At 30.8% G+C, this 57671-nt stretch carries 53 protein-coding genes and 3 rRNA genes (1 of these 56 running past the window's edge); 25 read left to right on the top strand and 31 right to left on the bottom strand.

Features of this window, described 5'->3' with window-relative positions; translation table 11 throughout:
• The 3 genes in view from IM532_RS12140 to IM532_RS12130 are tightly spaced (at most 41 nt apart) and all read right to left on the bottom strand, a layout consistent with a single transcriptional unit that may run on beyond the window.
• On the bottom strand, positions 1-111 hold the 5' end (the start) of the coding sequence (locus IM532_RS12140) for a four helix bundle protein (RefSeq protein ID WP_194183723.1). Its footprint begins 222 nt before the window's first position; the window shows 111 of its 333 coding nt (coding positions 1-111); its start codon is at positions 109-111; the stop codon falls past the left edge of the window.
• A gap of 41 nt (positions 112-152) precedes the next feature.
• A complete protein-coding gene (locus IM532_RS12135; protein WP_194183722.1) occupies positions 153-2552 on the bottom strand; it encodes a 3-hydroxyacyl-CoA dehydrogenase/enoyl-CoA hydratase family protein in 2400 nt (799 codons plus the stop codon).
• A gap of 2 nt (positions 2553-2554) precedes the next feature.
• Complete coding sequence (locus tag IM532_RS12130) at positions 2555-2998, bottom strand: MarR family winged helix-turn-helix transcriptional regulator (RefSeq protein WP_194183721.1); 444 nt, start codon at positions 2996-2998, stop codon at positions 2555-2557.
• Between the two features lie 337 nt (positions 2999-3335).
• On the opposite strand from IM532_RS12130, the gene IM532_RS12125 reads away from it, so the two are divergent.
• Positions 3336-5282: a KUP/HAK/KT family potassium transporter gene (locus IM532_RS12125; RefSeq protein ID WP_194183720.1), complete on the top strand. Its 1947-nt coding sequence runs from the start codon at positions 3336-3338 to the stop codon at positions 5280-5282.
• 153 nt (positions 5283-5435) lie between these two features.
• Here the strand turns inward: IM532_RS12125 and IM532_RS12120 are convergent, their stop codons facing one another.
• Together IM532_RS12120 and IM532_RS12115 are read right to left on the bottom strand one after the other, a co-directional pair.
• Complete coding sequence (locus IM532_RS12120; RefSeq protein WP_194183719.1) at positions 5436-5897, bottom strand: Dps family protein; 462 nt, start codon at positions 5895-5897, stop codon at positions 5436-5438.
• A 446-nt stretch (positions 5898-6343) separates the two neighbouring features.
• Entirely contained in the window at positions 6344-6505 is a 162-nt protein-coding gene (locus IM532_RS12115) for a hypothetical protein (RefSeq protein WP_194183718.1), read from the bottom strand.
• Positions 6506-6902: 397 nt separating this feature from the next.
• On the opposite strand from IM532_RS12115, the gene IM532_RS13870 reads away from it, so the two are divergent.
• Positions 6903-7256, top strand: a complete 354-nt coding sequence (locus IM532_RS13870) for a helix-turn-helix transcriptional regulator (protein ID WP_194183726.1) — start codon at positions 6903-6905, stop codon at positions 7254-7256.
• 1 nt (position 7257) lies between these two features.
• Here IM532_RS13870 and uvrA read toward each other — a convergent pair whose 3' ends face one another.
• Positions 7258-10080, bottom strand: coding sequence for an excinuclease ABC subunit UvrA (gene uvrA, locus IM532_RS12105; RefSeq protein ID WP_194183717.1), 2823 nt, complete (start codon positions 10078-10080; stop codon positions 7258-7260).
• Between the two features lie 74 nt (positions 10081-10154).
• Positions 10155-11189 carry a GyrI-like domain-containing protein gene (locus IM532_RS12100; protein ID WP_194183716.1) on the bottom strand — a complete coding sequence of 345 codons (1035 nt, stop codon included), beginning with the start codon at positions 11187-11189 and terminating at the stop codon, positions 10155-10157.
• Between the two features lie 106 nt (positions 11190-11295).
• Here IM532_RS12100 and IM532_RS12095 point away from each other — a divergent pair, with 106 nt between their 5' ends.
• Positions 11296-11877: a DUF937 domain-containing protein gene (locus IM532_RS12095; protein ID WP_194183715.1), complete on the top strand. Its 582-nt coding sequence runs from the start codon at positions 11296-11298 to the stop codon at positions 11875-11877.
• A 90-nt stretch (positions 11878-11967) separates the two neighbouring features.
• Here the strand turns inward: IM532_RS12095 and IM532_RS12090 are convergent, their stop codons facing one another.
• A complete protein-coding gene (locus tag IM532_RS12090; RefSeq protein ID WP_194183714.1) occupies positions 11968-13089 on the bottom strand; it encodes a tetratricopeptide repeat protein in 1122 nt (373 codons plus the stop codon).
• A complete protein-coding gene (locus IM532_RS12085; protein ID WP_194183713.1) occupies positions 13086-14660 on the bottom strand; it encodes a response regulator transcription factor in 1575 nt (524 codons plus the stop codon). Before IM532_RS12085 ends, IM532_RS12090 begins: the two co-directional genes overlap by 4 nt.
• Positions 14661-14828: 168 nt before the next feature.
• On the opposite strand from IM532_RS12085, the gene IM532_RS12080 reads away from it, so the two are divergent.
• Positions 14829-16124 (top strand): T9SS type A sorting domain-containing protein, encoded by a 1296-nt coding sequence (locus IM532_RS12080; protein WP_194183712.1) that lies wholly within the window; start codon positions 14829-14831, stop codon positions 16122-16124.
• Positions 16125-16298: 174 nt separating this feature from the next.
• Here the strand turns inward: IM532_RS12080 and IM532_RS12075 are convergent, their stop codons facing one another.
• The 9 genes from IM532_RS12075 to IM532_RS12035 all read right to left on the bottom strand — a co-directional run bounded on the left by IM532_RS12075 (position 16299) and on the right by IM532_RS12035 (position 23668).
• Positions 16299-16763, bottom strand: coding sequence for a DUF4252 domain-containing protein (locus IM532_RS12075; RefSeq protein ID WP_194183711.1), 465 nt, complete (start codon positions 16761-16763; stop codon positions 16299-16301).
• Between the two features lie 12 nt (positions 16764-16775).
• On the bottom strand, positions 16776-17384 hold the full coding sequence (locus IM532_RS12070; RefSeq protein ID WP_194183710.1) for a hypothetical protein: 609 nt from the start codon (positions 17382-17384) through the stop codon (positions 16776-16778).
• Positions 17353-17865, bottom strand: a complete 513-nt coding sequence (locus IM532_RS12065) for an RNA polymerase sigma factor (RefSeq protein WP_194183709.1) — start codon at positions 17863-17865, stop codon at positions 17353-17355. Before IM532_RS12065 ends, IM532_RS12070 begins: the two co-directional genes overlap by 32 nt.
• A 97-nt stretch (positions 17866-17962) precedes the next feature.
• A complete protein-coding gene (locus tag IM532_RS12060) occupies positions 17963-18448 on the bottom strand; it encodes a DUF4252 domain-containing protein (RefSeq protein WP_194183708.1) in 486 nt (161 codons plus the stop codon).
• Positions 18449-18454: 6 nt separating this feature from the next.
• Positions 18455-18931: a DUF4252 domain-containing protein gene (locus IM532_RS12055; RefSeq protein WP_194183707.1), complete on the bottom strand. Its 477-nt coding sequence runs from the start codon at positions 18929-18931 to the stop codon at positions 18455-18457.
• Positions 18932-19109: 178 nt separating this feature from the next.
• On the bottom strand, positions 19110-19865 hold the full coding sequence (locus IM532_RS12050; RefSeq protein ID WP_194183706.1) for an SDR family NAD(P)-dependent oxidoreductase: 756 nt from the start codon (positions 19863-19865) through the stop codon (positions 19110-19112).
• Between the two features lies 1 nt (position 19866).
• On the bottom strand, positions 19867-22677 hold the full coding sequence (locus IM532_RS12045; RefSeq protein ID WP_194183705.1) for a hypothetical protein: 2811 nt from the start codon (positions 22675-22677) through the stop codon (positions 19867-19869).
• Between the two features lie 76 nt (positions 22678-22753).
• Positions 22754-23383 carry a carbonic anhydrase gene (locus IM532_RS12040; protein WP_194183704.1) on the bottom strand — a complete coding sequence of 210 codons (630 nt, stop codon included), beginning with the start codon at positions 23381-23383 and terminating at the stop codon, positions 22754-22756.
• Between the two features lie 3 nt (positions 23384-23386).
• Positions 23387-23668: a GNAT family N-acetyltransferase gene (locus IM532_RS12035; protein WP_194183703.1), complete on the bottom strand. Its 282-nt coding sequence runs from the start codon at positions 23666-23668 to the stop codon at positions 23387-23389.
• A 283-nt stretch (positions 23669-23951) separates the two neighbouring features.
• On the opposite strand from IM532_RS12035, the gene dnaN reads away from it, so the two are divergent.
• Genes dnaN through IM532_RS12020 form a run of 3 tightly spaced genes read left to right on the top strand, consistent with a single transcriptional unit; the run spans position 23952 to position 27962 of the window.
• Positions 23952-25070, top strand: coding sequence for a DNA polymerase III subunit beta (gene dnaN / locus IM532_RS12030; RefSeq protein WP_194183702.1), 1119 nt, complete (start codon positions 23952-23954; stop codon positions 25068-25070).
• Between the two features lie 31 nt (positions 25071-25101).
• Positions 25102-27516, top strand: a complete 2415-nt coding sequence (gene pheT, locus IM532_RS12025; RefSeq protein WP_194183701.1) for a phenylalanine--tRNA ligase subunit beta — start codon at positions 25102-25104, stop codon at positions 27514-27516.
• Between the two features lie 17 nt (positions 27517-27533).
• Positions 27534-27962 carry an META domain-containing protein gene (locus IM532_RS12020; protein WP_194183700.1) on the top strand — a complete coding sequence of 143 codons (429 nt, stop codon included), beginning with the start codon at positions 27534-27536 and terminating at the stop codon, positions 27960-27962.
• A 56-nt stretch (positions 27963-28018) separates the two neighbouring features.
• Here IM532_RS12020 and IM532_RS12015 read toward each other — a convergent pair whose 3' ends face one another.
• The 4 genes from IM532_RS12015 to IM532_RS12000 form a co-directional block, all read right to left on the bottom strand.
• Positions 28019-29299: a cation:proton antiporter gene (locus IM532_RS12015; protein ID WP_194183699.1), complete on the bottom strand. Its 1281-nt coding sequence runs from the start codon at positions 29297-29299 to the stop codon at positions 28019-28021.
• 107 nt (positions 29300-29406) lie between these two features.
• Positions 29407-30249: an OmpA/MotB family protein gene (locus IM532_RS12010; protein ID WP_194183698.1), complete on the bottom strand. Its 843-nt coding sequence runs from the start codon at positions 30247-30249 to the stop codon at positions 29407-29409.
• A 220-nt stretch (positions 30250-30469) separates the two neighbouring features.
• The gene (lysM, locus tag IM532_RS12005) at positions 30470-30925 is read right to left on the bottom strand and encodes a peptidoglycan-binding protein LysM (protein WP_194183697.1); all 456 of its coding nucleotides are present in this window, start codon (positions 30923-30925) and stop codon (positions 30470-30472) included.
• A gap of 66 nt (positions 30926-30991) precedes the next feature.
• Positions 30992-31825, bottom strand: a complete 834-nt coding sequence (locus tag IM532_RS12000; RefSeq protein WP_194183696.1) for a hypothetical protein — start codon at positions 31823-31825, stop codon at positions 30992-30994.
• Between the two features lie 120 nt (positions 31826-31945).
• Here IM532_RS12000 and IM532_RS11995 point away from each other — a divergent pair, with 120 nt between their 5' ends.
• A complete protein-coding gene (locus IM532_RS11995; protein ID WP_194183695.1) occupies positions 31946-32983 on the top strand; it encodes an asparaginase in 1038 nt (345 codons plus the stop codon).
• Between the two features lie 33 nt (positions 32984-33016).
• Here the strand turns inward: IM532_RS11995 and IM532_RS11990 are convergent, their stop codons facing one another.
• Complete coding sequence (locus IM532_RS11990) at positions 33017-34426, bottom strand: DHA2 family efflux MFS transporter permease subunit (RefSeq protein ID WP_194183694.1); 1410 nt, start codon at positions 34424-34426, stop codon at positions 33017-33019.
• Between the two features lie 77 nt (positions 34427-34503).
• Here IM532_RS11990 and IM532_RS11985 point away from each other — a divergent pair, with 77 nt between their 5' ends.
• From IM532_RS11985 to IM532_RS11965, 5 genes are all read left to right on the top strand, one after another.
• Positions 34504-35160: a TatD family hydrolase gene (locus IM532_RS11985; RefSeq protein WP_194183693.1), complete on the top strand. Its 657-nt coding sequence runs from the start codon at positions 34504-34506 to the stop codon at positions 35158-35160.
• Between the two features lie 15 nt (positions 35161-35175).
• Positions 35176-35904, top strand: coding sequence for a tRNA threonylcarbamoyladenosine dehydratase (locus tag IM532_RS11980; protein WP_194183692.1), 729 nt, complete (start codon positions 35176-35178; stop codon positions 35902-35904).
• Positions 35905-35957: 53 nt separating this feature from the next.
• On the top strand, positions 35958-36671 hold the full coding sequence (locus tag IM532_RS11975) for a tetratricopeptide repeat protein (protein ID WP_194183691.1): 714 nt from the start codon (positions 35958-35960) through the stop codon (positions 36669-36671).
• Positions 36672-36822: 151 nt separating this feature from the next.
• On the top strand, positions 36823-37437 hold the full coding sequence (locus IM532_RS11970) for a hypothetical protein (protein WP_194183690.1): 615 nt from the start codon (positions 36823-36825) through the stop codon (positions 37435-37437).
• A gap of 106 nt (positions 37438-37543) precedes the next feature.
• Entirely contained in the window at positions 37544-38458 is a 915-nt protein-coding gene (locus IM532_RS11965) for a helix-turn-helix transcriptional regulator (RefSeq protein ID WP_194183689.1), read from the top strand.
• Here the strand turns inward: IM532_RS11965 and IM532_RS11960 are convergent, their stop codons facing one another.
• On the bottom strand, positions 38459-40597 hold the full coding sequence (locus IM532_RS11960) for a type IA DNA topoisomerase (protein ID WP_194183688.1): 2139 nt from the start codon (positions 40595-40597) through the stop codon (positions 38459-38461).
• Between the two features lie 321 nt (positions 40598-40918).
• On the opposite strand from IM532_RS11960, the gene IM532_RS11955 reads away from it, so the two are divergent.
• The 4 genes from IM532_RS11955 (at position 40919) to IM532_RS11940 (ending at position 43939) form a co-directional block, all read left to right on the top strand.
• Positions 40919-41731: a MotA/TolQ/ExbB proton channel family protein gene (locus IM532_RS11955; RefSeq protein ID WP_194183687.1), complete on the top strand. Its 813-nt coding sequence runs from the start codon at positions 40919-40921 to the stop codon at positions 41729-41731.
• Positions 41732-41811: 80 nt separating this feature from the next.
• Positions 41812-42402 (top strand): biopolymer transporter ExbD, encoded by a 591-nt coding sequence (locus IM532_RS11950; protein ID WP_194183686.1) that lies wholly within the window; start codon positions 41812-41814, stop codon positions 42400-42402.
• An 18-nt stretch (positions 42403-42420) separates the two neighbouring features.
• Positions 42421-42957 carry an ExbD/TolR family protein gene (locus tag IM532_RS11945; protein ID WP_194183685.1) on the top strand — a complete coding sequence of 179 codons (537 nt, stop codon included), beginning with the start codon at positions 42421-42423 and terminating at the stop codon, positions 42955-42957.
• 34 nt (positions 42958-42991) lie between these two features.
• Positions 42992-43939: a hypothetical protein gene (locus tag IM532_RS11940; protein ID WP_194183684.1), complete on the top strand. Its 948-nt coding sequence runs from the start codon at positions 42992-42994 to the stop codon at positions 43937-43939.
• Between the two features lie 65 nt (positions 43940-44004).
• On the opposite strand, the gene IM532_RS11935 is transcribed toward IM532_RS11940, so the two are convergent.
• Together IM532_RS11935 and argB are read right to left on the bottom strand one after the other, a co-directional pair.
• Complete coding sequence (locus IM532_RS11935; RefSeq protein WP_194183683.1) at positions 44005-45072, bottom strand: M20 family metallo-hydrolase; 1068 nt, start codon at positions 45070-45072, stop codon at positions 44005-44007.
• Positions 45066-45833, bottom strand: a complete 768-nt coding sequence (argB, locus tag IM532_RS11930) for an acetylglutamate kinase (RefSeq protein WP_194183682.1) — start codon at positions 45831-45833, stop codon at positions 45066-45068. Before argB ends, IM532_RS11935 begins: the two co-directional genes overlap by 7 nt.
• Positions 45834-46085: 252 nt before the next feature.
• Here argB and IM532_RS11925 point away from each other — a divergent pair, with 252 nt between their 5' ends.
• The 8 genes from IM532_RS11925 (at position 46086) to carB (ending at position 55338) form a co-directional block, all read left to right on the top strand.
• Positions 46086-46667: a GNAT family N-acetyltransferase gene (locus tag IM532_RS11925; RefSeq protein WP_194183681.1), complete on the top strand. Its 582-nt coding sequence runs from the start codon at positions 46086-46088 to the stop codon at positions 46665-46667.
• A 70-nt stretch (positions 46668-46737) separates the two neighbouring features.
• The gene (locus tag IM532_RS11920) at positions 46738-47190 is read left to right on the top strand and encodes an arginine repressor (protein ID WP_194183680.1); all 453 of its coding nucleotides are present in this window, start codon (positions 46738-46740) and stop codon (positions 47188-47190) included.
• An 8-nt stretch (positions 47191-47198) separates the two neighbouring features.
• Positions 47199-48380, top strand: a complete 1182-nt coding sequence (gene argG, locus IM532_RS11915) for an argininosuccinate synthase (protein ID WP_194183679.1) — start codon at positions 47199-47201, stop codon at positions 48378-48380.
• 83 nt (positions 48381-48463) lie between these two features.
• Positions 48464-49450 carry an N-acetyl-gamma-glutamyl-phosphate reductase gene (gene argC, locus IM532_RS11910; RefSeq protein WP_194183678.1) on the top strand — a complete coding sequence of 329 codons (987 nt, stop codon included), beginning with the start codon at positions 48464-48466 and terminating at the stop codon, positions 49448-49450.
• 39 nt (positions 49451-49489) lie between these two features.
• Positions 49490-49846, top strand: coding sequence for a four helix bundle protein (locus tag IM532_RS11905; protein ID WP_194183677.1), 357 nt, complete (start codon positions 49490-49492; stop codon positions 49844-49846).
• Between the two features lie 32 nt (positions 49847-49878).
• On the top strand, positions 49879-51015 hold the full coding sequence (locus IM532_RS11900; RefSeq protein WP_194183676.1) for an aspartate aminotransferase family protein: 1137 nt from the start codon (positions 49879-49881) through the stop codon (positions 51013-51015).
• Positions 51008-52096 (top strand): glutamine-hydrolyzing carbamoyl-phosphate synthase small subunit, encoded by a 1089-nt coding sequence (gene carA, locus IM532_RS11895; RefSeq protein ID WP_194183675.1) that lies wholly within the window; start codon positions 51008-51010, stop codon positions 52094-52096. The genes IM532_RS11900 and carA overlap by 8 nt, the downstream gene beginning before the upstream one ends.
• 11 nt (positions 52097-52107) lie before the next feature.
• The gene (gene carB, locus IM532_RS11890) at positions 52108-55338 is read left to right on the top strand and encodes a carbamoyl-phosphate synthase (glutamine-hydrolyzing) large subunit (protein WP_194183674.1); all 3231 of its coding nucleotides are present in this window, start codon (positions 52108-52110) and stop codon (positions 55336-55338) included.
• A gap of 107 nt (positions 55339-55445) precedes the next feature.
• On the opposite strand, the gene IM532_RS11885 is transcribed toward carB, so the two are convergent.
• The 5 genes from IM532_RS11885 to rrf (IM532_RS11865) all read right to left on the bottom strand — a co-directional run.
• Complete coding sequence (locus IM532_RS11885; RefSeq protein ID WP_194183673.1) at positions 55446-56054, bottom strand: hypothetical protein; 609 nt, start codon at positions 56052-56054, stop codon at positions 55446-55448.
• 17 nt (positions 56055-56071) lie between these two features.
• On the bottom strand, positions 56072-57115 hold the full coding sequence (locus IM532_RS11880; RefSeq protein ID WP_194183672.1) for a DUF3667 domain-containing protein: 1044 nt from the start codon (positions 57113-57115) through the stop codon (positions 56072-56074).
• 77 nt (positions 57116-57192) lie between these two features.
• Positions 57193-57300, bottom strand: a 5S ribosomal RNA gene (gene rrf, locus IM532_RS11875).
• Between the two features lie 91 nt (positions 57301-57391).
• Positions 57392-57499, bottom strand: a 5S ribosomal RNA gene (gene rrf / locus IM532_RS11870).
• A gap of 89 nt (positions 57500-57588) precedes the next feature.
• Positions 57589-57671, bottom strand: a 5S ribosomal RNA gene (rrf, locus tag IM532_RS11865); the annotation flags it as partial.

Here is a 57671-nt window from a genome sequence, read left to right as displayed (position 1 = left end):
AGAAGTAAGAGAATAAATTTCTTCTTTAGGAAAAGATTTCAATTCAGCATAAATTTTAATTGTAAAATCAATCGATTTCTGCCAAACAAGTAAATCTTTAAAGTTATTCATCTTACTACTTTTTACATTTTACTTAATACAATCCATCAATACTAGTTACGTAATGGTTTACCTGTTTTTAACATGTGTTGGATACGCTCTAACGTTTTTCGTTCACCACATAATGATAAGAACACTTCTCTTTCTAAGTCTAGTAAGTATTGTTCTGATACTTCTGTTGCTTCAGATAAGTTTCCACCTGTCATTACATATCCTAATTTATTCGCGATTAAACGATCGTGATCAGAAGCGTAACGTCCTGCTACTAATTGATCTGTTCCGACGTAGAACATCCCTTGTGCTTCGCGTCCTAATACTTTCACTTTTTGCTTGATTGGACGTGTATATCCAGCTTCAGCCATGATGATTGCATGTTTCTTCGCTTCTGCGATTTGACGATCTTTATCGACTACGATAATGTCTTGATCACGAATAATTCCCATGTTTTTCGCTTCATAAGCAGAAGTTGCCACTTTTGCCATTGCGATGTTCATGAACGCATCTCTCAAGTGATTTGTTTTCACGTCATCGGCTAAAACATTTTTAGCTGCACGTAAAGCAAACTCTTTCGACCCACCTCCACCAGGGATCAAACCAACACCAACTTCCACTAATCCGATGTATGTTTCAGCAGCTGCAACTACTTTATCTGCATGCATCGTCATTTCACATCCACCACCTAAAGTCATTCCGTGAGGCGCAACGACTACTGGAATATCCGAGTAACGTACACGCATCATCGTATCTTGGAACATTTTGATCGCCATATTTAAATCCCACCAATCTTGCTCGGCAGCCATCATCATGATCATGGCTAAATTTGCTCCAACTGAGAAATTATCTGCTTGATTTCCGATCACTAAACCTCTGTGGTCTTTTTCTGCTAACTCGATGGCTTTGTTGATTCCTTGTAAAACTCCACCACCTAAAGAATTCATTTTTGAACGGAACTCTAAGTTGATGATTCCATCTCCTAAATCTTGAACAGAAGCCTCTTTGTTCGACCAAATTTCATTTGTCTTACGGATGTTATCTAAAATGATAAATACATCTTGACCTGGAATTGCTTCGAATTGTTTTGAGTTTTGGTTGAAGTATAATTTTTTACCACCTTCAACTTTATAGAAAGCATCAGCACCAGTCGCCGCTAATTCTTTAACCCATTCTGCTACTTGGTAACCTTCAGACTCGACTAATTCGATTCCTTTTGCTAAACCAACATAATCCCACGTTTCGAAAGGACCATATTTCCAAGCATACCCTGTACGAATTGCGTCATCGATTGGATAAAATACATCTGTAATTTCTGGAACACGTTGAGAAACATAAGCAAATAATGATGCGAAATGTTTACGAATTAAATCTCCGTGTTTTCCATCAGCTTTTAATAAAGCTGCTAATTTATTTTTGGTAGAACCTGCTTGTTTTGCTGCTTCAACTGCACCAACTTTTGCACGTTCCATTGGACGGTATTCTAATGTGTCTAAGTCTAAAGCGAAACGATTCGTGTTTCCTTCTTTGTCAACTTCTTTATAATAGAAACCTTTTTTTGTTTTATCTCCTAAGAATTTATTCTCGATTAAAAAGTCTAAGAATTTAGAATCTTTTAAATCTTGAATCATTTGGTCTCCCGTTGTATTTTGTTGTAACCCTTTTGTTACGTTATACGCCGTATCTAAACCAACTAAATCTCCTAATTTAAACGTTCCTGTTTTAGGACGACCTAAAATAGAACCTGTTAACGTATCTGCTTCTTCGATCGTAAGCCCTAACTCTTGTGTTAGTTCCATTACTTTTGCCATCGAATAAACCCCTACTCTATTTCCGATAAATCCAGGTGTATCTTTACATAAAACCGCTGTTTTGCCTAAGAATAAACCAGCATAGTTCATACAGAAATCGATCACTGCTTGATCTGTTTTTGGACCTGGAATTACTTCAAATAATTTTAAGTAACGAGGAGGATTGAAGAAGTGCGTTCCGCAGAAATGTTTTTGGAAATCTTCTGATCTTCCTTCCGACATCATGTGAATTGGAATCCCTGATGTATTCGACGTTACTAATGTTCCTGGTTTGCGTAAGGCATCGACCTTTTCGAACATCGCTTGTTTAATGTCTAAACGCTCGATAATTACTTCGATTACCCAATCTGAGTTTTTGATTTTTTCTAAATCATCATCAAAATTACCGACAGTTATACGAGAAGCAAATGCTTTATCGTAAATTGGGGAAGGATTGCTTTTAAGTGCTGCATCTAGATGAGATTGAGCGGTTCTATTGCGAACAACTTTGCTCTCTAAAGTCAACCCTTTCGCTTGCTCTTGTGGTGTAAGCTCGCGAGGCACCATATCTAACATCAAGACTTCTACTCCGATATTTGCAAAATGACATGCAATACCTGAGCCCATAACTCCTGATCCTAATACAGTAACATGTTTAATGTGTCTTCTCATAATTATTTTTTGAATATTTTACGGTCTGATATTAATTGGTTAATCTTAATCATCACCTCAAAGAATATTTTTAGTTTTTCTGGTTCAATATTTTGACTAATTGCGTTGTTAAATTGTAATACGAAACGTTTTGATGTGTCTCTCATTTTTAATCCTTCATTTGTCAAAGTAATCAAAACGCTTCTCCCATCTTCAGGATTTGGTTTTCGAACAATAAACTTCCGTTCTTCTAAATTTTTTAGTGTTCGGGATAAACTAGTGGGTTCAATTCCCATTTTTGGTCCTAAAGATGTACTTGGAGTTCCTGTCTTAGGGTCAATTGATAACAATGTAAATGCATATACCATTGTCGATTCATATTCACTTGCTTGTTCGTTGTACATTTTTTGTACTGCCAACCAAGTTGACCTTAATAAGTAATCTATCGTTAAACTATCTCTTAACATTTTTGTTAGTGTATATATAACAAATATAAAAGTTTTTTTATTATGCTTGCATAGTAAAAAGGTTTTTTTATAAAATTTATACTATTTTTTTTATACAATACTGTAATTATAGTGCTTATAATTTTTAAAATTATTAATAAAGCATCTATATCTAATAAATTTTTTGAAAATTATCTATTTAATATTAGAATTTATCAATAGTGTATAAGTACACCATTAAATCAATTTTATGAAGATTTATCATCATTGATTATAAATAATAAGTATGAAAAATTAATGAAATATACATTTACATTGCACCAAATTTGAACATCATATTTACCTAGAAAAATTATATATGAATTCGTCGTTAGCACATTCTAAAATTACCTACGCATCAGTACTTATCACTTTTGGGATAATATTTGGTGATATCGGCACAAGCCCTTTATATGTTATGAAGGCTATTATACGAAGTCGAGAAATCACAGAGACCATTGTATATGGAGGGGTATCTTGTATATTCTGGACTTTATTTTTCCAAACTACCATAAAATATGTTTGGTTAACTTTACAAGCAGATAATAATGGCGAAGGAGGTATTATTTCTTTGTATTCATTAATTAATAAAAAAGGCAAGCGTTTAGTAATTCCGACGATTATTGGAGCAGCTATGCTACTAGCCGATGGCATTATAACCCCTCCAGTCTCTGTAACTTCTGCAGTAGAAGGGTTAAGATTTATAGAAGGATTCGAGGAAATCCCTATAATTCCCATCGTTATATTTATTTTATCAATTCTTTTCCTAGTACAGCGCTCAGGGACTTCTAAAGTTGGGAAAATATTTGGCCCAATGATGTTTATATGGTTTACCTTTTTAATGTTAACTGGCGCTTACTTAATTTCGAAACATCCAGAAATATTTAAAAGTTTAAATCCTTACTACGCCTATAATTTACTTGTAAATTATCCTGAAGGGTTTTGGATCTTAGGTGCTGTATTTCTTTGTACTACTGGAGCAGAAGCATTATATTCAGACTTAGGACATTGTGGAAAAAAGAATATCCGAATAAGCTGGATATATGTAAAATTAGCATTAATCATCAATTATCTAGGACAAGCAGCATGGTTAATGCATGCTGATATTTCTTTTCTTAATGGACAAAATCCATTTTTTGCAATGCTTCCTTCATTTATGCTATTACCCGGAATTATAATATCTACTTGCGCTGCTATTATTGCCTCACAAGCTCTTATTACAGGGTCTTTTACCTTAGTAAATGAAGCTATAAATATTGGATTTTGGCCACGAACAATGGTTGTACAACCTAATGAAGAAAAAAGCCAGATATACATACCCACAATCAATTTCCTTTTATGGGCAGGATGTGTTTTTATCGTTTTATATTTCCAAAGTTCTGAGCACATGGAAGCGGCATATGGATTGGCCATTACTGTAACAATGTTGATGACGACCTATTTATTAGCTTTCTACTTATTTTTATATAAAAAATTACCAAAAATTTTAATAGGAATAATTATTTTAATTTTCACGGTTATAGAAATTAGCTTCTTTTCTGCTAACCTTTTAAAATTTACTGAGGGTGGATATATTGCCCTAACAATTAGCTTAATATTTATTGTATTAATGTATTGTAACTATTATGGTAAGATTTTAAACGAACGGAATTTAGAATTTGTAAGCATAAAAGAATACAAATCTATCTTATCTGAACTTAGTGAAGATAAAACTATCAACAAGTATTCTACCCTGTTATTTTATTTTACAAAATCTAATCGTAAGAATATGATTGAAAAAAATATCATTAATTCAATCCTTGCTAAGAGACCAAAAAGAGCAGACATGTATTGGTTTATTAATATCATTAGAACTAATCAACCTTATACCTTGAATTATGAATTAATTGAGATTGAAAAACAAAAAATATATAAAGTTATTTTTCATATTGGATTTAGAATACAACCTAAAACTGAACTTTATATTAAACGTATTATTAATGATTTGTATCAAGGAGGTGAAATGCAATTAAAATATTTGCAACCCAATTTAAAAAAATACAATCAAGATCCGGATATAAAATTCATTTTATTAAAGAAATTTCCGTCTATAGAAAATTCATTTTCTATCCGAGAATTATTTATTTTAAAAATATACGCTTTAATTAAAAGGATAGAATATAATATTATAAAAAGCTTTGGACTTGAACGCAATGATGTAATTATAGAACAAGTTCCTTTATACCTTCATTCTAAAAACAAAATTGATTTGAAAAGAATTAAATAAAAAAAAGCCAAATTATTTAGAATAATTTGGCTTTTTTTTTATCTTAGATACTTCTATAAAAAGCTGAAGCCTCGGACAGAATCCAAGGCTCAACCTAATTAACACTAATATGAATTAACACTAAAAACTTATGAAGTAAAATAATGTTCAAAATTATTTAAGATGCGATCTAAGCATCCAAGCAGTTTTTTGATGTTGTTCCAATAATCCGACTAAATAGTCTGAAGTTGAAACATCATTTAAATCTTCAATTTCAAGAATTGACTGATTTAAGAATCCAATTATAATCTCATAATCATTTAATAAATCTTTTATATAAGATAAACTATCATGATTAATTATTGGATTTTCTGATAAGTGGGTTAACTGCAAATACTCACTCATCGTTGCAGGTGCATAAACATCCTTTGTACGGATCTTTTCAGCAACCTCATCAATTACTAGTTGTAATTCATTATACAAAGTTTCGAAATATAAATGGATTGTTTGGAAATCTCTTCCTTCAACATTCCAATGTGCATTTCTAGCTTTTAAATAAAGAATTGTTTCATCCGCTAATAATTGTTTTAATATGTCTGTAATTTTAATTATTTGATTATTATCTAAATGTTTCATGCTTTATTAATTTATTAAAACAAATATAAAGCCACAAAAAAGTATTTAAATAGATTTTACAATGTAAAAACTAATAGAATAATAAATAAAATTTATAGAACGTCAATTGTAATAGTAACTGTATAACAACTTAATACCTGATTACACCACAAATGTATGGCAGTTTCTGAAACTATTTCATCTTTTTAAGTTAAATAATCATTAAAATTATTGTTAATTATATCAATAATTTTAACATAATTTCCTATATTTAAATCCTATTTTTTTGAACTTTAAAAAGTTAGCCTCTTTTATCATTTTAAGAAATTCCTAAATATATTTCATCCATTTTTAAATATATTATTTAAAAAATCTAATAATGCAGTGGACTGAAGAATAATTTTCATTTATATTTAAGAAAAACAGCGTTGCTATAAAACGCTTTTTATAATGCATAATTGTTCTTTCTAAAAGTTAATTGCTACTGAAGCTCTAATTGCTGCTCCCATAATTGGACGCACAATAATAATTCTTTGCTCAGCTAAATTATTAGATCTTGGATCTCGTTCTGTTAACCCAATTTCATTAAATATATTAGTGGCATCTATCGCAAAACGGAATTTATACAACTGGTAAGAAACTCCATATAAGTTTTAGAATAATCTGCATCGTTAGGATTTAATGAATATATAAAAAAGAATATTAAGCTTAATGTATCTAAAAAACCAAACTACACTAGCTTGTGTAGTCATAAAGCAAATAATAGCAACTAATGCTAGACCAATAAGCATTACTTTTTTGATTCCTAAACGGGGAAGAAATGAAGCAACTATAAATAAACATATACCAATGGGTTTATTATTATCATCCTGAAATAGAAATTGCATTTATTCGTTGAGAACGTGGAATTCGTCATATAGGTTTTAATAAAAGTACTTTTCAAGTAGAAGATTTAGTCTTAATAGGAAAGAATTTACCCCATTCAGGATTTGGATTATATTCTGCTGATCCCCACGAAGGTTTGTTATTCAATTTTTACCAGAAAATTTACCTCATCAAAAACAAAATCAAGAAATTAAGGCAAAATCTATAGAATATGAATTTCATCAAGAAATTGACATAAAAAAAGTTGCAGAACAGGTTAGTTTAACATTACCAGCATTCTGCAACTTTTTTAAACAAGCTACTCAAATGTCTTTTACAGAATATTTGAATCGCTATCGTATAGATAAAGCGTGTTTGCTTCTTTTAGAAGATATTTCAGTATCTGAATGTAGTTTCCGATGTGGATTTAATCATGTGCCTTATTTTAACAAGACATTTAAAAAATACATTCATCAAACTCCTTCTGAATTTATAAAACAAAACCGCCGCTTATAAACTATAATTCATTTTTAAGAAATTGTCCTGTGACACTTTTTTTATTTAATACAATTTCTTCAGGTGTGCCTTCTGCAACTACTTTACCACCTTTTCTTCCTCCTTCAGGTCCTATATCAATGACATAATCTGCTAACTTTACCACATCTAGATTATGTTCGATAATAATTACAGTGTTACCAAATTCAACAATTTTCTTAATAACTTTCATTAGTATATTAATATCCTCAAAATGTAAACCTGTTGTAGGTTCATCCAATATATAAATTGTTTTACCAGTTTGTTTTTTAGAAAGTTCGGTAGCTAATTTTACACGTTGGGCTTCTCCACCACTTAATGTTGTAGATTGCTGTCCTAACTTAATATAACCTAAACCCACATCTTGTAACATTTTTACAACACGAAAAATCTTTGGAATAGGTTCAAAAAACTCAACAGATTCATTCACGGTCATATCTAGCACATCTGCAATAGATTTACTTTTAAAACGTACTTCTAATGTTTCTCTATTAAATCTTTTACCATTACATGTTTCACAATTGACATGAATATCAGGTAAAAAATTCATTTCAATCACACGTAATCCTGCACCTTGACACGTTTCACAACGACCTCCTTTTACATTAAATGAAAAGCGTCCAGGTTTGTATCCTCTAATTTTAGATTCTGGTAAATTAGTGAATAATGTTCTGATTTCTGAAAAAATCCCTGTATAAGTAGCTGGGTTAGACCTTGGTGTACGACCAATTGGTGATTGATCAACTTCAATAACTTTATCTAAATGTTCTAAACCTTCGATTTTAGAATATGGCATAGGTTCTTTTTCTGCTCTGAAAAAATGTTGATTAAGAATACGGTATAATGTTTCATTAATCAAAGTAGATTTTCCTGAGCCAGAAACGCCAGACACAACTGTTAATGCACCTAGAGGTATATTTATCGTAACATTTTTTAAATTATTTCCTTTAGCACCAGACAATTTTAAGTAATTCCCGTTCCCTTTATTACGTTCGGTTGGGATTTCTATTTTTTTCTTATTATTTAAGTATTGAGAAGTTAGTGTATCCGATTTTAACATCTCTGTAGGCGTACCTTCCCATACAATTTGTCCTCCATTTTTTCCGGCTTTAGGTCCAACATCTATCACATGATCTGCTTGAAGAATCATATCTTTATCATGCTCAACTACTAAAACTGAATTACCAATATCACGCAATTTTTTAAGCGATTCAATCAGTTTTACATTATCACGCTGGTGTAATCCAATACTAGGCTCATCCATAATGTATAATACATTAACCAATTGGGAACCAATTTGAGTTGCTAAACGAATTCGCTGTGCTTCACCTCCTGACAAACTTTTGGAAGATCTGTTGAGAGATAAGTAATCAAGACCAACATCTAATAAAAATGTTAATCGAGTCGCTATTTCTTTTAAAATTTCTCCACCAATTTGTTGTTGTGTAGAAGTTAAAACTTTAGATACGTTACCTATCCAATCATATAATGTGCTTAAATCTAAATTAGCTACTTCACCTATATGCTTGTCATCAATACGAAAATGTAACGATTCATTACTTAAGCGATAACCGTGACAACTCGGACATTCAATTTGCTTTGCTAATAATTTAGAAACCGCATTAGAATTTGGATTCGTCTTATCATCAATAATATTTTGCAAAAATGGGATTAATCCTTCAAAGTCAATTTTATAAGTTTTCTTTACAGAGGCAAATTTTAAATCAACATTTACTGTTTCTTGTAATCCATGAAATAAGTCGTTGATTAATGCATTGGGCAAATCCTTAAATTTCTTTTTTGGATCTATATTATGTTTTATGAAAATTGCATCAATTTGCTTATCTATACGAGATGTATTTTTAAGTACTTCAAATAAGTCCTCTAAATTATCATGAAAAGATTTTTTATGATCTTGAAATAATTTATCTAAGTTAACTTCTTTTAATTCGCCTAATCCAGCACAAGTAGGACAAGCTCCCTTTGGTGAATTGAATGAAAATGAATTGGGTTCTGGCATTGCATAAGACGAACCTGTTGTAGGACACATTAAGTTACGACTAAAGAATTTTGCGTCATTTGTTTCGTAATCTAAAATCATAATAACCCCGTTCCCTTGGTTCATTGCTTGTGCAATAGAAGCTTGTAAACGTTCATTGGTTACCTTATCGTTTAATTTTAATTTATCAACAATTAACTCTATATCATGCGTTTTATAACGATCTAACATTAGTCCTGGTGTAATTTCTTGCACCTCACCGTCTATACGCATTTCTAGGAAGCCTTTGCGTGAATATTGTACAAACAAATCGCGGTAATGCCCCTTACGCGAACGAACTAATGGAGCCAATATTGCTATCTTTTTATCTGTAAAATTTTGTCGAATTAATGCTATAATCTGTTCTTCTGTATAAGAAACCATTGGCTCATTAGTTTCTAAGGAATAGGCTGTAGAAACACGAGCAAATAAAAGTCGTAAAAAATCGTACACTTCTGTAATAGTCCCTACTGTAGAGCGAGGATTTTTAGAAGTTGTTTTTTGTTCAATTGCAATTACAGGAGACAAACCATCAATCTTATCCACATCAGGTCTTTCTAATCCTCCTAAGAATTGACGAGCATATGCCGAGAATGTTTCGATATAACGACGCTGTCCTTCAGCATAAATTGTATCAAATGCTAAAGAAGATTTTCCACTTCCACTTAACCCAGTTATAACAACTAATTCATTACGTGGAATCTTAATGTCAATATTCTTTAAATTATGTTCTCTTGCTCCGTAAACTTCAATAAAATCTTTATCCATTGCAATTTTTTGATAAGATGCAAAAATACAATAAAAAAGCCACATTTCTGTGGCTTTAAATAGGTTAAAATATATTAATTTGAGATTATCGGAATATAAATTCTAGTTTTTAATTGAAGAGTATCCGTCTCTTTAGGATCATTAAGTAATACTTCTAATTCTCTTTCTCCAAGATTTATTTTTTTACTTTTGGCGTAATTTTTCATTAAATCTATGGTATGATTTCTTTTGGAACGTGGACCTTGATGAAGCGTTAATAAATATTCTCCTTCTGGTACGATTACACGTTGCATTCCTTTTTGTAAAGGTAAATCCTCTATTAATTTAATCCCTGCAAATATGGTTTGATTTTTTTTCTCTTGATTAACATCCGTTTTATAGACATGTGGAAAACCTAAATCAAAATCATAAGAATCTTCTTCATTGACTAAGGAATGATAAATGGTTTCAAAAGCTTCATCAATTTTTTTAGTAACATCTTTTTCATCCAAAGATGGAACTTTCTTCACAGCCATTAATATCTGTTTGTCTAACTTTACTAATCTAAATTCGCCATAACTTAGTTTACCTTCTTTTCTATCTTTATCTAATCTAATTTTTATTAAATTATTAAACGCTTCAAGACTTTCATCCACTTTTTTTATAGGTGAATTAAAGTATAAAAAATAACGGTAGAAATAAGGAACTTCTTGACTTTGATAATGAACAATTAGCTTGGTTGTACCTGTAGGAGTTTGTTCAAAGTCAATTGAAAAATTATCTTCTTTTTCCCAATTTTCAAAATTGATTTTATAATCAACTGATCGATTCATTTCAAAACCATCAATTGTGATTTTTCCATTACCAACATCTGATGATTTACTTTTCCATTCTGCAAATTCTTTATGACCTTCTTCTGCTGGAGAAAAACTTTTAACAGCCAACGAATCTTTTGCTGTAAATTTTTCCCACTTAGAAAATAGTCTAAGATCTGCAAACTCATCGAAAACTAATCCGATAGGAGCTTCAATTTCATAAGTTCTTTTCTCATCAACTTTATTTGATAAAAAAATTGGAGTCAAAGCAAATGCTATGATGATAAACACTAAAAACAAATTGATTTGTTTCATTCTAATAAATTATTGTACAAAAATACCATTATGCGTTTTAAAAAATCAAAAGTGGATAAATTATTTCAATTAATTACATTAATTTTAAAAGATAAAAATATATACTATGGATTTATCTTCATTATTACAAGGTGCAATGGGACAACAAATCGTTGGTTCTGCAGCAAAGCAATTAGGAATTAACGAAACTCAAGCTCAAACAGCAGTGGGTGCTGCAATTCCATTTCTATTAACAGCATTAAATAAAAATGCACAATCGGGTGGTGCAAATGGTATCAACAGTGCATTAGAAAAGCATGATGGTAATATCTTAGACAATTTAGCAGGTTTTTTAAATCAAGGAGGTAACCAACAAGACGGACTTGGAATTTTGAATCATGTATTAGGTAATAATCAGAGTAATGTTGCGAATGCTATCGGAAAACAATCTGGTTTAGATACTGGTCAAGTCATAAAAATATTAGCACTTGTTGCACCTATTGTTATGGGATTTTTAGGTAAACAAAAACAACAAAACAATGTGCAAGCTGGAGGAATTACAGATTTATTAGGATCTTTAGTTGGTGGTACAAATGCTGCTTCAGCAGGAGTTAACTTAGGCGGATTTGAAAAATTTTTAGATCAAGATGGTGATGGTAAATTAGGTGCTTCAGATGTTGCTGGATTATTAGGAAAATTCTTTAAATAAAACTTCTTAAAAATTATACATGCGAGTTAATTAAAATAAGCTCGCATTTTTCTATTGTAATATTCAAATATGGATTTAATTTACTGCTTTCTATTTTGTTGAAATACTTTTTAATTGATTTTGAATAGAAATTCTCTTTTTATTAAACTTTATCATTAAATAGAACATTATAATCATCATTACTCCTCCAATAACAAGTATAGTATAATTTACTTTTTGATGTTTACTTATTAATTTTTGATTCGATTCCTTATTAATAGTAACTTGATGATCTATTGCACTACTTATTGATTGTATCTCGCTTTGTTGTCTTTTATAAAATGTGTCTATGTATTTTTCATTGTATTTTTTATAGGAACTAAAATTATTGAGCACCAGATAATTTTCCGCTTTGGCTAAATAAATTCCTTCATTTAATACCAAGTCTCCAATATGCGTTGCTAAAGACTCTGCTTCATTTAATACTTCTAAGGCTTTCTCATAATTTCTATCTACAAAATAAACTTCCGCAAGACCTTTTAGTGCGAAAGCTTCCAAACTTTTTGCCTTTATTTTCTTAGCATATTTTAGAGATTCTTGATAATATTTTTCTGCATTATGTTTGTCTTGCATATCAAGATAACAATATCCTATATTATAATACACAACACTTAAATTAGATTGCGTAGTAGGATCAGCTTGATTATTTTTAAGATTATTTACTGCATTAAAAAATTTTTCTAAAGCAAGCTCGGGGTTGGATTGACTTTTATAAATCATTCCTCTTACGGCATCTATTTTACCAAGAATAGAAAATTTTATTTTTTGATTATCTTGCATATGTTCAATCTCACTTTCCGCATCCTTTAAAGTTTCAAAACTTTTACTAAATAATTCAATTTGCTGATATTGAATTGCAATATTTAGTAAAACATTAGATCGAACAGAATGGTCAGAAATTTCATTTAATAATGCCTTGGCCTTTAAATTTTCATTTAATGAAGCTTCAAAATCTCTTTTCGCGATGTAAGCTGTAGATGATAAAATATAATATTTCGCTTGATTATTAGGATCTGAATCTAATTTCAATAATTTTTGAGCTAATTGTAAAGAATAGTCAGGATTTTTAAATAAATTATCTAAAGCTTTATTGTATAAAAGTTTATTGGGATTATTTCCAAAAATTGTTATTACACTTATTAATCCGATAATTAAGGTTAATTTTAACTTCATCCGTTTTCTAATTGATTAATTTGTTGAATATAAACATTAGGTGACACTCCTGTAACAGACTTAAAAACTGTAGCAAACGAGCTATGAGAAGAAAACCCAGAAATAGTAGCTAAGTAACTTACTTTATAATTTAGATATTCTGGTTGTGTTTTTAGAAGATACGCAATGTAATTAATACGTAAATGATTAATGTATGAGTTAAAATTTTTGCCCTTGTATTTATTAATAACTTCAGATAAATATTTGGTATTTGTTTCCAATTGGCCTGCCAATACTGCAAGAGATATTTCAGGATTTAGAAAACGATCTGACTTCTCAAAATCTGATAACTTCATTATAATTTCATTTTCTGTATCCTTATGTATAACTAGATTTCGTTTTATTTCTTTTACATTTTCCGTTGATGAATTTGTTTTCCTATTTTCCAAAAATTGTATTTGATCATTAAAAAAATCTAGCTGTTTTTTTGCATTCAATGTATTTTTATATACATATAACAAAATCAAACTTGCAATACCCACTATACATCCAATTGTTAATAAAATTGTATTTGATTTTTTTTGTTGAGATAGTTGTAAATATTCACTATAATTATCCTCATGCGCTTCTGTCAATTTTACTAAATATCGGATTCCCTCTTTCTGATTCATTTCTAATTTAGATTTTAAATCAGTATATTTTTTATCAAAAATTTGATATTTATCTTTATTGTTTAAAGCTAAATAATTTCTTGAAAATCCTAGATAAATATAACTTTTCATCAAATTATAATCTAAATCAATAATTGCTTTATTGGCTATTTCTAAATATTTAATAGCATTTAAATAATCTTTTTCTAAAAAAGAAGCTCTAGCTGCACGCTCATAAGCAAACGCTTTGACAAAAGGAAATTGATCGTTTTTATCTAAAAATAATATCGTTTGGTGTAAAATATTTTTAGCTTCTTTTATTTCTTGTTTCTGAATATATATTGATGCTTTAAAGATAGAATTCTCTAATTGAAGTATAGAATTCTCTGCGGAAATCACCTCTAATAAATTGGTACTCTTTTCAATTAATTCAATCGCTTTTTCATAATTTTTAAATACTGTCTGATTAATAGATTCTAACTGATACACTTTAGCTAATGTAATTTTAGAATTTTTAGAAATATTTACTGAATTAGAATATTGCTGAATGATTTCATTTAATAATCTGCTCGATTGATTGAACAGCCCTACATTTTGATATTGTTCTGCCAATGCATAATCTGAATAGAATACAGAAAAATTAGAAATAGTATGGTTATAATCTAAATTTTCAACATCCATAGAAACCCTAAGAGATTGCACAAATTCACCTTTCATGATAAAAGCTTGAGAAATCACATTTTTTAGCATCATTTGGTGTTCAGGATCTTGCTGATTGAATAAAATACCTTCTGTAAAATTTATTGATTCATTCGGATTCTGATAAAGACGCTCTATACTCTTATCAAGCAGTTTATAAAAATCTTGATTATTCTGTGATTTTAATACACTTCCTGAGAAAAGAAAAAACAGTAAAGCATAGTAAATCAAGTTTTTATACATATATATGTTCTTTTAACGTTTAAAATATTCTTTTATTCTAAAATACAATCAATTGATATATAACGACATAATTTTTTTTATATTTTAGAATGCATGAATTTTAAAACACTTTTTCTTCAGTTTTATAAAAATTAAATCTAAAATTGTTAAAAATTAAACACTAAAAACATGAAAAAAATTTACAGCCTTCCATTTATCCTTTTTGGATTATCTTTCCTTTCAAGCACTTATTCAAATGCTCAGTTATATAATATTGGAAATGGAATTACACCTCAAGATGTAAATAATGCTGGAGTTGTGGCTTCATCAGCTGGTAATGTGGCAACTTTACGATGGACTGTAGAAGATGGTTTACAAGAAATTGGGACATTAGCAATTGCAGAATATATGGGTAAACCTTTGGTAGGTGAAGATGGTAATAAAATAATAGCTTATTTAACAAATCCTGAAACACAACAAAATGAAATAAGCATATTTGATTTCTCAAACAAATCTGCTATTTTCTTAGGCGGAATTGAGAGTTCTTTAGATAACTCGAAGAGTTCTCCGTGGGGAATAACTAACGATGGTAAAGCTATTGTAGGACTTGGATGGTCAGCAACTGGAAAAGGTAGAGCAATAAAATGGACTGAGGAAGAAGGTTTCACAACTTTAGAACATAATGAAAATGTTTCATCTAGAGCAAATAGCATAAGTGATGACAAAAGTACTATTGTAGGTTGGCAAGATCAAGAAAGTGGTTTTAGGCAAGCATCTGTTTGGAAAAATGGTGTTCAAACTTTGATATATGATGCGCAGGGTAACCCAGTTTCTGAATTAGGTGAAATCTCAGGAAATGGCAAATATGCAATTGGAGCTAATGGATATAATGCCTACATATGGAATGAAAATACTGGAGTAACTTATATTACTCATCCAAATGCTGGAATGTTTTTTAGAGGTGGTGCAACATCTATTACGGAAGATGGCTCTAAAGTTATTGGATATTTCAGAGGATGGCCTGGCCCACCTGCTTTAGGTGAAGGTTTTATTTGGGATGAAACAAATGGAAGAGTTAATCTAAATGAATATGTAGAATCATTAGGTATAGACACTAAAAACCTAATTTTATCATTACCATTAGCTATCTCACCAGATGGGACAAAGATTGTCGGTGTAGCAAGAGACAATAATTATAACCTATTTGGATTCTACTTAGATTTAACAAATTACTTAAATACTACGCAAGTAGATCAAAATACACAAAAAATTAATGTTTATCCAAACCCTGTAAAAGATATATTATCTGTTGAAGGAATTACGGGTGAAGCAAGTCTAACTATACATTCTCTTACTGGTCAGAAATTAAAAGAAACAAGTACTAAAACCGGTAAAATTAATGTTGCTGATCTTACTAAAGGAACGTACATTATAACAATCAAAACGAATAAACAATCAACTAGTATTAAATTCATCAAGAATTAATAAATATTTGAATTTGAATGCAGCTTATATTAAAAGCTGCATTTTTTTATTAATAAATTTCTTGAAATACAAAATAGCATTAAATCTATATTACATAGATATATAATAAAACATTCTTATCAATTCAATTAATTGTACTTTTTAACATCACTATTTAGTATAAATGGTCAAATTTTATTTTATCAGTGTATTGAGATCATCTGCACTTATTTCACCATCCAAAATCATGTACATTAAAGTTTCATCTGAAATAATATTAAGAATTAAATTTTTAAATACCTTAGAATTTGAATCTTCCGCATAAAATTTAACTTTATTACCTTCATTATTAATCGCCATTAGCTCTTCCAAATTTAAATTTCTAAATGCGTTTTTTAAACTTGTTCTCACTATTTCGTTTTGTTTGTCTGTTGCAATAATCATTTTAATAGAATTCATCTTTTTGAATAATGATTCCATATTCTTCAAATCTTCATCCAATTGCAAATTCCCTAACATGTTAAACATTGCTTTATTGATACTAATTGTAGTTACGCCTTTTGTATCTTCAAAATCGTAATAAATTTTTTGATATTTATTTTGTTGTCCATTTGCAAAACTGCAAATAATCAATAAAACGATGTATATATATTTTTTCATACTTTTTTAAATTTATAATTCAATCGATAAATGTTTCAATTGGTTTACTGCTTCTCCGCCTTTAGAAATATTAGTAGCCAATAGCTTTAATGCATCTAAAGTTATTTTCTCTGCTTCTTCTGGATTCGTAATAACATCTCCATTAATTATCACTAATTCCTCCGGCTGATTCATCGAAACTATAACTTCATTTTTTATTTTTTGACTTTTTGCATCTATATTTTCAGGAACAATTGTATTAGTTTTTTTCAGCGGTTCAACCTGTATATTTATGTTTGTTTCTACATCACTCCTTACAATTAAATGTTCAGAATTTAATTGATGATTTATTATTTCAATTTGAGGTTGAGATTTATAATCATATGTATTTTCTAAACTATAAAAAATACCCATCCCCACTAACGAACAAGCCGCAATACTAGTGATAATATTAACTATATGATTTTTTTTTCGCTTAGCCTTTTTTACTTTATTTTGTGCTGTAATGGATAAAAAATCATCGAAAGATAAATCCATTTTCACTTCACGTTCTTGTTCCAAAAAATCCAAATAATCTTGATCCAGAATATTTTCAAGATGCTGATTTTCCTTAGCTGATAATTTTGAGTCTTCTGGTTTCATTAGATAAAAATGTATTTAATTGCGTCTTTACTTTTTGTCTGGCACGTGTAAGATTTACGCGTACTGCAGTTTCTTCCATGGATAACATTTCTGCAATCTCTTTCATTTCATACTCTTCTACATCTCTTAGATGGATAACTGCTCGCTGTTTATCTGGTAATTGATTGATATAATCTAAAATAATAGGTTTTAATTCTTCGTAATAATTTTCTGTGGATTGATTTGCTGTATAATTATTTTTGTAAGCCTCTCTAGTTTCAAATTTCCTCAGCCTATTAATGCATTCATTATTTACCATTCGCATTGCATAAGCTTCTATATTTTCTATGGTAGATAACTCATCTTTTTTGTGCCAAAGTTTAACCATAATATCTTGCACCACATCAAAAGCTTCATCTTCGCTTACAAGGAATCGCCTCGCAAAACGAAAGAGTTTATTTTTATGGACAAACACATTATCTTTAAAACTTTGCTGTGTCATGTAGTGTTAATTTCTTAAAAGACGTTTTAAGTTACGAATTGTTACATCGATTATGCCTCATTATAAAAAAAGCTCGAAAAAATATCGAGCTCTAATGTTATTGACTTGCTAATTTTGATAAATCTTCAAGGTTAAATTTTCCCTTCAAATCCACATAAACAATTTCATTTGTGTTTGATTTTACTTCCAACAGTAATCGATTAATTATATCTTTATTATGAATAGCATTAATTTTCACTTCGTCTCCTTCACTATTAATTACTAATAATTCTTCAAGATTGTTATCTGATTTATATTTTTCAAAATCAGCAACAAATTTTAAATCTGGATTAGATAGAGTTAAAATCTTTACTTTTTTAATTCCTTTTATTAATGTAATAACTTCTTTAGATTCTTTATCTTTTTTTAGGGATTTAATAATAAAAGGTTTTGCTAAACCAGTTGGTAAATTAACTGCTACTATTTCTGTATTTCCACCTAATTGTTTAGCATCTACAAAATCCATATTCGATTTTTTAAATGAAACACATGATGTTAAACTAATTGCAGTAACAAGCATGATAAAGTATATCATTTTTTTCATAGTCAATTATTTTGAAACGATTTTAATTTGTTTGTTGATATCACTTGCTTTTATTTCACCATCTAAAACCATAAAAACATTTTCTTCTCCCGATGAAATATCTAATAATAAGTTCTTGAAACTTTTTGCTCCACTGTCTTCTGTATAAAATTTTATTTTATTTCCTTCATTATTTATTGCTAATAGTTCTTCCAACTTCATATCTTTTACCATATTCTTAAGTTTTTTCTGAACCATCTGATTACTTTTTGATTCTACAACAATTAATTTAATCGAATTAATTCCTTTGATAATTTCACTAAAATTTTCAACCTCATTTTCCAATTTCAAATTACTAATCATGTTAAACATTCCTTTGTTAACAGAAATTGTTGTTACTCCTTTTGTATTTTGAAGTTGTTCAAATAATTGATTAAATTTTGAAGTTTGTGCATTTAAAAAAGATGCTGTAACTATAGCAAATAAGAATATTATTTTTTTCATATGTAATGTTTTCTAGTGTTAGTGTTATAATTGATTAGGTACGAATTGCAATTCTTACTTAAAAGACTCTTCAAAACAAAAAACGTTACATTATTTTTTATAAAAAAAATGAAGTAACTAAAAAAAGCCTCTGTATCAGAGGCTTGGAATAAAAATATTTTTAATAAATTATCCTTATTTATTTTCGAAAAATTGAAGTTCCACCTGCTTGAGCACGCGGAAAAATCGTAACATCAGCAATTTGTACATGCTTAGGAGCATTTAATGCATAAGCTATTGTATCTGCGATATCTTCTGCAACCAAAGGCTCAAATCCTTTGTAAACATTCGCCGATTTTTCTTCATCACCTTTAAAACGAACTAAAGAAAACTCAGTCTCCACAGCTCCTGGTGCAACATTAGTAACTTTAATTCCGAAAGGTTGTAAATCATAACGCATCCCTTTACTCAGTGATTCTACAGCAGCTTTAGAAGCACAATATGTTGCTCCATTTAGATAGACTTCTTTACCTGCAATTGAAGATAAATTAACAATATGCGCATTATCCGATTGCTTTAGATAAGGAATTACAGCTTTCGTTACGTAGATTAACCCTTTAACATTGATATCAATCATTGCTTCTAAATCATCTATGTCTGCTTTATCGAATGTGGATAAACCATGTGCATTTCCAGCATCATTTATCAAAACATCTATATTTTGCCATATTTCAGGTAAATTATCAATCGAATTGTATACGGCTGCTTTATCTCGTACATCAAAGTTTAAAGTAATTACTTCAGTTAGCTGTCCCAGTTCAGTTTTTAAGACATCAAGTCGTTCCTGTCTTCTTCCACAAAGAATTAAACGGTAATTTGGTGCTAATTTTTTGGCCGTTGCCATTCCAATTCCAGATGTTGCTCCTGTAATTAGTACGGTTCTTTTTATCTCCATTTTATATGATGAGTAATGTTTGTTTTAATCCATCTAAGATACAAGCTAAAAAGAAATTAAAAAACGATTTTTGCGAATCTCTTTCCACACCTTCTACTTTAGCAACTTTTCCCTCTCCTTTATCATTTTTACTTACTAACACATTTCCAATTGCAGACAATAATTTTCTCTTTTCACCGGAATCTTTTAATATATTCACTTTTAAGTTATTGTAACGGATGTCAAAATCTCCACCTGCTTTAAAATCATTTCCGGTAAAATTGAAATTAATTTCATTAAATTGTCCTTCAGCAGAAACTTTTAGATAAGGTTTAAGGAAAGGATCCATACTTTTGGCTGGCATATTTTTAATCCATCCTTTAATATTAAATTTTTCTGAAGTATTCATTGGGTTAAAAGTCCAATTTGCATACATTTTTCCTTGCATAAAATTAGAATGCCAATTTAAATTAACGTCCGGTAAAGAAGATTTTTTATAGCCTGAATTTACATTTTTGGCAACCGCATTAATATCTGTAAAAGATAATTTTCCAGTCCCATTACTATTTGGACCTTCTTCTTCATATTCTAATTTAGATTTTACGATGTTGAGTTGATTGATTCCTAAACCAATCTTCATTTTTCTTAATTTTTCAGAAAACATGGTCTTTTTAGAAGTGTCATCGGCAGGAATTTTACTTCTAAAAATATTTGCATACATTCCGTCCAACGTCATCTCTGTAGCATTTAGAAAAAAATCTTGTCCACTATCAATACCCCATTTTATGCCTTCTCCTTTTAATTGATTGACTGAAACATTATACATATCAGCTTCTTTTTTTAATTGGTTTACGAAGGTTTGACGATTTAGCTTAGGTTGTAATTTGACTTGATTAACGACCAAACTACCATTCTGAAATTGAAGATTTGAAGTATTTAGTTTATAAAATTCGCTCATATCAAAATCAATTCCAGCTGACTTTAAGTTCACACCATCATAAATAAAAGGAATTGAGTTCTTAACCGTTTTAGGGTCTACTTTTAAATTAGCAAAACCGAGATTGAATTGTTTTAAAGTAAAATTTGGACTTTTACTACCATATGGGATCATTTGCAAAATCCCATTCTGTATACTTGTATTTTTAATTTTAATAATATCGTGAAAAGTCTTTTCAGCATTATTAGCCCGTTGTGCGACACGTTTTGGTTGACCAAAAATTGTAAATTTTGGATTTTTAACGATGACATTTTGTATATCTAATTCTTTTCCATAATTATTTTTTAAACCTAAAAATGTGATATCAACGTTATCAAAATCAAATTTTTGGTTAGCTAAAAATCTTGATTTCTTAATTTGAATAGTATCTACTTGTAAATCAAAATTTATAAGAAATTTATTCGTCGCATTTTCTGCTTTCTTTGCAACTTGTTTTTCATTTTTTTGTTTCAATAATTTCAAGACCACTTCATCCAATTTAATAGAATTTGTTTTGAAATAGAACTGATCATTTCTGAAACCCCATTCGTTATTATTCAGCGTTAAAATTGGTGCTTCTACATCCAACAATGTATTGGAACTAGTTTTATTTTTCAAAAAATGTTGATTACTAACTAAGGGTTTCATTTTAAAATTTTTCAATACTAAATTTTTAGTTGAAAGATCTAGACTAGAAGCCTGTACATATTGCATTTCATTCAATTCATAATACATTGAATCTAGTTTAATTCGAAACGTTTTGTAATCTATTGGAATTTGTTCTGTTCGTGTTAATTCATTCAGTTTAATTCCTTCAATATTACAAGCTACATTCTGTATATAAAATTTAAATCTTTGAGCATCTGAATGCCACATTTTAACCTTTCCATTTTCAATCTCAAATTTTTTTACGTTAATTAATTGAGTTTGATTTGGATTAATTTTTACTTTTTCTTTAGAGATTTTATTGCTTTCATATGCAGTGATTATATTGATATTCGGATTTTTAAATTTTACTAAATCTGATTTAAAATAAAATTTATCAAATTGGTCAAATCCCCAATCAGTATTAGCTAATGTAAGATTGGGTGCTTCTATATCAAAAATATCGGATTCGCTGGTATTAGGTAAATATTTTTCACCATTCATTCGAGTAGGTTTCAACCGATAATCATTTAATATCAACTCTTTATCATTCCATTTCACATTACTCGAAACCATGTATTGATTTTCGTTCATTTTGAAAAACATGGTATCAATTTTAATTTCAAAATGTTGAAATTTGAACGGAATTTTCTTTTCTATAGTGCGTTCATTGAATTTTATACCACCAAATTCAATATTAATATTTTTAACTTTAGAAAGCTGCTCTTTCCCTGAAGAAGAATACATATTGAAATTCCCTCTTTTTATAACTATAGAATTTACATCAATACTTTGTCCGACTTTTGTTTGAGTAGTGTCTTTTTGTTTTTTTTCTGTTGAATAATAAAAATTAACGTTAGGCTCTATAATTTTAATGCTTAAAGCTGCCAATTCTTTTTTGTTGATCAATTTTAAAAAATTGACTCCAACAATGTTTATTTCTTTTACTTTACCAGTTACATCAATTGAATCTCGAATAAGAGTTGAGTCTTTTGGAGAGACTTCTACATCTTTTAATAATAATGAACTGTTTAATAAAGAAAAATTAAGATTTTTATACTTGAAATGATATGGCGTATCGTTCTTCTCCGCAATTATATCTGGGAGTTTATGATTGATAAGTGAAGTGATGATTATACTCAAAATAAAAAGTATCGCGATGACCGATGCCAATGCGATACTTGTTATTTTAAACCATTTTTTTTTGAACATAGTTGAGGTTGGTTAATTCATTGGTAGATAATACACAACAAATTTTAAACCAAATCTTAAACCTATGTTAAAATAGTTATTCTGTAATGTCGTAAATCTCTTTGATATTCATTAATATTTTCTCAAAATCTAATTCAAGATCAATTAATTTTCCGGTAAATAAATCGAAAACCCATCCATGAATTTGCAAACCTTCATTTAACATTGCACGTTGTACAAACGGATTTTTAACCACATTTACACATTGTTCTTGTACATTAAGTTCTACTAGACGGTTGTAACGCATACCTTCGTTATCAATAGCATTTAATTCTTCTGAATGCAAACGATATACATCTCGGATATTTCTTAACCAAGGATTCATTACACCTAGATCTTTTGGTATCATGGCTGATTTAATTCCACCACAATTATAATGTCCACAAACGATTACGTGTTTCACCTTTAAATGCTCTACTGCATAATCCAAAACCGACGTTGTATTCATATCTAATCCGATTACCATATTGGCAATATTGCGGTGCACAAATACCTCACCTGGCTCAGCTCCTAAAAGTTCTTCTGCCGTTACACGACTATCAGAGCAACCTATATAAAGCACTTCTGGTTTTTGTCCTGCTGAAAGTTTATCAAAAAATGTAACGTCTTGCGCTAATCTTTTGTCTATCCATTCTTTGTTATGCTCGAATACTCTTTCTAAATTCATAATTTAAACAATATCTTGAACTTCTGGATGTTTACTAATATACACGCTTACATAGGAACAATATGGCAATATTTTTAAGTGATTTAGTCGCGCAAATTCTATTGCTTTTAACACTAATTTCTCGGCATATCCACGTCCACGTAAATCAGGATTAACGCCTGTATGATTAATGATCATTTGGGAATTATCTTTTATTACAAAGGTTAATTCTCCAACAGCTATATTTTGCTCACTAATTAATTCAAATACGCCATTATTCCCATTCTTCTTTAATTCTATATTCATTTGACCTTATTTTTAAAAAGCAGTTAATAATTGAAGATAGTTGATAAACGTAAATACTGTATAAAAAGTTCTGTTAAAAAATCTTTTGAACAACAAATTTACATCACGAAGTTTTAAAAATTAAGTGAATTTTATAAATATTTTTTAATTTTTCACCACACATTCAACCAATTGATTAACAATATGTTTATAACTCCTTATATAATTATTGTATAAGACCTCTCTAAATTCATGGTTTATTTCTTACATTTGTTAGATATATCTAGGAAAATAATCTTCACATATGAAATTTATTGTATCAAGCAACACGTTGCTAAAAAATGTTAACTTAATCGGTGGAGTGATCAATTCAAATAATACTTTGCCAATTCTTGACAATTTTTTATTTGAATTAGACGGAAGTCAATTAACTATCACTGGTTCTGATCTAGAAACGACAATTTCAACAACTTTAGAAGTTGAGTCAAATGACACTGGTAAAATTGCAATTCCATCTAAAATCTTGACTGATACGTTAAAAACTTTCCCTGCTCAGCCTTTAACTTTTATCCAAAAAGAAGGACATACTTTGGAAATTGTTTCTGAACAAGGAAATTACCAATTAGCTTTTGAAGATGCAAATGAATATCCACAAACACCAGATATTGAAGATGCAAATTCTACAACGGTTGGTGCTAATATTTTATCAGAAGCTATTTTAAAAACAATTTTTGCTACTGGTAATGATGAATTACGCCCAATTATGACTGGTGTATTCTTCCAAGCAGAGAATGATATTTTCCGTTTCGTAGCAACAGATGCACATCGTTTAGTGAAATATACACGTACAGGTTTAGAAAACGCAGGTACGTCTGAATACATTATGCCGAAGAAACCTTTAAACTTATTAAAGAATGTTTTAGGTGGTAATAATGATGATGTTATCATTGAATACAACAAAACAAATACTCGTTTCTCTTTTCAAAATATCGTATTAACATGTCGTTTAATCGATGGAAAGTATCCTAATTATGAAGCGGTAATTCCTAAAGAAAATCCAAACGTTTTAACAATCAACAGAAATTTATTTTTAACATCGTTAAAACGAGTAGCTATTTTCTCTAACAAAACAACTAATCAAGTTCGTTTAAAATTAATCGGAAATTCATTAACTATTTCTGCAGAAGATATCGACTTCGCGAACAAAGCGGAAGAACGTTTACCTTGCGATTACAACGGAACAGATTTACAAATTGGTTTCAACTCACGTTTCTTAATCGAGATGTTAAATAACTTACAATCTGATGAAATTACATTAGAAATGTCTGAACCAAATCGTGCCGGAATTATTAAACCAGTTGATGGTTTAGAAGATGGCGAAGAAATCTTAATGTTAGTAATGCCTGTAATGTTAAACGCATAAGCATTTCATAAAATCTATTTTTCAAATAACAATGAAAATCTCATATAATTGGCTTAAAACCTACATTGATACTGAAGTTTCTTTAGACGAAATTTCAGCGGTATTAACAAATATCGGTCTTGAAGTAGAAGGTGTAGAAAAAGTAGGTGGAGCTAAAGAATACTTAGAAACAGTTGTGGTCGGTAAAGTTTTAGAAACTCAACCTCATCCAAATGCTGATAAATTAAAAGTTACTAAAATTGACTTAGGTGACGGACAAGCAACACAAATCGTATGTGGTGCGCCAAACGTTGCAGCTGGACAAACTGTACCTGTTGCTACAATTGGAACTGTTTTCCCTGGTGATTTTAAAATTAAAAAATCTAAAATTCGTGGTGAAGAATCTTTCGGAATGATCTGCTCAGAAGTTGAGTTAGGAATTGGTGAAGATAACTCAGGAATTTTAGTATTGGACGATGCTTTAGTAGCAGGAACTCCATTAGCAACAATCTTTGTTGAAGAAGAAGATCACTTAATCGAAATTGGATTAACACCAAACCGTGCAGACGCAATGTCTCACTTTGGAGTTGCTCGTGATTTATACGCTGCTTTCAAAGCACGTGAGATTAACGGATCTTTCACTTCTTACAATGTAGAGGCTTATCCAACAACAGATTTTGGAGCGAACCCAATCGCTATCGAAGTTGCAGATACTGAAGCTGCGCCTCGTTACGCTGGTGTTTACTTAAAAAATATTACTGTAAAAGAGTCTCCAGATTGGTTAAAAAATAAATTACGCACAATTGGACTATCACCAATTAACAATGTAGTAGATATTACCAACTTTATTTTACACGATTTAGGGCAACCTTTACATGCATTTGATGCAGATAAAATTGAAGGAAATAAAGTTACAGTTCAAAAATTAGCTGAAGGTACTAAGTTTACAACATTAGACGGCGTAGAGCGTACTTTAAAAGGTCACGAATTAATGATCTGTAACGAAAACGGGCCAATGTGTATGGCTGGTGTTTTTGGTGGACAAGATTCTGGAATTACAGAAACTACTAAAAATGTTTTCTTAGAGTCAGCTTACTTCGAGCCTGTAACAATTCGTAAAGGTGCGAAAGCACACGGATTAAATACAGATGCTTCTTTCCGTTTCGAACGTGGAATTGATCCAACAATTACAGTGGATGCGTTGAAAAAAGCGGTTTTATTATTAGTAGAATTAGCAGATGCTGAAATTGCTTCTAATATTACAGATATTTACTCAACACCAATCGAAAATTTCAAATTCGATTTACGTTTAGCGAAAGTTAAAGAATTATTAGGTGTTGAAATTCCTGAAGCGACTATCAAAACGATTTTAGCTGCTTTAGACATCAACATTTTAAACGAAAATAATGGAACTTTATCAATCGAAGTACCATCTTACCGTGTAGATGTACAACGTGAAGTAGATATTATTGAAGATATTTTAAGAATTTATGGATACGATAATATCGAGATTCCATCAAAATTCTCTTTCTCATATGTTCCTACAACTTCTATTGATCCTGAGAAAACAGAAGATTTTGTTGCAAGACAATTAACTGCTGCAGGTTTCAACGAAGCCATGAACAACTCTTTAACGAAAAAAGAATACGAAAATATATTCTTCTATCCAGAAGGAGAAAGCGTAGAAATGTTAAATCCACTTTCAGCTGATTTAGCAGTAATGCGTCGTACATTATTAAACGGATTATTAGAAAATGTTGCGTTTAATGTAAACCGTCGTAATACAAACGTTAAATTATTTGAGTTTGGTAAAATTTACCGTAAATTAAATTCTGTTTACGAAGAGCAACGTTGTTTAGGAATCGTTTTATCGGGAAACTATACTTCTGAGTCTTGGACAGGAAATTTACGCAAAGCTTCTTTCGCTGATTTAAAAGGTTTAGTTCAACAAATTTTTGTTCGTCTTAAAATCGAGATTACAGCTGAAAAAGCTGCTAATAATGATAATTACACTGACGGTATCGAAATCTTCAATAACGAAGTTTCTTTAGGTACAATTGGAGTTATCAACAAGAAGTTAGCTAAGAAAATTGGAGTTTCTCAAGAAGTTTACTTTGCTCAGTTAAACTGGGATGCTATTTTAACGTTAGCCAACGAACAGAAATTAACGTACAAAGACATTTCTAAATTCCCATCTTCTCGTCGTGACTTAGCATTATTATTAGACACGACAGTTAAATACGAAGAATTATATCTTGCGGCACGTTCTGTGAAAACGAACTTATTAAAAGGTATTAATTTATTCGACGTATACGAAGGAGATAAATTACCTGCAGGTAAAAAATCATATGCCTTAAGCTTTATGATTCAGGATGAAAATAAAACATTAAGCGATCAAGAAATTGATGGAGTAATGAATAAATTAATCAAAGTTTACCAAACTCAATTCAATGCTGAATTGAGATAAGATAAATTAAAAAGCCTATGAAATTAGTAAAAGTATTATCTGTTTTTGCTTTATCAAGTTTGATATTTAACTCATGTTCCACAGCTGGAACGTCTGCTTCAATATTAAACACGAAGAAATCAACACTTTATAACACAACATGGAAATTGTTAGAAGATGATGAAATTGTAAAAGGTTTTAATAACAATGACGTTTTTTTAACAATTGATGCTGATGAATTTAAAGTAAGTGGATATGCTGGTTGTAATAACTTTACAACTACAGCAGAATTAAATAACAATAATATCACTTTTGGAAATATTGCAAGTACACAAATGCTTTGTCCAAATTCTAAAACTGAAGATTCTTTTTTACATGTTTTAGACGATGTTAACCGTTATGAGATAAAAGGAAATGAGTTATACTTCTACAAAGGAAATATGCTTTTATTAAAATTTAAGCACTAAAATATTATAGTATAATAAAAAAGGCGAACCATATGGTTCGCCTTTTTTATTTATTGTTAATCTTGATTAATGATTTTTTCATCATCTTCATTATCGTCATCTTTTAGAAATCTATGAGCAACTTTACCTACAGTTAATCCTTGCACAACAATAGAAAATAACACAACAATATATGTAATTTCTAACAGCAATTCTTTCCATTCTCCTGTTGGCATAGATAAGACTAATGCAATTGAAACTCCTCCACGAATTCCTCCCCAAACCATTACTGGTAATGAACCTGGAGAATATGGATTTTTGCGTAATAATGTTTTAAATGGAATTAATATTGAAATAAAACGAGAAAATAATACAATAAAAATACATAATATACCTAAAAGAATTTGATCAAGAATATCATCTATTAACAATAGTTCAAATCCAATAAATAGGAATAAAACGGCATTCATAATTTCATCAATTAATTCCCAAAATTTACCTAAATAATCTTGTGTTTCTTTAGACATTGCTACAGATTTACCAAAATTACCAATAATAAGTCCGGCAATTACCATTGCCAATGGAGATGAAAAGTGTAGTTCTTGAGCTATTAAAAACCCTCCCATTACTATTGATAAAGTAATTAAAACCGACACTTTATAATCATCAATTTTTTGCATTAATTTTGATGCTGAATAGCCTAATATTGCACCCAATGAAATACCTCCAACTGATTCTATAAAGAATAATTTAGAAACAGAACCAAATGTAGCTTCAAAATTAGGATTGGTAGCAATTTGTAGAACTACAGCAAACATTACAACCGCTACCCCATCATTAAATAAGGATTCTCCTGTAATTTTTGTTTCTATAGATTTAGGAACTTTTGCTTGCTTTAAGATACCTAATACAACGATAGGATCTGTAGGGGAAATTAAAGTCCCAAAAAGTAAACAAAATATGTAAGGGATTTGAATACCAAATAATGGTGCAGCATAATATAGTAAACCAGAGACTATAAATGCGGATAATACTACACTAACAGTAGCATAAGTCATAATAGCCCATTTCTGATTTTTGAGATCTCCTATATTAACATGAAGTGCACCTGCAAATAATAGAAAATTTAACATGGCGCCCATTAAGATTTCATTGAAATCTAAATCATTAAAAAGTTCATAAAGTTCTTTTGTGGCATTTGGGAAGAATTGATCTCCTATTAGTCTGATTGTAACTGAAACCAGCATTGCAATCAACATAATTCCGATAGTTCCGGGTAGTTTTAGAAATCTCAAATTTACATATGCAAAAATGGATGCTAATACAATTAAGACAGAAAATGAGTAATATAATTCCATTGATTTATTTAAATTATAAAAGTGTGGAAAAGTTACGAAAAAAGCCACTTTTCAGTGGCTTTTTTCTATATTTTATATAGATTTTTATTCAAAAACTTATAATTATATTAATCTTTTGGCCCTTGACCAATTAATTCCATAAATTGATCTAACTTAGGTAAGATAATAATTTGTGTACGACGGTTTTGAGAACGTCCTGCATCTGTTGCATTAGTTGTTAAAGGATTGTATTCTCCACGACCACCAGCTGTCATACGTTTTCCATCTACACCAAATTGATTTTGTAAAGCTTGTACTACTGAAGATGCACGTAAAGCAGATAAATCCCAGTTGTTACGAATGTTAGTTTTGTTAATTGGCACATTATCTGTATTACCTTCGATTAACACATCGTAATCTTTGTAATCATTAATAATTTTTGCAATTTTACTTAACGTTTCACCTGCAGCAGGAGAAATTTCATATGATCCTGATTTATATAACATATTATCAGATAATGAAATATAAACTACACCTTTTAATACTTGTACATCAACATCTTTTGTCTCTTCACGAGATAAAGAACGAGTTAAGTTATTAGTTAATACCATATTCAAACTGTCAGATTTGTTTTTAGTATCTACTAAATGTTTGATGTATTTATTTGATTCGTTAATTTCTTTTACTAATTCCGCTACGTTCTTATTACCTCCCTCAATACAGTTATTTAATAATTTTTGTAACTCACGAACTTGTGCACGTTCACTAGAAACAGTGTTTTCTGATTGAGTATAAGAGTTATCATAGTTAGCTAATTTAGATTTAGCAACAGCTAATTCTGTTTGGCAACCTTGATTTTCTGAATAAACAGAATTAAAGCGACTTGATAATTCGTCATACTTTTTTTGACTCACACAGCTGAACATAGTAGTACCAGCAATTAAAACTAACGGGAAAATTGAAAATTTCATAATATTCTAATATTTCATTAATACGAATTTATAACCTTCTTATATACCGCAATATTACTTACACATATAATGTAAAATATTGTGGGTAGATAAGAACCAAAAGTATACTTACTTCATAGATTGTTATTAAATTTATACATAGTAAATATATAACAAAAAGCTCTCCGAAAACGAATTTTCGAAGAGCTTTTTTTATTAATATTTATTTTATTTAGAACTATTATCCCTGAGGAATATACAGTACTTGCCCAGGATAAATTTTATCAGGATCTGTTAACATCGGTTTATTAGCTTCAAAAATTACTGGATATTTCATAGGATCTCCGTAAACTTCTTTTGCAATTTTTGATAAAGAATCTCCACTTTTTACAGTGTACATTGTTTTAGCAATATCTGGTAATTCGATTTTAAGAGGTGTTTTCAAAGTTAATTGATCTTCTACTCCTTCTACTCCTTCCACATTACCTGCTGTTGCTAAAATTTTCTGTTTCTCATCAATGTTTAAAGCTTGTCCAGATACTACAATTGTTTCACCATTTGCTGCAAATTGCACATTAGATAAATCAAAGTTGTATTTTGCAACATGTTCTTTAACTTTAGTTGCTTTTTCTTCTGGTGATTCAGAACCTCCAAAAACTTTTGAACCTGCATTTTTAATAAAAGAGAATAATCCCATAGTTGTTTAGTTTATTGATTAATATTAAGTTTTATACCTATTTTAAATATAAGTCTTTTTTTATTCTTAACGTTCAATTGAATTAAATTTAGTTTTTAAATTTTCAATATTAGAACGTTGAGTTTGTAATTGAGATGTTACTTGATCTATTTGCTCATCTAGCGCCTGGCTCGTTTCCTCTGACATAGTAACTTTAGCTGTTAAAGTCTGAATTTTTCCATCAACACTATGAAAATTAGATTCTACTTTATCTTTCTTTTTCATAAGAACCTCAACTTTTTTATCTTCAGTAGCGCGTTCTAGTTGATTTTCTATTAAATCAAGTTTTTCGCCTAATAGATTTTTTTTATTTTCAAGTTTTAATAATTCATTACTTGATTTTAGATATGATTTAATTGAGTTACCTTTTTTTGTTTGTAAGTCAACATTTTGTTTACTTACTCTTATCATAGATTCATTTGCAACTTTCAAATTATTTCTGACACATGCTCTACGAGTTTGATAAGATAAATCTTTTAGCTTTTCATAGATTTCATTAAAACTTGGATTGTTCTCTGAAAAATACATGCCATTCTGATCAATTAACGTATTTATTAAGGTGAATTTAACAGGAGTATCCTCAACAATGCTTAAAATAACTTTGTATTTATCTTCTGAATTTTTGAATTGTAGATTATTTGCTTCATATTTTTTTAAAATATTAAAGTTTCCACCTTTGTTCAGTACCCAATTTTGCCATGTATTATGAACTAGAGTTTGTGAACAATTTTCCACTGAATACCCAAAAGAATTCATCTGTTGCCCATTCATTTCATATTCTACTGCAAATAACCCTTCGTTTTCCTGACCAAATACAGACCCTGTAAATAATAGCGATAACATTAATGCAAAATATTTCATCTTTCTAACTGTATTATTAATTTATTATATAAAAGTAACAATTTACTAAAAATCAGAGAATGTTAATAGAGTTGTACATCTTTTTTAAAATATTTAATTTTAGGCATATTTTCAAAACTCATGCAAACAAAAATTCTTTTAGTATATACAGGTGGAACTATTGGTATGGCCAAAGATTATGGTGATCAATCTTTGAAACCTTTTAACTTTGACAATTTATTAAAACAGATTCCTGAATTATCTTTATTAGATTGTAAAATTGAATATCATAGTTTTGAAACTCCAATTGACTCCTCTGATATGAAACCAGAATATTGGATAGAAATTGCCAATATTATTGAAGATAATTATGCTAATTATGATGGTTTTGTTATTCTTCATGGTACAGATACTATGGCTTATACAGCATCTGCACTTAGTTTTATGGTAGAAAATTTGGATAAACCTATCATTTTTACTGGTTCACAATTACCGATTGGGGATCTACGTACGGATGCCAAAGAAAATCTAATTACATCTATTCAATTAGCCGCTTTAAGAAAAAAAGATCAACCCATTATTCAAGAAGTATGCATATATTTTGAGTATAAACTTTTCCGTGCCAATCGTGCAACTAAGATTAATGCAGAAAACTTTGATGCCTTCGAATCTCCAAATTACCCAATTATCGGAGTTTCTGGTGTTCATTTAGAAGTTAAAGAAAATTTACTTTTATCTAAAGAGATTAAAGGACCTTTAAATTTTAATAAAAAGCTTTGTGCTGATGTGGGAGTTCTAAAAATTTTCCCAGGAATGAATCGTTGTTTTATAGAAAGTGTTTTAAATGCTCCTTGTACAAAAGCTTTTATTATAGAAGCCTTTGGGACTGGTAATATATTTACAGACCAATGGTTTATAAATTTATTACAAGAGAAAGTAGAACAAGGTATTCATCTTATCATTAATACGCAATGTTCTGGCGGAATGGTAGAAATCGGCCGTTATGCAACAAGCGATGCTTTATTAAAAATGGGTGCAATTTCTAGTTATGATTTAACGATGGAAGCTGCAATTACTAAAGCTGTATATCTTTTAGGACAAGATTTAACACCCGAAGAATTTAGATTACAATATGAAACTAACCAAAAAGGTGAATTAAGACACCACTATTATAATTAATTTATAGGTTTACTTAATAAAAGTAAACCTTTTTTATTTGTGTCCTGACATGCTCATTCCATCAGTTGGTTTTAATTGGATAAATATTAAGGTAGATAATACAGTTAAAATCCCTAAAAATAGAAATGAATATCTGAACGCTTGTACATCAACACCATTAGTTAAACTTTCCATATTTTTAAACATCCCTAAAATCAATGAAGCAACTGATATACTAAAAGTCTGCGAAAGTTGTTGTGTGATTGTTAATACACTATTTCCTTCACTAGAATTAGTATAATCTAAATCAGCCAACGATAAGGTATTCATTGCTGTAAATTGGATTGCACTAATTCCTCCATGAACAAATAATAAAGGCAACAAATATTCTAGAGGAGAATCCGACCTTACAAAGAAAAACAAACAGATTAATACGCCTAAAATAAATGTATTTCCTATTAGCATATTCCTGTAACCTAATTTATTAACAATAGGAACAACCAATGATTTTGCCATAATACTACTTAATGCTGAAGGTATCATCATGAGTCCTGCTACTGTAGGAGTATATCCATACCCTACTTGTAATAATAATGGAATTAGAAAAGGCATTCCTCCTATTCCTAATCTTGTAATAATATTACCTATAATCCCTATTTTAAGAGTTCTTATTTTAAATAATTTTAGATCTATTAAAGGATGATTTTTTCTATTAGAATAAAATACATATACCGCTAAAAATAAAATTGTTGCTAAAGCTATTATTACAAGGAATAGAGTCGAAATTAATTTAGTTGAGATTAATTCTAATAATAAGGTTAATAAAGTTACGCCACCTCCAAAGAGGATTAATCCTTTCATATCGAATTTAAACACAGGTTTCTTAAAATCGGGTATACCAAATCTAGACATCCATATTAAAAATATACCGAATGGAATATTTACTAAAAATATCCAATGCCATGATAACGTTTCCACCAATACACCTCCCAAACTTGGGCCTAGCAAAGGACCAACCATAGCTGGAATTGTGATAAAATTAATAACCTTTAGCAGTTTTTCTTTAGGGTATGCGTATAATATTGCTAATCGGGCAACGGGGACCATCATAGATCCACCTACTGCTTGTAAAACTCTTGAAAGTACAAGTGTTAATAAATTAGGCGATATAGCACAACATATTGAACCTACTGTAAATAAAGCCACAGCAAGCTGAAATATTTTTTTAGTCCCATACTTATCAGACAACCATCCACTTAACGGAATTAATAATGCAACCGTTAAAGTATATGCTACGATTATTGATTGTAATTTTAAGGGGGATTGATCTAATTCTATTGCTATTGTTGGCAAAGCTGTGTTTAGAATTGTACCGTCTAAAGCTTGCATAAATAGTGCAGTAGCTGCTAACCAAGGTAAATACTTTAATATTTTTGGATCTGTATCTTCAAATTTATTTTTCATGCGCATTTATAGCTCCAAAATCCATTCCTAAATAAACCGTTTTTTATTTTTTTATCTTTACATCAAGTAATATTTATATGCTGATAAACATACATACACATCATCTTCCTAAAGATGAAAATTCTACATTGAATATTCTTAATCAATATCCATGGGATTTCCATTTAAATCAGTCATTTTATTCCATTGGTATCCATCCAATTTTTATCACGGACTCATCAATTGAGAAGGATTTAAGTAAAATCGAGCACAAGTTATCAGATCAAAAATGTTTAGCTATAGGAGAAATTGGGTTAGATAAATTATGCGCTGTAGATTTTGATTTACAAATCACCGTTTTTAAAAGACAATTAGAAATCGCAAAAAAATATAATACTCCTTTAATTATTCATTGTGTAAGAGCTCATCAAGAAATTTTAAAAATCCAGAAAGATATGAAATATACCATGCCTTTTATTTTTCATGGATTTAATAAAAATGATAACGTAGCACAACAACTCATAAAAAATAAGTGTAAATTATCATTTGGGAAAGATTTACTTCATAACAAAAAGTTACAAACTATATTTGCAGAAATTTCAGAAAATGATTTTTTCCTTGAAAATGATAATAGTCAAGTTCCAATTGAGGAAATTTATCATAAAGCTGCTGAAATTAGAAATACCTCAGTAAAGGTTATTTCGCAAATTACACAATGTAATTTTAAAACGATTTTCGGAAATAATATTATATAAAATAATTTAGACTATATGGCTATTTGGCAAGAAAGAGCTGAACTACTATTTAAAGAACAAGGGTTAGAAAACCTTAAAAATTCTAATGTATTAATAGTAGGTTTAGGTGGTGTGGGATCGTTTGCTGCAGAGTTTATCGTACGCGCTGGTGTTGGAAACTTAACAATTGTTGATGGAGATACAGTAGATATCACGAACATCAATAGACAATTACCTGCGTTACATTCAACCGTAGATTTTCATAAAGTTGATGTCGTTGGTGACAGATTAATGGATATTAATCCAGAATTAAATTTAACACGCATTAATGAATTTTTATCTCCAGAACGTACCCATGAAATCGTAACAGAAGAATTTGACTATGTCATGGATTGTATTGATTCTGTTACACCTAAGCTAAATTTAATTATTGCTGCTAAGCGTAAGAAAATAAAAGTAGTGAGCTGTATGGGAGCGGGAGGTAAAATGTTAGCAAGTAAAGTTACTGTAAAAGATATCAGTAAAACTGAAGTTTGTCCGTTAGCTAAAAATATACGCAAAAGACTAAAAAAAGAAAAAATTAATAAAGGTGTAAAAGCAGTTTTTACAACAGAAATGCCAGATGAATCATCTGTAAAATTAACGGATGGGAAAAATTATAAAAAATCATTTTATGGTACTAACAGTTGGATGCCTGCATTGTTTGGTTTACATGCTGCAGAAACTGTAATCAAACATTTAATTAAAAAGAATAAAGAAATATAGCTTTTTAAAAAGTGTTTTTATAATTTAGAGTTTTTAAATAAACACATTAACCAATGAATATTAATTACGACTATATCACGTACGCGGATGTTATGCGCGCTCGTCGCGAAATGTATGAGAAAGCACATGAGAAGCACGCTACGAATTCTATCTTAAATACAGCACGTGATCTTTTCAGTCAAGGAGCATTCGACATGTGTATTAAAATTTGTAATGGACTTTTAGACAGCCACGATCCTAAACAACTATATGACGCAAAAAAATTAATTGCATTATCTTATTATAGTCAACAAGATTTTGAAAAAGCTGATGAAGCTTTCTTTAATCTATCAGAAAACTCTACAAATTCTGACGATTATTTCAACGCCGTTATTTGTGCAGCATTAAATAGAAATTTTGAAAGAAGTAAATCTTTATTTGAGGTTGCTTTAGAAAAATATACACATTATGGAACGCAAAAAAATATGCCTTCTGTACAATTGATTTTACATTACATGATTACGCTAATCTCTGTAGATGAAATCGAATTAGCTAAAGAACAATTTCAGCTTCTGAAACAGATTTATATGAGAGTGAATAATTCTGATGAGGTATTTTTACGTTCACGTGCTTTAGAACCTGTGGAAAAATTCTTAGAAATAAGTTCTCCAGTTCTTAAGACTTACTCTCAAGACGAATTAGAAATCATTTATGATGATCTACATGGAAGTCTAGACGAAGCTGGTAAAGAAAAAGTAGAAGATTTCTTCCAAACAATCACTCAATAATATAAATATATATTTCAATTTTTTAAAAGTATGCTTTCTAAGCATACTTTTCTTTTTTTAGATAATTATAACATTCTTTATCATTTATTAAGATTTAATGGAATGGTAAATGTATTTAAGTACTTAACAAATTATTATAAAAATTGAGCATATGAAAACTTTATTAAAAAGTGTTGCTTTAACCTTTGCAGGATTTATGGCATTCTCTTTTACAGACAAAGAACCTAAAGTAATTATTGTAGATATTGTTGATAATATTGAAACAACTAATAATCAAAATTTGACACAATCTTTTAGAGAATCAATTGAGACTCTTAATCAAAAAGAAGATGTAAAAGTATTAGAGTGGAAAACGATAACGAATGGTATGGATGATACAAAAAAACAAGCTGTACTAGATAGTCTGAAACCAGAAGTTATTATGACTGTAAGTTTTAAAAATGCAACTAAAACAGAGAATCTTGTAACGGCAGTTGTTTCAAAAAATAATAAACATTTTGATAACTCCCTTACGACTGCTAGATTATTAACAGAATCATTTGATAACAATGTAATCAAAAATGAAGGGGTTTTTCAAGCAGAATCAGAATATATCCAAGATAATGCTGCTCCAGCAATGTTTATAAGTATTGAAACGAAAAATGATTCAAACTCAAATACAGAAATTGTAAATAAATTATCGGACTTTATTGAAAAAGTTGAGATTGATACAAATATTCAATTAGAACAACCAAGTATAGAAAACGCTGAAATCTCGATACAGTAAGCATTTTCACATCCTTTTTTAGATACATGATTTTAAATAACACATCAACAGATGTGTTATTTTTTTTTGGAGTATATTTCAATAAATTTGTTCAAAGTCAATTTTAATGTCAAAACAAGGATATATAGCTCGTTACTTTAATATTGTGAGAAAATTATCTCAACAAAAATATTGTTCATTTGAAGAATTAAGTTCTTTCCTAGAAGATCAGTTCGAAATGATGAGAGTATATGATGATATGTTAGAATTTAATTTTTCTAAACGTACATTACAACGTGATATTAAAGAAATTAGGACTGTTTTGGGTATTGATATTATATATAGTAGACTTAACAAAGGATATTATATTGAACAGAATGATTATGGATCAGATTTATTCCTTAAAACTATTGAAGAAATAAACAGTTTTGCAGCGCTAAAATTAACCAACTCCTTAGATAATATTGTTTATCTAGAAAAAAGACAGCCTAAAAGAGCAGAATTTTTACCCGAAATTATACAAGCTATTCAGAAAAAGAACAAATTAGAATTTACTTATCTAAAATTTGGGGAGAATAAAGAAACTACCCGAAAAGTAAATCCTATTGCTATTAAAGAATTTAATAATAGATGGTATTTAATTGCGGAAGATGGCAATTTTATAAAAAACTTTGGCTTAGACCGCATGTCCAAAGTTGCGAAACTAAAAGAAAAAATTGATAAAATTATTGAGTTTGATTATGAAGAAAAGTATCAACACTGCTTTGGTATTATTGCTCCTACCACAGAAGATCCTTACACAGTACAACTAGAAGTAGATAAAATACAAGCTGCATATCTAGAGACTTTGCCCTTACACAGCTCGCAACATATCGTAAAAAAATCTAAAGACAAAATTATCATCGGTCTTAAAGTATATATTTCAACCGATTTTGTAAGTGAAATATTATCTATGGGTAAATATGTAAAAGTTATAGAACCTCAAATTTTAAAAGATCGAATTAAAGATCATTTAGCGGTATTAAGCAATTATTACAAATAATTACATTTCATATCCGATTGTATAATCAGGATTTATAACCAGCTTTGCATCAAATTTTTGTCCAGTTGTTTGATTGACGAATCCTTTAATTTTTGTCGTTTTTTGTTTTGTAATTAACTGAAAAACTTGATTAGGTGTTAACTTCTTTCCGCCAATTTCAAAAGGAATAATAAACCCACAAATTTTAAAATTTTCACATCCAAATGCTGTTTTCCCCTTCATTAAGTTATGAGTTTTACATTTTGGGCATGTAGATCCTTCAATTTCTATTTTTTCCTTTTCCTTCTTAGGTTTAACTTCTTTTACATCAACTTTTTGAATAACGTGAGAAGCTATTGGACGATAATAACTTTTCTTTACAGAGGTTGTAAGATTGGTAACCATCTCTATAAGTTCCGCTTTAAAAGTATCTAATTGATACTCTCCACGTTCTATTAATCGTAATTTTCTTTCCCAAATCCCTGTAAGTTCAGGAGATTTAAGTAACTCATCTTGTATGGTATCTATTAAATCCATTCCTGTCTGAGTAGCTATAATATTACGTTTTCTTTTCTCTATGTATTTTCTTCTAAAAAGTGTTTCTATAATATTAGCACGTGTAGATGGTCGACCTATTCCATTATCTTTCATTAGATCTCTCATCTCATCATCATCAATTTGCTTACCTGCAGTTTCCATGGCACGCAACAATGTAGCTTCCGAATAATATTTTGGTGGAGTAGTTTTACCTTTATGGATAAATGGATCATGAGGACCTTTTTCCCCGATTTCGAAAATTGGCATTATTTTCTCCTCTTCTCCTTTTTTGTCGTCTTGTTTATCTTTTGCGTAAACTTCTCTCCAACCCATTTCTAGGATTTGTTTCCCAGTCGCTTTAAAATCGACATTATTCATTTTGCCATTTTTATCCTCATTTTCTACTCTACCTTCTACATTTGTATTAGCAACTTTACATTCTGGGTAGAAAACAGCAATAAAACGACGTGCAACTAAATCGTAAATTCGTTTTTCATCAATATTAAGTCCTTGTGGAAATATCTCAGTTGGAATAATAGCATGGTGATCAGTTACTTTTGCATCATCAAAAACAGCTTTCGACTTTGGAATAGGCTGAGTCAATAAGGGTGCAACTAAAGGTTGATAAGCGATTAACTTTTGTAAAATACCTGGTACTTTAGGATAAATATCTTCTGATAAATAAGTTGTATCTACACGTGGGTATGTAACGAACTTTTTTTCATACAAACTTTGGATATATTTTAAGGTGTTCTCAGCAGAATATGAATATTTTTTATTCGCTTCTACCTGTAAAGAGGTTAAATCAAATAAACGTGGATTTTTCTCTTTACCTTCCTTTACTTCAAAATTTATAATTTCAAACTCACGATTTTTTACAAATGCTAAACCTTTATTCGCTGTTTCTTCATTTTTTAAACGAGGAATAATAGCCGTAAATTCAACAGTTTTATAGATGGTTTTTAATTCCCAATATTCTTCAGAATCAAAAGCATTTATTTCTTTTTGGCGATTGACAATCATAGCCAAAGTTGGCGTTTGAACTCTACCAATAGATAATACAGTTTTTGGAGGAGCAAATTTTTTAGTGAACAAACGTGTAGCATTCATTCCTAATAACCAATCTCCAATTGCACGTGCTTGTCCAGCCGCAAAAAGATTAGAGTAATTTTCGCCTGGTTTTAGATTTAAAAAGCCTTCTTTTATTGCCTCTTCTGTTAACGATGAAATCCACAAACGCTTAATAGGCGCTTTAGATTTTGCTTTAAGCAATACCCATCTCTGAATTAATTCTCCTTCTTGTCCTGCATCGCCACAATTTATAATCTCTTCTACATTAGTATTTGTTACAAGATTTTCAATAATTTTAAATTGTTTCTTTACACCTTTATCATCAATCACCTTTATTCCAAAAGATGAAGGTATCATGGGCAAGAAATTTAAATCCCAACTTTTCCAGTCTTTATTATAATCTTGTGGTTCCTTCAAAGTACATAAATGGCCAAAAGTCCAAGTTACTTGGTAACCGTTTCCTTCATAATACCCATCTTTTCGTTGAGTGGCACCTATTACTTTAGCAATATCTTTAGCAACACTTGGTTTCTCGGCAATACAAACTTTCATGAGTTTAATTTAAATGGGTCACAAAATTCTTGATAATTAATCTATTTTAAAAATATTTTTAAAAAAGTATTAATGTAATTCTAATATTTCAAAAAAAACAATAACTTCGGCAAACAGATAATTTAAAATCAGTAAATTAAAAGAATATATTTTAAAAAATAATTGTTTAAAGTCTTTTGTATATTGATAATAATAGAGTTTAAAATCAACTTTATTATTAATTTAACGCGATATGTCAATAAATAATATTGAAGTTTTAAAAAATTTTCACTTAATTTACACCCACATTAATAAAATCATAATATTTAAAAGAATTAGTAAATGGAAAAGAATGTATCAGTACCAGCTAAAAGTAAAAAAGGAGGTATAAATCCTATCATTACTATTATCGTATTAATTTTAGTTGCTATGGCTATTTTTTACGGATTATTTGGTCAAGAATCTAACTTCGAAGGAGGAGACACTGCAAAAGGACACCCTTTAAATATGTTAGGTATCATTTTCAAAGGAGGGGTTATTATCCCATTCTTAATGTCATTCTTCTTTATGGTAGTTGTTTTCTCAATTGACCGTGCAATCGTTTTAGGAAAAGCGAAAGGAACAGGAAGTGCTGACAAATTTGTAAATGACATCCGTGCATTATTAAACAAAAATGAGATCAACAAAGCGATCGAATTATGTGACAAACAAAAAGGGTCTATCGGTAACGTAGTAAAAGAAGGTTTAACAACTTACAAAGCGTTAGAAAACGATACAACTTTAAACAAAGAGCAAAAATTAGTTCAATTATCTAAAACTTTAGAAGAGGCAACTACTTTAGAAATGCCAACTTTAGAGAAAAATATGACAATTATCTCTACTATTGCTTCTGTAGGTACATTAATTGCCTTAATGGGAACAGTATTAGGTATGATTAAATCTTTCTTCGCATTAGGAGAAGGTGGAGGATCTGTAGATTCGGCTACATTATCTGTAGGTATTGCGGAAGCCTTAATTAATACAGGTATGGGTATTGGTGCATCTGCATTCGCTATTATTGCTTATGCTTACTTTACTTCTAAAATTGATGATTTAACTTTCAAAATTGACGAAGTAGGAATGAGTATTCAACAATCTTTCTCTGCACACAATTAATATTCGGCTAATATAACAAAGTAATCTACTTTGAGATTTATCCAAACAAATTTGAATATTAATAATTAAAACAGAGAAAAATGGCAAGAGTAAAACCAAAAAGAAGAGGTCCTTCGATGGACTTAACAGCTATGTCTGACATGGCTTGGCTTTTGTTATCTTTCTTTATCTTAACATCTAACTTCCGTGAGCCTGAAGTTGTAGCTGTAGTAACACCTACATCTGTTTCTAACGAAAAAATGGCTGAGGATAACATGATGATCGCTAAAATCGATGGAAAAGGTAATTTCTTGATGTCTTTTGACGAGAATGATAGAATTCCTGCTTTAGAGAAAATGGGTGAGAAATATGGTGTTAGATTTACAGACGCTGAAAAGAAAGCTTTCAAAAGTGTTGTAGAATTTGGAGTTCCAATGGCTGAAATGAGACAATTCTTAAATCTATCTTCTGATAAACAAGCTTTATATACACCAGGTATTCCTTTGGATACTATTGGAGGAAGTAAAGTTGAATTAGTAGATTGGATTATTGAAGCCAAAGAAGCTAATCCAGATTTATTCTTAGCAATTAAAGGAGATGAAGGTGCTGAATATAAAAAATTCAAAACTTTAATCAAGCAATTGCAAGAAAAGAACATGAACAAGTTTCAGTTAATCACATCACAAGAATAATTAAAAGAAGTTTAAGAAATGGCGCAAATAGATACAGCCGATAGTGGCGACGGGAAAAAAGTTCGTTCCAAAAAGCAGTCAACGAAAGTTGATATGGCACCGTTAGTAGACTTAGGTTTCTTATTAATTACATTCTTTATGTTCGCAGCGACACAAATCAAACCGAACGTGATGAACTTAAATATGCCTCCAAAATTAGATGAAAAAGTAGAGCAATCTGTTAAACCAGAAATTGATTTACGCAACTCTTTATCTATTGTAATTGGGAAAGAAGGAAAGATCTTTTGGCATCAAAAAGACCAAAGTTTAACTGCAACTGATTTAAATGAGACAGACTATTCTGCTGAAGGTATACGTAAAGTAATCACTGATGCTTTTGCGAAAGCACCTCAAAAAGATATGTTTACTGTGATCATTAAACCAACGGACGGAGCAAGTTATAAAAACTTAGTTGACGTTTTAGATGAGATGGAAATTACGAAATCTACTAAATATGGTATCGTTGAAGTAGCTCCTTACGAGCAAAAAGTACTTGACGAGAAAGTAGGTAAATAACGTAGATTGAATTAATTAAAAAAGTAAATTTAAAATGTCAGATAACAATAAGAATATAAAGTCTTTAGACGAAATTGTATTCGAGAACAGAAATAAGGCATACGGTGCATACGACTTACGTATGACAGAAAACCGTTCTTTATTACGTGCTCTTTTACGAGGTGGTCTTATTATTTTGTTATTGGTTGGGGCTGTTTTACTTTCTATTTCTGATTTAGGTGGTAGCAAGAATGAAGATGTAACTGTTGATGTACAGTTAGCAGACATTGTAATTCCTGATGTTCCTGAAGAAGAAGAACCAGAAGTAGTAGAACCAGAACCAGAACCAGAAGTTCAACAAAATCATTACCAAGAAGAAACTGCTCAAGAAAAATTCGTTATGCCAGAACCTAAACCAGAACCAAAAGTTCAGGAGACAGTTCCTCCAGCTGACGATTTAAAAGGGAAAGACTTATCTTTTGAAAAAAGAGAAGGTAAAGAATCTACAGGACAAACCGGTGGTGGACCTGTAAACTTAAATCCTGAGGCACCTAAGAATACAACTCAAGCGCCAAAGAATGACAGTAAGTCTAATGAGCCTGCAGCACCAGCTACAGTAACAGCTCGTTCAGCAACTGTGATGGCTATTTACCCTGGATGTGAAAAAGACGCAGCCAAAGGTAAACAACAAGCAATTGATTGTATGTCTAAACGCCTTAGTGCTGATATTGGAGATGAATTATCAGATTTCGCTGATATTGCAGAACGTGATGGTATCACTAATGCAGTTGCGAAATTAAATTTCCAAATTGATACACAAGGACGCATTGTTAAAGTTTCTCCTCAAGGTGATGCTAAATTAGGTCCTGAAGCTAAAAAAGCTTTAGAACGTATTACGCAGAAACAACAAAAAAGAGGTAAAACTATTAAACCTGCAGAATCTGATGATGGTAGACCAGCGGTATTACAATTTAATATCCCTGTTCGTTTCCAACAGATGTAATAATATAATAAGCAAAAAAGGATAACTCTAAGAGTTATCCTTTTTTTATGCTTAATTCTAATAAATTAAAATTTAAAATCTTTCAATAACTGAATATATCTATTGATTCCGTGTTCTATTTCTGAAATTAAAATATATTCATCTGGCGTATGTGAACGTGCAGAATCACCAGGTCCAATTTTTATAGTATCAAAGCTCATCATTGTTTGATCTGACATTGTCGGTGAACCATATGTCGAGCAACCTAAAGCAATCCCTCTTTGTACGATTGGATGATCCATTGCAATACGAGAAGAATTTAATCTTAATGATCTTGGAACTACATCTGCATGAGGTAAAGCTGCTTGAATAATTTCTGCTACTTCTTCATTTGTATATAATTCATTCACACGACAATCAACAACAAGTGTACATTCGTCTGGAACTACATTGTGTTGCTTTCCTGCAATGATCTGAGTAACCGTAGTCTTTACAGGACCTAACAAATCAGAAATCTTTTCAAATTCGTGCGTTTTAAACCAATTAATTGTATCTAATGCTTCATAAATCGCATTTACGCCTTCGTTACGAGCTGCATGACCTGTTTTTCCTTTTACTACAACATCAAATACAATTAATCCTCTCTCGGCAATTGCCATATCCATTTTGGTTGGTTCTCCTACAATTCCCAAATCAATTTTAGGTAAACTTGGTAATAAGCTTCCAACGTTTAGATCTCCTGAACTCTCCTCCTCTGCTGTTATAGCTACAATTAAATTAAAGGGTAAATCTTCATTTAAATAATTGATAAAAGTTGCTAATAAACTTACTGCAGAAGCACCTGCATCATTACTTCCTAGTCCTGTCAATTTATCGCCTTCAATAGTTGCCTTAAGCGCATCATATGTCCAAGACTTCCCAAATTTTACAGTATCGTGATGTGAATTTAATAATATTGTTTTTTTAGCTTCATCATAACCCGGATGTATTGCATATACGTTATTATCCTGGCGCTGAGGTGTAGCTCCATTTACTTTTAGAAAATTAACAATAATTTCAGCTGTTTGATCTTCTTCACTTGAGAATGATTGTGTTTCGATTAACTGACACAATAAATCTACTGCCTTTTGCTTTAGCTCATTTAATGCTAACATAAAACTGTTTTAATATCTGTATTTATATTATTTGCATGTACTAAACATACATTTTTAACTCCATTCTCTATAACTCGAAATGAATTGTCCAATTTTGGGATCATACCTTCAAAAATTATCCCTTTTTCTTTTAATTCTTGGTAAAGCTCTTTATTGATAATTGGAATTAATGTACTATCATCATTTACATCTCTTAGGACACCAATTTTATCAAAACAAAAATTTAATTCTACTTCATTTTTCTGTGCTAATGCTTCTGCAATAGTTGATGCAATAGTATCTGCATTTGTATTTAACAACTGTGCATTTCCATCATGAGTTATTGCACACATTACAGGCGTATATCCGTTATCAATTAATAATTGTAAAAAATCAATATTAATTCCTTCCAAATTAATATCGCCTACAAATCCAAAATCTACTGTTTTTATAGGACGTTTAATACCTTTTATCACATTACCATCTGCTCCTGATAATCCTACTGCATTAGTACCGTTTTGTTGCAATATCGAAACAATCATTTTATTAATATTCCCTGCATATAGACCTGTCACAACATCTAGTGTTGCTTGGTCAGTTACACGTCGCCCTTCGATCATATTAGGTTCAATCCCTAACTTTTGCAACATTTTCGAAGCGCCTTTCCCTCCTCCATGGATCAAAATTTTAGGACTTTCTATTGCTGAAAAAGTTTTCAAAAATGAATTTAATTCATCCGGATTATCGATAATCCCTCCGCCTATCTTTATAATCTTCAACATATTAATTTTTTATATAAAATTTATTGTGTTTTTTTATGCTTACAAAAATAAAGTATTTAACTTTGCATCTCAGTATAATAACTGAATATCTTGTTGATTAATGGAAGAAATTGCGAAAGACATTCTTCTCCTAACTGAGAAAAAATATTTTAATAAAGACGTTTCTATAACTTCTAGAAACTTTATTGCCTATGATGACTATTGGTCATCTATTTTTTTAACTTCTAATCACTTAATCAACGCTCCCAAATTATGTATGTAAGAATAGCAAATGCAGACGATGCCCAGTATACAGCACTTTTGTGTGAATGGTACGAAGAGTCCGCTCGTATGAGAAAGACTGGCATCGCGAAAAGAAATCCGGTCTACCTGGAACGCAAAATGCGTAACGGGAACGCGGTAATTGCTTTTGATGACGAAAATCAAATAGCAGGATTTAGTTACATTGAAACGTACGAAGAAGAAAAGTTCGTCGTTAATTCAGGTTTAATAGTACGTACGGATTTAAGGAGCTCGGGAATCGGTAAAGAAATCAAAAAAGCCGTATTTGCACTTTCACGCACAAAATTCCCTAATTCTAAAATTTTCAGTATTACAACTTCTTTAGCAGTAATGCGGATGAATGCTAGACTTGGATATATGCCTGTAACATTTTCAGAGTTAACTCAATCTGACGAATTTTGGAATGGATGTAAAAGTTGTAAAAACTATCACATCTTAATGGAAAATGAGCGTGAACGCTGTATATGTACAGGTTTGGTATATGATAATTTAAATGATGAATATGGAAATAAAGCTAGACAAGAAAATAATAGTAAAAAAGATAATGAATAAATATACGTTCTAAGGTTTTTTTTTGTCTAAAATGAGTATATTTGCACAAATTACCGAATAAATATTCAAAATGAGTAATAAAAAATACAGATTTCAAATCATTAAAGAGTTAATCACTACAGAAGAAATAAGTAGTCAAGATGAATTACTAAAAAAATTAATGGATTTAGAAATTAATGTAACTCAAGCCACTTTATCGAGAGATTTGCGCGAACTTAAAGTTTCAAAGCTTCCAAATACAAATGGAAACTATATTTATAAACTGACTGAAACTGAACCTACTCATCAAACCATTACCCATACTAACCAAGTTACATTGAACTTTTCAAATAATTTGGGCGTAATAAAAACAAAACCGGGCTATGCAACTAGTTTAGCTTTTGAAATTGATAATTCAAATTTTAAAAGCATAATTGGTACTATAGCTGGTGACGATACGTTACTTATCATCATGAAAGAAGAAAGTACACGTGATGAAGTAATTAAAGATTTAAAAACAATAGTTCCCAATATAAACAAATAACAATCAAAATGAGCAATAAAGCAGTTTTAGCTTACAGTGGAGGGTTAGATACTTCTTACTGTTTAGTAAACTTAACAAAGGATCAAGGAATGGAAGTACATACAGTAATAGTAAATACTGGTGGATTTTCTGAAGAAGAGTTAAAAGAAATTGAAGCTCGTGCTTACGAATTAGGTTCGTCTAAACACGTAACAATTGATATCACAGACAAATATTATAATGAGTGTGTGCGTTATTTAATATATGGTAATATTTTAAAAAATAACACTTATCCTTTATCTGTGAGTGCTGAACGTATGTTCCAATCGATTGCTATTGCTCAGTACGCAAAAGATGTAGATGCAGAATACATTGTACATGGATCTACAGGGGCAGGAAATGATCAAATTCGTTTTGACGTTGCTTTCGCAGTGATCTCTCCAAATTCAAAAATTATTACGCCTATTCGTGACGAAAAATTATCTCGTCAACAAGAAGTTGAATATTTACAATCTCAAGGAGTAAACTATAGCTGGGAAAAAGCCAAATACTCGATCAATAGAGGGATTTGGGGAACTTCAGTTGGGGGTGTGGAAACATTAACTTCTAACCAAGCTTTACCTGAAGAAGCTTACCCAACACAATTATCTAGAACAGAACCTTCTGTTATTGAAATTGAATTCGAACAAGGAATTCCTGTTGGATTAGATGGTGAAAAAATGTCTCCAGTAGCTTTAATTCAAAAATTAAACGAAATCGGTGGTGAATATGCAATCGGTCGTGACATTCACGTAGGTGATACAATTTTAGGAATTAAAGGACGTGTAGGTTTCGAAGCACCTGCTGCATATATCTTAATAAAAGCACACCACTTGTTAGAGAAACACACGTTAACAAGATGGCAATTATTACATAAAGATTCGTTATCTAACTGGTACGGAACTTTATTACACGAAGCACAGTACTTAGATCCTGTAATGCGTGACATCGAAGCTTTCTTAGAGTCTTCTCAAGAGAGAGTAACGGGTAAAGTGAAATTACAATTAAATCCTTACCACTTCTCAATGATTGGTATCGAATCTCCTTACGATATGATGCAATCTAAAGTTGCTGTTTATGGTGAAGAGAACGACGCTTGGGATTCGAGAGATGCAAGAGGATTCATCAAAATATTTGGTAATCAATTAAAGATTGTTCATAGTTTCGATTAATTGATTCGTTAAAGTGGGTTCATTGAATTGGATCCACTTTATTTCAATATAGATTACAATAAACACGCGCAACAAAATACAAAATGACACACAAAATTAACGTTAGCATTGTAGGTGGAGCTGGTTACACTGCCGGAGAACTATTACGCATATTGATTCATCATCCAAACTTAAATATTTCTTCTGTATACAGCACTTCTAATGCTGGAAATCCAGTTGCTCAAGTACACGATGACTTATATGGTGAAACTGATATCGTATTTTCGGATAAGATTGATGAAAATGCAGATGTTGTTTTCTTATGTTTAGGTCACGGAAAATCTGCAGAATTCTTAACGAACAACAAATATGCAGAGCATACCGTTGTAATTGATTTAAGTAACGATTTCCGTTTAGATGCTGATAAGAAATTTGAAGAAAGAGAATTCGTTTACGGATTACCAGAATTTAATCGTTCTGCCATCTTAGAAGCGAAAAATATTGCAAATCCTGGATGTTTTGCGACTGCCATCCAATTAGCCTTATTACCATTAGCTGCAAGTAAAGCCATTCATTCAGATATTCACATCAATGCCGTTACTGGTTCAACTGGTGCTGGTCAATCGTTATCCGCTTCTACTCACTTCAGCTGGAGAAACAACAACGTATCTTTCTACAAAGAATTTAAGCATCAACACGAAGGTGAAATTTACCAAACGTTAAACTTATTAGAACCTGGTTTTAATAACAAAGTGTATTTCTTACCCATGCGTGGAGATTTTGCTCGTGGAATTTTAGCCGGTGTTTATTTAAAATCTGATTTATCAGAAGAAGAGGCAATTCAATTGTATAAAGAATATTACAAAGACGAGCCTTACACATTTATTTCGGATGCGCCAATTGCTTTAAAACAAGTGGTAAATACCAACAAATGTTTATTACACATCCAAAAACAAGACGACGTTTTATTAATCACTTCGATCATCGATAACCTAACTAAAGGTGCATCGGGACAAGCGGTACAAAATATGAACATCATCTTCGGATGGGAAGAGAATTTAGGACTTAATTTAAAGACGGTAGCGTTTTAATAAGTTGTACGTTATAAGTAATAAGTTATACGTTTCAATATGCAAGATTATAAGAAATTAAAAGTTTGGGAATTAGGCCACGAATTAACATTAATGGTTTATCAAAAAACTTCTACTTTTCCAAAAGAGGAAATGTTTGGATTAACATCTCAGATTAGAAGAGCTTCAAGCTCAATTCCTACTAATATTGCAGAAGGTTGTGGAAGATATTCTTCAAAAGAATTAACACAATTCTTAAATATCAGTTTAGGATCTGCTAACGAAACATCATACTTATTATTCCTAGCTAAAGATTTGAATTATTTAACTAATGAAGATTTTGAGAATTTAAACAATCAAATTGAACAAATCAAGGCTATGTTAATTAATCTTATCAGTAAAATTAAAAACGTATAACCTACAACGTATCACATAAAACATAAACAAAAATGAAACTATTCGACGTATATCCATTAATGAACGTAACTCCGGTTAAAGCCAAAGATTGTATCCTTTGGGACGAAAACGGAAAAGAATATTTAGACTTATACGGTGGTCACGCAGTGATCTCTATCGGGCATGCACACCCTCACTATGTGCAAAAAATTACTGAACAACTTAACAATATCGGATTCTACTCTAATTCTGTTCAAATTCCAATTCAAACAGAATTAGCAGAGAAATTAGGAAAATTATCTGGATATGATGATTATACTTTATTCTTATGTAACTCTGGAGCAGAAGCCAACGAGAATGCAGCGAAATTAGCATCTTTCCACACAGGTAAAGATCGAATCATTGCTTTCAACGGCGCTTTCCACGGACGTACTTCAGGAACAGTTGCTTTAACAGACAATCCAAAAATTGTTGCACCATTTAATGCTCACCACAAAGTTTCTTTCGTTGATTACAACATTGACGCAATTAAAGAAATCATCGCTGGTGGAGATGTAGCTGCAGTAATTTACGAACCAATTCAAGGTGTTGGAGGAATCATTTTACCTTCAGACGAATTTGTTCAAGAATTAAGAACTATTTGTACAGCAAACGGAGTGATTTTAATCGCAGACGAAGTACAATCAGGATACGGACGTTCAGGAAAATTCTTTGCACACCAACATTCAGATATCAAAGCAGATTTAATCACTATGGCAAAAGGTATGGGGAATGGATTCCCAATCGGTGGTGTATTAATCTCTCCAGAATTTAAAGCTTCTTACGGTTTATTAGGAACAACTTTCGGAGGAAACCACTTAGCTTGTGCTGCTGCAGTTGCTGTTTTAGATGTGATTGAGCAAGAGAACTTAGTAGTAAACGCAAAGGAAATCGGTGAATACATCGGAATTCAATTAAATAAATTCCCAAAAATTCAAGAAGTTCGTGGTCGTGGATCAATGATCGGAATCGAGTTTGATTTCCCTATCAACGAACTAAAAAATAACTTGTTAACTAAACACAATATTTTTGTTGGTTACGCAGGTACAAACGTAATTAGATTACTACCACCACTTACTATTACAAAACAATACGTAGATAAATTCATATCAGCATTAGAAACTGAAATTAACATTATCATCAATGGATAAGACAGTAAAATTAGTATTCCAAGACGGATTAGAGATCGAAGGTAAATCTTTCGGTGCTTACACTTCTGCCGCAGGAGAAGTAGTATTCAACACAGCATTAGTTGGATACAATGAAAGTTTGACTGACCCTTCTTATAAAGGTCAGATTATGGTAATGACAGCTCCAATGATCGGAAACTATGGTGTTCCAGATGATAAAGCAATGATTGAATCAATTGAAACTTGGATGGAATCAAATAAAATTCAAGTGACTGGATTAGTTGTTTCTTATTATGCTGATGATTACTCACACTGGAATGCAATTCAAAAATTAGGTGCTTGGTTAGAAAGCCAAAATATCCCTGGAATTTACGGTGTAGATACGCGTATGATCACGAAGAAATTACGTGATCAAGGTTCTACTTTAGGTAAAATCGTTGCAGATACAGATGTAGAATTTTACAATCCAGATTTAGATAATTTAGTGGATCAAGTTTCTTGTAAAGAAGTAATTCGTTACAACGAAGGTGCTGCTATTAAAATTGTTTTAATCGACTGTGGTGTTAAAAATAACATTATCCGTTGTTTCACCAACCGCGGTGTAGAAGTAATTCGTGTGCCTTGGGATTACGATTATTCAACATTAGAATACGATGGATTATTCATTTCGAATGGACCTGGAGATCCTGCTTTATGTGTGCCTACTATCAATAATATCAAAGAATCTTTAAAAGGAGATAAACCAATCTTTGGGATTTGTTTAGGGAACCAATTGGTAAGTTTAGCAGCTGGTGCATCTACTTTTAAATTAAAATATGGACACCGTTCACACAACCAACCGGTACAATTAGTTGGGACTAAAAGATGTTTCATCACTTCTCAAAACCACGGTTTCGCAGTGGATGATTCTAAATTACCAGAAAGATTCCAAACCTTCTTCACGAACTTAAATGATGGAACGTGTGAAGGGATTCGTCACGAGTCTAAACCAATCTTTACAGTTCAATTCCACCCAGAAGCAATGGGAGGTCCAGTTGATACAGAATATTTATTTGATGAATTCATCGAAGAAGTAAAAAAATATAAAAGCGCTAACGCATAATCAGAATCACGATGTTAAAAAAAGATATTAAAAAAGTATTAGTATTAGGATCAGGAGCATTAAAAATTGGTCAAGCTGGTGAGTTTGATTACTCTGGTTCTCAAGCGTTAAAAGCCTTAAAAGAAGAAGGAATTAAAACAGTTTTAATCAATCCAAATATTGCAACTGTTCAAACTTCTGAAGGTATTGCAGATGAAGTTTACTTCTTACCTGTAACACCTTACTTTGTAGAAGAAGTAATTAAAAAAGAAAAACCAGACGGAGTTTTAGTTGCCTTTGGAGGACAAACAGCTTTAAACTGTGCGGTTGAATTAAATAAAGATAACATCTTTGAAAAATACGGTGTTGAAGTTTTAGGAACACAAATTCCTGTAATTGAAGCAACAGAAGACCGTGATATTTTCATTGAAAAATTAGACCAAATTGGCGTTTTAACTGCTCGTTCAGAAGCGGTAGAAACGGTAGAAGATGCAATGGCAGCTGGTAAACGTATCGGTTTCCCATTAATTATCCGTGCAGCTTACGCTTTAGGAGGTTTAGGTTCAGGTTTCGCGAACAACGAAGAGGAATTATTAGAATTAGTTGAAAAAGCATTCAACTACTCTACTCAAGTTTTAGTGGAAGAATCTTTAAAAGGATGGAAAGAAATTGAGTACGAAGTGGTACGTGATGCGTACGATAACTGTATTACAGTTTGTAATATGGAAAACTTCGACCCTATCGGTGTTCACACTGGTGAATCTATCGTAATCGCTCCATCTCAAACATTAACAAACTCAGAATACCACAAATTACGTGAAGTTGCTATCCGTACAATTCGTCACCTTGGTGTAGTTGGAGAGTGTAACATTCAATACGCATTTGATACAGTTTCTGAAGAATACCGTGTAATTGAAGTAAACGCTCGTTTATCTCGTTCTTCTGCCTTAGCATCTAAAGCAACGGGTTACCCATTAGCTTTCGTAGCGGCTAAATTAGCATTAGGATACTCTTTATACGAATTAAAAAACAGCGTTACGCAAACAACATCTGCGATGTTCGAACCAGCGTTAGATTACTGTGTTGTTAAATTACCTCGTTGGGACTTAAACAAATTCTACGGAGTTCGTCGTAACATCGGTTCTGCAATGAAATCTGTTGGTGAGGTTATGGCAATCGGACGTTCTTTCGAAGAAGCAATTCAGAAAGGGGTTCGTATGTTAGACATCGGACACAGAGGTTTCGTAGCCAATTCATTTGTTATACCAGAAGGAGAATCGTTAGATACTTGGTTAGCTGAACCAAATGATGAGCGTTTATACGCGATTACAGAAGCTTTCAAAGCGGGATATTCTATCGAAAAAATCCACGATTTAACGAAGATCGACTTATGGTTCTTACAACGTTTAGAAAGAATTTTCAACATTTCTAAAGAATTCGAAGCTTTAGAAAGATTTGAACAAGTTGATGCTGAATTGGTAAAAACAGCAAAATTAGCAGGTTTCTCGGATCAACAAATTGCAGTTTTAGTAAAAGGAAATACAAACGTTCACCGTAACGAATTAACGGTTCGTGAATTACGTAAGAACTTTGGAATTAAACCTGTTGTAAAACAAATTGATACGTTAGCGGCTGAATTCCCAGCACAAACAAATTATTTATACGTTACATACCACGGAACTGAAAATGATATTACTCCAGAAACTGAAAAATCAGTTTGTATCTTAGGTTCTGGTGTTTACCGTATCGGTTCGTCAGTTGAGTTCGACTGGTGTTGTGTTAATGCAGCGCAAACAGCGTCTAAAAACGGATATAAAACAATTATCATCAATTATAATCCAGAAACTGTTTCTACGGATTATGATGAGTCAGATCGTTTATACTTCGAAGAATTATCTTTCGAACGTGTAATGGATATCTTAGAATACGAAAACCCTGACGGTATAATTATTTCTACTGGAGGTCAAATTCCGAACAATTTAGCAATGAAATTGTACGATGAAAAAATCAATATTTTGGGAACTTCTCCTTTACGTATTGATGATGCTGAAAATCGTCACAAATTCTCTGAAATCTTAGATGAATTAGGAATTGACCAACCACGTTGGAAAGAGTTATCTTCTTTAGAAGCGATTCACAAATTCGTAGAAGAAGTAAACTTCCCAGTTTTAATTCGTCCTTCTTACGTGTTATCTGGAGCTGCAATGAACGTAGTTTCGAACAAAGAAGAATTAGATGCCTTCTTAAAATTAGCGAAAGAAGTTTCTCCAGACTATCCAGTTGTAGTTTCTGAATTCGTACAAGGAGCAAAAGAAATTGAATTAGATGCAGTTTGTCAAAACGGAGAAATTGTAGATTACGCAGTTTCTGAGCACGTGGAGTTTGCTGGAGTTCACTCTGGTGATGCGACAATGTACTATCCACCACAGAAAGTGTATATCGAAACAATTCGCCAAATGCGTAAAGTGGCAGCAAAAATTGCAAAACGTTTTGAAATCTCTGGACCAATGAACATTCAGTTCTTATCTAAAAACAATACAGTTCGTGTAATCGAAACAAATATTCGTGCATCTCGTTCGTTCCCATTTGTATCGAAAGTTGCAGGAAACAATATGATCGAAAAAGCGACTAAAGTTTTATTAGGTTTAGAAGTTGAAAAAGGGCACTCAGAAATTGTATACGATTTGGATTACGTTGGAGTTAAAGCCTCTCAGTTCTCGTTTACACGTTTAGCCGGTGCAGATCCAGTTTTATCAGTAGATATGTCTTCTACAGGTGAAGTTGGATGTATTGGAGATACGGCTGAAGAAGCATTATTAAAATCAATGTTATCGGTAGGATACGAAATTCCTGAGAAAACAGTTTTAATCTCTGGTGGACCAATCGAGTCGAAAGTGGCTTTATTAACTCCAGCGAAACAATTAATCAAGAAAGGATACAAAATTTACGCGACTGAAGGAACTCACAAATTCTTTACTGAAAATGGAGTTTATTCAACTTTAGTGTACTGGCCATCGGATAAGAAAGAACCAAATGTAATGTCTTACTTACACGATAAGAAAATTGATATGGTAATTAACATTCCTAAGAACTTAACAAAAGTTGAGTTAGATAATGATTATCAAATCCGTCGTACAGCAGTAGATTTCAATATTCCATTAGTAACTAATGCACGTTTAGCAGCAGCTTACATCAATGCATTTACAACGTTAACTATGGATGATTTAAAAATCAAAACTTGGAACGAATACCGTAACAAGTAAAACGTTTTAAGTCGTAAGTTATAAATTCAAAGCCTCGCAATTGCGAGGCTTTTTTGTTTTATTTTCGTCATGCTGAATTTGTTTCAGGATCATATTAAAAAATGAAATTATTTCTTTCTAAAATTAAATATCAAACTCACAATAAAAAGTATTCCTAAAACACCTAAACCAATCCAATAAAACTTCTCTTTTCTTTCTGCTGTTAATTGATACAAATCAAACTCTTTCGATAACACTTCTAAATCATCATCTACATAAGAAGGCAATATAATCTCATTAGATGCTAAAAATTCTTTTTTCAATTTTTCCAATTCATTAATTTCATTTATGGATACATCTTTTAATACATCTGTTCTTGTACAAATATTAGTATCTACACCTAATGATGTGCGGTATCCATAGACTAAATAACTTTCATTCAAATTAAATGTCATTCCACATCCACCAAACAAACTTCCTAACGGAGTGTAGATTGTAGTATAATATTTCTTTGAAGTTTGTTTAGGTAATTCTCGTTTAAAATCTTTTTCAATTTCAAAAGTATAGGCGAAAACTTTATTCGATGAATAATCATATTTGGTAGAATCAATCGCTATCACTTTACCAATAAAAATCGCATCAGAAATTTTAAAACTATCTTCTATCGTAGATCGTAAACAACTACATCCAAAAGCAGAACTAGAAAATATGAATAGTAAAAAAAATATGTATTTCATAACGTATGGCTTTTCTATTAAATATGTAAATACGAATAAATTATAATTCCGAAGATTATTGTAAAGAATATAATTGAATTGATACCTATAAGTAAAATTCCTTTTATAAGTGTTATAATTATATTTTCTCTATATCTTCTATGCAGCCCTAATATAAAATTTACTATAGTATACAAACCTATTAAAACTGCAATAAATCTCAAGATTGAAACGATAAAACTAATTTCAATATAAGTAGATAATGCCGTGAGTAAATAAATCAATAAAACCGATATTAAAACAACAGAGAAATAGTGTAATGTAAATATACCGTGATCAAAATACCAATTCTTTTTCTTATTGTAAAAAAGCCAAAGTAAGAATGCAAATAAAGGCATATATACAAATAATGCTTTTGGAATCAATTTTAACGTATGCTCAATTATATTTTGTGCAATTTCTTCAGTTGATATATTATTAGATCTTAATTCTTTAAATTTAGATATGAAACGTGTTAATACTGGAGCTTTTGAATTTACATCTTTTTCATACTCTTCAATTGTTTTTATATCAACTTCATTTAAATTAATTTCATCTCCATCATCAACTGCTTTATCTATAAATTCTTTTTGATTCTTAGTGATAGATCCATCAATTACTAAACTATCTAAACTCTGTTTAACTTGTATTTTTTCTTTATTCAGAACTTCTTTAGCAGGTGAAATTTCTACATTTCCTTCAGTAGTTGAAGATTTAGAAGGAACAACAGCAATTAAGAAAAATGTAACAAAACTGATAAATATATATAGCTTAACAGGATTAACAGAACTATTTCGTTTTCCAGATAAATACTCATTGGTAATCTTACCTGGCTTTAGAAATAAGTTTTTAATCGTATGCCAGAAACTACTATCATAATGCACAAAATCTTCTATAAAGTGTGTAATTAAAAAATAAAAAGGTTGACGAGTTTCTGTATTTTCTTGTCCGCAATGTGAGCAATAATGATGATCTACTTTATTACCACAATTTTGACAGGTTTTATCTTCTCTAAATTTTCCGTGACTCATTATTAATTCCATTAGTGGAGTTAAATTTAAATAGAACTTTTAGGAAATAAAAAAGTCTTTAGAAATAAATCTAAAGACTTTTCGACAAAGACTGGCGACGACCTACTCTCCCGCAATAGCAGTACCATTGTCGCTGAAAGGCTTAACTTCTCTGTTCGGAATGGGAAGAGGTGAGCCCTTTTGCTATAATCACCCTAATATTTTATGATGTAATTTTTAGTCAGGTTTACATTCCTGATAATTTGTAAAAAAAGCCCAATCTAATTAAAGATTGAGCTTTGTTATAAAGACTGGCGACGACCTACTCTCCCGCAATAGCAGTACCATCGGCGCTGAAAGGCTTAACTTCTCTGTTCGGAATGGGAAGAGGTGAGCCCTTTCGCTATAATCACCCTAATATTTTAAGTGTAATTTTTGTTCAGGTTTACATCCTGATATGTGATAAAAAAAGCCCAATCTAATTAAAGATTGAGCTTTGTTATAAAGACTGGCGACGACCTACTCTCCCGCAATAGCAGTACCATCGGCGCTGAAAGGCTTAACTTCTCTGTTCGGAATGGGAAGAGGT

It is taken from the genome of Faecalibacter rhinopitheci (assembly GCF_015234135.1).
Classification (GTDB): domain Bacteria; phylum Bacteroidota; class Bacteroidia; order Flavobacteriales; family Weeksellaceae; genus Empedobacter; species Empedobacter rhinopitheci.
Note: the sequence above shows the minus strand (reverse complement) of the source record. Positions and strands in the feature narration are given on the sequence as shown.

Bases quoted from the DNA above. Each gene is read 5' to 3' on its own strand.
- IM532_RS12135 (WP_194183722.1), bottom strand. From the start codon at position 2,552: ATGAGAAGACACATTAAACATGTTACTGTATTAGGATCAGGAGTTATG.
- IM532_RS12130 (WP_194183721.1), bottom strand. From the start codon at position 2,998: ATGTTAAGAGATAGTTTAACGATAGATTACTTATTAAGGTCAACTTGG.
- IM532_RS12125 (WP_194183720.1), top strand. From the start codon at position 3,336: ATGAATTCGTCGTTAGCACATTCTAAAATTACCTACGCATCAGTACTT.
- IM532_RS12120 (WP_194183719.1), bottom strand. From the start codon at position 5,897: ATGAAACATTTAGATAATAATCAAATAATTAAAATTACAGACATATTA.
- uvrA (WP_194183717.1), bottom strand. From the start codon at position 10,080: ATGGATAAAGATTTTATTGAAGTTTACGGAGCAAGAGAACATAATTTA.
- IM532_RS12100 (WP_194183716.1), bottom strand. From the start codon at position 11,189: ATGAAACAAATCAATTTGTTTTTAGTGTTTATCATCATAGCATTTGCT.
- IM532_RS12095 (WP_194183715.1), top strand. From the start codon at position 11,296: ATGGATTTATCTTCATTATTACAAGGTGCAATGGGACAACAAATCGTT.
- IM532_RS12090 (WP_194183714.1), bottom strand. From the start codon at position 13,089: ATGAAGTTAAAATTAACCTTAATTATCGGATTAATAAGTGTAATAACA.
- IM532_RS12085 (WP_194183713.1), bottom strand. From the start codon at position 14,660: ATGTATAAAAACTTGATTTACTATGCTTTACTGTTTTTTCTTTTCTCA.
- IM532_RS12080 (WP_194183712.1), top strand. From the start codon at position 14,829: ATGAAAAAAATTTACAGCCTTCCATTTATCCTTTTTGGATTATCTTTC.
- IM532_RS12075 (WP_194183711.1), bottom strand. From the start codon at position 16,763: ATGAAAAAATATATATACATCGTTTTATTGATTATTTGCAGTTTTGCA.
- IM532_RS12070 (WP_194183710.1), bottom strand. From the start codon at position 17,384: ATGAAACCAGAAGACTCAAAATTATCAGCTAAGGAAAATCAGCATCTT.
- IM532_RS12065 (WP_194183709.1), bottom strand. From the start codon at position 17,865: ATGACACAGCAAAGTTTTAAAGATAATGTGTTTGTCCATAAAAATAAA.
- IM532_RS12060 (WP_194183708.1), bottom strand. From the start codon at position 18,448: ATGAAAAAAATGATATACTTTATCATGCTTGTTACTGCAATTAGTTTA.
- IM532_RS12055 (WP_194183707.1), bottom strand. From the start codon at position 18,931: ATGAAAAAAATAATATTCTTATTTGCTATAGTTACAGCATCTTTTTTA.
- IM532_RS12050 (WP_194183706.1), bottom strand. From the start codon at position 19,865: ATGGAGATAAAAAGAACCGTACTAATTACAGGAGCAACATCTGGAATT.
- IM532_RS12045 (WP_194183705.1), bottom strand. From the start codon at position 22,677: ATGTTCAAAAAAAAATGGTTTAAAATAACAAGTATCGCATTGGCATCG.
- IM532_RS12040 (WP_194183704.1), bottom strand. From the start codon at position 23,383: ATGAATTTAGAAAGAGTATTCGAGCATAACAAAGAATGGATAGACAAA.
- IM532_RS12035 (WP_194183703.1), bottom strand. From the start codon at position 23,668: ATGAATATAGAATTAAAGAAGAATGGGAATAATGGCGTATTTGAATTA.
- dnaN (WP_194183702.1), top strand. From the start codon at position 23,952: ATGAAATTTATTGTATCAAGCAACACGTTGCTAAAAAATGTTAACTTA.
- pheT (WP_194183701.1), top strand. From the start codon at position 25,102: ATGAAAATCTCATATAATTGGCTTAAAACCTACATTGATACTGAAGTT.
- IM532_RS12020 (WP_194183700.1), top strand. From the start codon at position 27,534: ATGAAATTAGTAAAAGTATTATCTGTTTTTGCTTTATCAAGTTTGATA.
- IM532_RS12015 (WP_194183699.1), bottom strand. From the start codon at position 29,299: ATGGAATTATATTACTCATTTTCTGTCTTAATTGTATTAGCATCCATT.
- IM532_RS12010 (WP_194183698.1), bottom strand. From the start codon at position 30,249: ATGAAATTTTCAATTTTCCCGTTAGTTTTAATTGCTGGTACTACTATG.
- lysM (WP_194183697.1), bottom strand. From the start codon at position 30,925: ATGGGATTATTCTCTTTTATTAAAAATGCAGGTTCAAAAGTTTTTGGA.
- IM532_RS12000 (WP_194183696.1), bottom strand. From the start codon at position 31,825: ATGAAATATTTTGCATTAATGTTATCGCTATTATTTACAGGGTCTGTA.
- IM532_RS11995 (WP_194183695.1), top strand. From the start codon at position 31,946: ATGCAAACAAAAATTCTTTTAGTATATACAGGTGGAACTATTGGTATG.
- IM532_RS11990 (WP_194183694.1), bottom strand. From the start codon at position 34,426: ATGAAAAATAAATTTGAAGATACAGATCCAAAAATATTAAAGTATTTA.
- IM532_RS11985 (WP_194183693.1), top strand. From the start codon at position 34,504: ATGCTGATAAACATACATACACATCATCTTCCTAAAGATGAAAATTCT.
- IM532_RS11980 (WP_194183692.1), top strand. From the start codon at position 35,176: ATGGCTATTTGGCAAGAAAGAGCTGAACTACTATTTAAAGAACAAGGG.
- IM532_RS11975 (WP_194183691.1), top strand. From the start codon at position 35,958: ATGAATATTAATTACGACTATATCACGTACGCGGATGTTATGCGCGCT.
- IM532_RS11970 (WP_194183690.1), top strand. From the start codon at position 36,823: ATGAAAACTTTATTAAAAAGTGTTGCTTTAACCTTTGCAGGATTTATG.
- IM532_RS11965 (WP_194183689.1), top strand. From the start codon at position 37,544: ATGTCAAAACAAGGATATATAGCTCGTTACTTTAATATTGTGAGAAAA.
- IM532_RS11960 (WP_194183688.1), bottom strand. From the start codon at position 40,597: ATGAAAGTTTGTATTGCCGAGAAACCAAGTGTTGCTAAAGATATTGCT.
- IM532_RS11955 (WP_194183687.1), top strand. From the start codon at position 40,919: ATGGAAAAGAATGTATCAGTACCAGCTAAAAGTAAAAAAGGAGGTATA.
- IM532_RS11950 (WP_194183686.1), top strand. From the start codon at position 41,812: ATGGCAAGAGTAAAACCAAAAAGAAGAGGTCCTTCGATGGACTTAACA.
- IM532_RS11945 (WP_194183685.1), top strand. From the start codon at position 42,421: ATGGCGCAAATAGATACAGCCGATAGTGGCGACGGGAAAAAAGTTCGT.
- IM532_RS11940 (WP_194183684.1), top strand. From the start codon at position 42,992: ATGTCAGATAACAATAAGAATATAAAGTCTTTAGACGAAATTGTATTC.
- IM532_RS11935 (WP_194183683.1), bottom strand. From the start codon at position 45,072: ATGTTAGCATTAAATGAGCTAAAGCAAAAGGCAGTAGATTTATTGTGT.
- argB (WP_194183682.1), bottom strand. From the start codon at position 45,833: ATGTTGAAGATTATAAAGATAGGCGGAGGGATTATCGATAATCCGGAT.
- IM532_RS11925 (WP_194183681.1), top strand. From the start codon at position 46,086: ATGTATGTAAGAATAGCAAATGCAGACGATGCCCAGTATACAGCACTT.
- IM532_RS11920 (WP_194183680.1), top strand. From the start codon at position 46,738: ATGAGTAATAAAAAATACAGATTTCAAATCATTAAAGAGTTAATCACT.
- argG (WP_194183679.1), top strand. From the start codon at position 47,199: ATGAGCAATAAAGCAGTTTTAGCTTACAGTGGAGGGTTAGATACTTCT.
- argC (WP_194183678.1), top strand. From the start codon at position 48,464: ATGACACACAAAATTAACGTTAGCATTGTAGGTGGAGCTGGTTACACT.
- IM532_RS11905 (WP_194183677.1), top strand. From the start codon at position 49,490: ATGCAAGATTATAAGAAATTAAAAGTTTGGGAATTAGGCCACGAATTA.
- IM532_RS11900 (WP_194183676.1), top strand. From the start codon at position 49,879: ATGAAACTATTCGACGTATATCCATTAATGAACGTAACTCCGGTTAAA.
- carA (WP_194183675.1), top strand. From the start codon at position 51,008: ATGGATAAGACAGTAAAATTAGTATTCCAAGACGGATTAGAGATCGAA.
- carB (WP_194183674.1), top strand. From the start codon at position 52,108: ATGTTAAAAAAAGATATTAAAAAAGTATTAGTATTAGGATCAGGAGCA.
- IM532_RS11885 (WP_194183673.1), bottom strand. From the start codon at position 56,054: ATGAAATACATATTTTTTTTACTATTCATATTTTCTAGTTCTGCTTTT.
- IM532_RS11880 (WP_194183672.1), bottom strand. From the start codon at position 57,115: ATGGAATTAATAATGAGTCACGGAAAATTTAGAGAAGATAAAACCTGT.